Here is a 56,213-nt window from a genome sequence, read left to right on the forward strand (position 1 = left end):
AGCCCATATCTTTAAAATATGCAACTAAATATCACCACATACTACCAAATATTTCATGGTATTTGTACCAACATCAAACCCGAATACAGTATGCTTGTCGCAAAGATTCAGGCCCTCATATATTTAGCCACCAATGGAAAAATGCAGCTTTCATAGAGCGATATTTTCGCACTCCAGCCCACGCCTAATTAGTGGCACATACTATACACAGAGACCATACTTCTACAAAATTATTAGAAATTATTGCACAAAGTGTTAGGATTATCCAATACATACAGTTTTAAACAGCAAATAAAGGCTTAATCTGAAGTTTTCAATAATCGGATATTTTTTTGGTAATTCGTTTGATTTTAATAAAATAGGTTGGGAAGATAAAAAGTTGATGATTTAATTTCGGTCATATTACTCAAGATACAAAGAGCTAATGTAAATGTGTAAAAATTTTAAGAAAAAACAGTAAAAAGTAATAGATAGTTTCAACTAATTATAGGGATTCTAAAAAAATAGAATTTACAAGCCAAGGATTCCTTGAAAACTCAGGGATTCCTTGAATTATTTTGAATTAAAGTATTCTTAAATTGATATTTAGATTCAAATATTAGATTAAAGTATTCTAAATTGATATTCCGATTGAAAATATTAGATTAAAGTATTCTAAATTGATATTTAAATTGAAATATTTAGATTGAAGTATTTTAAATGGAATTACTTATTTAATTGAATTCTTCTAAATAATTCTCTCCACAATCCTTCCAATGACCAGGGCAGCTATTTCTTCCTTGGTGCTCAGGGGAATTTCCCATATTTCATCATCCACCAGAACCACTTTGTTCTGGTCTGACCCGAATCCTGCACCTGCTTCTGCCACGTCATTGGCAACCATCAGATCTGCACCGGATTCTCTCATTCTCCTCTTGGCTGATTCTACCAGTTCATCTCTGGAGACATTGTACTCTGCTTTGAATCCCACCAGGTAAATTGCAGGGTTGTGTTCCTTGACCTGGTTTATGATCTTAGGGGCAGGTTTGAGTTTCAGGGTTGCTTCACTGGCGGAGGATATTTTGAATCCTCTCTCTGTTATGGATCCTTTTTCGGTTACAGATCCTACTTCTGCCACTGTGAAGTCACTGACTGCTGCTGCAGCAATGAACACATCACAGTCAATGAGGTTTTCTTCCAGTGCTTTTGCCATTTCCCGACTGGATTCAACTTTTATCCGGTTAAATACTTTGGGAATTTCCACTTCCACCCTTCCAGTGATAATGGTGACTTCAGCACCGCGACGGAAGGCCTCCTTGGCCAGTTCAACACCCATCTTACCAGAACTACGATTGGTAATGCCCCGGATAGGGTCAATATCTTCATAAGTACCCCCTGCACTCACCAGAACATGGCGATCCTCTAAACCACCAGCAGAGGTAGCTTTCTGGGCTTGGAGCACAATATCATCAACTGATGGGAATTTAGCTTTATTTTCCTCTTGTTTAGGCTCCATGAACACCACGCCCTCTTTTTTGAGTTTCTGGATGTTCTCTTCCACTGCCCGGTACATGGACTGGTGCATGGATGGTACAAAAATAATGGGAGTGTCGTATCCACTGGCAGTTAATAATAGCGTGTTTATGGGGTTGTCCGCTATTTTATAAGCGAATTTGCTGATTACATTGGCGGTGGCTGGTGCCACCAGGATCAGATCCTCATCCGCATACTTAACATGCTCAATATTCCCGGTGAGTTTGGTGATCACCTTTTCTCCAGTGGCAAATTCAAGTGCATAAGGATTGATAATGTCACAAGCACCATCAGTCATGAAGCATTTAACCTGGAATCCCTTCCTTTTCAGTTCCCTGGCCAGTTTTACTGTTTCTACAGCGGCCACACTACCTGTAACACAGAGCATGATTGTCATGTAATTTCCCCATCAACCTCGGATTTTCATAAATTATCTTTAACCCAATTCAAGTCCATATTTTAGTTATTACGGTCAATAACTACCAGGGTTTTCTCCCCGGTTAATTCCTGGATAATACTGTTTAAAAGGTCCAGTTTAGCAGGTAATCTGCGGGCATCTTCTTTTCTTACCCGTATCTTGTATCTTTCTTCTCCGTCTTTCCCGTAGACTATGTTGATGCCTGAAATACGGGCAGGGGCTAGTATGTCGGTGGCCACGGATTTTAGGTCCGAGTTTTCTCCAACCACCCTTATTTTTCTTTCCACAGTTTTGGATATTTCCCTTACTATTTTACCGCCCTTACCAATGAGTTTACCCACCTGGTCTTTTTCGGTTATAATAATAACCACATCTCCGATTTCAATGGTTTTCTTAAAACCGATTTTACCATCACCTACACGATAAATGAGCTTTGAAATGTCCAAGTCAAGCTGACTTATTTCTCCATTTTTCAGCTTATTCTCACAACCTTGACATAACATTTCACTCTTTAAACAGACATCGCATACTGGTAAAACCATCCTAAATTCCTCCTTAGTTTTAGTGGATAATCCTAAAGGCACCCACCAACTGAGTGGGAACCCTGATGAATTATATTGAAATAAAAATTTTAGTTATCCCCCGTGTTATGAGTTCAACCCAACTAACTCGCGGTTGCATCCCTCCATTACTAACCCACCCCTAATTTAATGCTTGGACGACCTATTCTAGTTTAGTTTTGAAATAATAGAAGCCAACCTTTAAATTTCGAACTATTACCCACAAATATGAGTAAATTATGAATCACAGGATTCTATGAATCACAGGATTTGAATAAAATAAAAGCAGATTTTGACTTACAGTCCTCCACTCTGTCCTGTGAAGATCAGTACTATAACATTTGCTATTTTCTACAGTGTAGCATATAAAATTTTGGTATTATCAAAGATAACCCCTAGATAGGCGAACCTCCTCATTATAAAAAAACGGGTTTACTCATTGATTGGCATAATTTAGGTATCTAATTCACAGTATTTTATTTGGAAAATGCTGATTAGTTTTATTAAAAAGATTACTTTTATTAAAAAAATCTAATTAAGTTTAATGATTATAGTAATTGTACTTTTTACAGTGTTTAATGATAATATTACAAGTAATAGTACTTTTTACAGTAATTGTATCTTTATATAATTAATCCTGGGATAGATACTCTTCAACCATGTTATCTGGTGTGTATCTGGAACTGGGCAGTTCATCGCGGAATTTTTCATAAAAGTAGTTCAGTATAACTGGGTCAATTTTTCTTTTCTCAAAAAGTTCATCCTGAATTTTTAGACTTAACCTGAACAATTTCTCATCACTGACTCCTGAGAGTAGTATCTCATCCCATATATTCTCAATTTTATTTTTCAGGACCATGGAACGATTGATTGAATTGGAATTATCCTGGATGAGTTTGGTTATAAAGACTGCTGCTGGTAAAAAGGGTAATAACAGGTTGCTCAGGAACTGGAAAATAGTAAAACTGTTTAAGGTGGCAAAAATTACTGATAAAATAAATAGCACCATTACCAGCAATTTAACGGATCGTATAAATTTCTTCCTTACCCTACTATCCCCTCCCAGAAACTTCCTCTGACAGATTATCCTCCCCACAGAAAGGGGAACTCTGGTTACAGATAGAGGATAACAAGCATCGATTTTGCCCAAATCAGGGTCTTTCTCAAGGTATTTAAGAGTGTAACTATTTATATCCTCAGATTTGGGTTTTTCCAGTTTAATTCGATTCCATGGTAATTCTAAAACGTCACAATCAAAATCTTGTTGTATTAAGAAAGCTTTAATCCTGATTTGAGATATTTTAGGATATATTAAAATGAAATTGGATAAAGTGACAATGAAACCGAGTAAAGGGGGTACTATGGCTATTTCTGGACTGATAGTTTTGGTTATGACTGTAATGGTTGCCACCATAACTGGAAGGCTCACCAGGAATATTTGCAGTTTAACCAGATTCCTAGCCCGGTTATTGAGATTTTTAATGGCAACAATTTTAAGCAGGTTTTCTTTTCTGTTTTGCCTTTCTGCAATACCATTACTCAAAACCCAAAGCCCCCTTCAAATTAAAACAAGCTAAAAGTTTGATTCATACATTCATTTCTGTGATTCCTGAAATATATAGGATTAGCACATTGAAATAGGATTAGCACATGAAATAGGATTAGCACATTGAAATTGGAATAATACATTGAATTGAAGTTGGTGTTCTTATAACCAAAATAGGACTAAAGAAGAATCTAATTAAAAAAGGATTGAAAAAGGATTGAAAATAAAAGATAAAAAAGTAGTAAATTAGATAAATGCACTTTTAAGATGCTGGAATGAGTGCATTCTTAAGATGCCTGGAATGAGTTCACTACCAGGTCGAAGTTGGATTGCTGGGCATCGTAGTCTTCCACCCTGGCACTGCACAGTATCACGTAGATCGTGCTGCCTTTTTGTGTCCACACCGCCCGATACTTCTTGGCTATTCCTTCTTCAGAGGAGCTGTACACCATTTCATAAACTGTAGCACCGCTCAGAACGATTTGACCCTCTAAAACCTTAGTTTTACCCGTGTTGTTGAAGAATTTAGCATAACTCTGGTCATAGGCTGTTTTCAGATCATATGTGGTTGAGTTTGGTGTCTGTATCACCACGGAAGTGGTGGGGTTTCCATTAACCACTGTATTGGGATCTCCCACTGAAGCCACCGCATTGGGTGAGCTTACTGCAGCCACTCCCCATGAATGGGGGTACTGGAATGAAACACCGTTTGCAGAGTAATTGTTGCTTTCGTTGTTTTTATCCTCATTGGTAACACATCCTGAAACCATAACTGCCATGAGGATAACTGCCATTAATGGGAGAATTTTATTCATAAAATAAACACCTAGTATTTAGTTAGTCATTTTTTTACTTTATTTAAATTCAATATTTAATTCTTAATTCTATATTACATATTGAATTCCTATTAATCATCTCGGGATTAACCAATAAAAGAATAAATCTTATTTTGAATTAATCTCATTTTAAAATCATAACCTGGGAAGCATTAGCTCCCCTCCGGTTTTTTTATAAAATAATGGGAATTTCCATCAACCCGTAGTATTAACGGGAGTTGTTGGTTCGGTTGGAGTCTGAGTATTGGAACTCGTATCTGTGGTGGTGGTTGTTTCTGTTGGGGTGGTCTGTGTATTGGTATCAGTAGTTGTAGTGGTCTTAGTAAAGTTAGAAGTAGTAGTGGTGGTATTGTTGACTGGTGTTGGTAAGAATGCGCTGGCATTAACTGTCATGGCCACTTGAGGTGTTTCACTGGGTTTGTTTATTAACATTGTTCCCATGGAAGTTCCTACTACAAATGCCAGGACAATGAAGGCCACTAAACCTATTTTTGCCCTTTTACCAAACCATTCCTTACTGGGCATATCTTTGCTTTTAATGGATTCTGGTTTGGTAATATATTTTTTAAGCATTTCCTGCTTTTCAGCATCATCAGCCAGTTTTTTCTTCTCTGCTTCCTCATCGGACCAGTAGTCAAGGGATTTTTCAGATCCCAATCTACCCTGCATTCTACGCACGTGATCTGCGGCATGAAGGGTTTCCAGTTCCTGCCCGATATCCCTTTTCTGGGCGAAATATTCCTTCTTTGATATGTTTCCTTTATTATAATCTAATTCCAGCTCTTCCAATCTTTGGTCGAGCTTTTTTTTACTTGAAACTATTCTAATCATCTCCTTCCTGAGGATATGATCCTAAAATCTTTATGTATCCTACCTTTGATTGTATCCTATTTATAACATTCATGATTTTTATATCCCTATGGTGACCCTCCATATCCACAAAAAAGATATAACTTCCCAGCTTCTCCTTGGAAGGTCGGGACTCTATCTTGGTCAAGTTTATATTTTCACTAGCAAATTCCCCCAGTATATCATACAAACCCCCTGGACGGTCCTTGGAAAGGCACAAAACCACTGATGTCTTGTCTTTCCCAGTGGGACTGTGGTCTTCCTGGTCAATAACCACAAACCGGGTCATGTTATTTTTATGGTCCTGAATATCTTCTTCTGCAATCTTAAGACCGTATAACTGGGCTGCCCTTTTGGTTCCAATAGCCGCTGCTTTCATATCACCCAGTATCATCTCGGCAGCTGCAGCAGTGCTGCGGGCAGCCTGGGTTCGTACTCCCCTTTTCTCCAGGAACATTCTACACTGTGAAAGAGGTTGGTAATGAGAATAGACTATTTCAACATCCCCTAACTCAGCCTCTGGATTTATTAAGAGGTTGTGGTTTATGGGGAGTATGATTTCTCCCCTAATTTTCAGGAGGTACTGGTGGGCCAGGAGATCCAGGGTTACTCCCACTGAACCTTCAATGGAGTTTTCTATGGGCACCACTCCCAGATCAACTTCACCAGTGTGTACTGCTTCAAATACTTCGGGTATGGTATCATAGGGGACCATTTCTCCCCTGAGAGTAGATGCTGCTTCTTCAGTGAAGGTCCCTGCGGGTCCAAAATATCCTATTTTCATAATTTTTACCTGATCATTGGGTGGTTAACAAGAGCGTCAATGTATTTTAATTAAGAAATTTTTATTTTTATTCAAGAGTATAATAGATTTCAAATTTCTATCTGAATTTAAAAATTATATTTAGGTCAGGGAATTTATCTTTGGTGAATTATTGATGAATTGAATGAATTATTATGGAATGAAATCTATGAAATGAATTTACCTAGGAATGAATTTATCGCATGAATAATTTTTCAATTCAGTAATAAAAATTATTCTGTTTAAGTTATTAAAATTAGCTTCAATTTTATTGGTTTTTTAATTTTATTTATAAATCCAGATTTAACCCCTAACTTTAGTACAATCCACCATCAAGATAGTTGTTTATCCGATCGTTGGTGGACTGGTGTACTCTTCTTATAACTGCTTTACCCTCTTTTATCTCAGCCAAAGTGGCCATGACCTTTAAATCACGGAGGTAGCGTATGAATTCATCTGCTTGTTCCTTGTTTTCCACTTCGATGAGCAGATCCTCTGCTGCCAGTTCACCATTTTCCACCTTACTTATGGTTTCCAGCATGGGGTAAAGTATGGATTCTCCCATTCGCAGGGCTCTTTCCCGACGAGCATCCTTTGATTCAGCTGTTTCATGGGACTGGAATCCTTCCCTGATTATCCTGCTAAATAAAAATGCACGGGCCAGGTCAAAGGGAAAACTCAGTGCATATTCAAGTTCGGCTGCCTGGGCCTGGGATGAGGTGTACTTCAATGGATCCAGTTGCATCTGGGGGTCTTTCATCACCACTCCCTCCCGGTCATGCTCTCCCAGTTCCTTCACGATCTCCAGGATCCTCTGGGGTGCCTTTTTAACTGGAAACACTCCCAAAAGCTTTACTGGTTCCAGGTTGTAATCTGCCAGTATCTCCCTTTTGGCCATTATGGGTAAGGCCACGTTGGTGAGTTTTTCCCTGAGATCGAATATTCGGAACCCTAACTTCCCCACCTCAGGGTAGTAATGGGAGACGTAAGGGTTCAGGGTGCCCACCATTTCTCCACAGATAACCATCTGAGGATAATCCTGGAAGAAATCATCCAGATCCAGTATTTCCCGGGCCTTACGGCTGGTGTATGGACATACATAACCTCCCCGGGTAAAGGCCACTATTTCAGAATCAACCAGAGCTATGCGAACGTTGTAGCCGTTCATCTTCTCTTCTACTGCCACTTTGTCCGGGAAATGTTTTTCCAGTGCCGGGTGTAACATAAGGATTCTTCTTATCTTGGGGAATCCCCTTATAACTTCTATTTCTTCCCCTTTTATTACCATGGTCCCTGCTTCAACTGGTCCCAGCCCTTTCCGGAACTGGATGGCATTCATACCTTTCTTCTGGTATTTTTTTATGATACCCTTGTGGTAGGCATCCTCCAATCTAGGAGATGGTATATCCAGTAGATGGGAAACTTCTTCATCATTTACCAGAGGTGGAATCTTTTTTTCTCTCATATGACCCGGTTTAAAATGGGATTTTTTTATTTCAGATAGTAAAGTTATGATAATGTTTATAAAAAAAGTTAAAAATGGGGATTATAGAAATCCCCCTTTATATGGGTTTTAGTTTTAGATCATTTTTCCAGTTCTTATTCATAGATCATTTTTCCAGTTCCACCACCAGTTTCAGGAAGTCGGTTTTGGTGATGATTCCACTCATTCCCTCTTCATTCATCACTGGTAATCCACTGAAGTTTTCATCCAGCAGGATCTGTGCTGCTTCGGCCATGGTTGTTTCTTCGGTGATGGTTTTCACGTTCTGGATCATCACGTCTTCCACCAGCAGGTTACGTATTCTGGCGGGTTTGTACTTGTCAGGAACGACTTTTCGGAAGGACATCATGGCCATGGCGATGTCTTTAGCAGTTATCATTCCCTGAAGCTGTCCATCTTCCATTACTGGGAGTCGACCAATACCTTCATCAATGATGATCCTCCTGGCGTGTACCAGCCGGTCCTGTGGTCCGATAGTGGTGACATCAGATTGCATTCGCTCTTTAACTGTGATGTCGGTGAATGGTCTGCCCTGGCAGGTGTGCAGGAAGTCTGTTTTGGTGATCATCCCTATAATCTCCATACCATCGGTTACAGTCAGGCCCCCAATTCCATTTTCAAGCATAAGTTGGGCTGCATCCCCCAATGTTTGGTTTCCATCAGCAATTAATGGTTGGGCTGTCATCACTGTGGAAACATGGAAGTGGGATGGTGCCAGGTTGCCGTATTTGGATGAACCCAGGCGAATGGATATGTCTTTCTCGGTTATGATACCTACCAATTCTTTTTGATGGTCCTGGTTGGTGTTTATAACCGGTAACCTGGATACTTTATTTTTTTTCATTAATTTCAGTGCATCATGGATGTTCTGGTCTTTGTCCACTACAACTGCACCTTTGGCCATTATATCTTTCACATGCATCTTGGATTCCCCCGGTATTACTGTATTCCCCGGATTATATCCGTTTTGGTGATTATTCCCACCAGTTCATTGCCGTCTACAACTGGCATTCCACTAACCTCATTTTTAGCCATTATTGCAGCTGCACTGGCGGCGTCTTCGTCCTGTTCGATTTTTATAAGGTGATTGGTCATGATATCCCCTGCTGTGACCATGGACACCTCCCGAACATTTCTCTTCTCCTGACCGTCAATGTTACGCAGGAATGCTATTTTCTCCACGCTTACTCCGGTTTCAGGATCTTCTACATTGGCAAAGGATATGTTAGCAGAGGTTATGATACCCACTGGCTCATTATCCCTCATCACGATGACTTTACCTATTTTATCATCTTCCATTACACTTATGACATGACCTATGCTGTGGTTTTCATTGACAGTTATCACTTCGCTGGTCATGAGGTCGGATACTTTCCATTTGCCCGTGTATTTCTGGAGGTAGAAGTTCATAAGGTCGCTTTTGGTTACAATCCCCACTACTTCATCCCCATCCACAACCGGTACTGAGCTGATGTCGTTTTTGATCATGAGCTCTACTGCCTCCTGAACTTCACGGAAGGGGTTGATGGTTAGTGGATTGGGTGTCATGACCCGGCGGATGCTGATTTTGTCGATGGTCCTCCTTTTCCATTTTGGTCCGTTGGATCTCATTTTTCGGGTTAAGTCTTTTTCAGTCAGGATGCCCACTGGTTTACCTTCCTGGTCAACTACTAAAATGCGGCTGTAACCGTATTTAATCATTAGGTTTCGGGCATGGCTTACTTGTTCGTTTTCCTCGGCTAAGATTACTTCCTCGTTCATTACATCCTCGATTTTCATCATGCAACTCACCCCTAAACATTTGAAGCCGGTTTAGGAACTCACGGCTCTTAATATGTCACTTTCTGTTATTATTCCCCGTAGTTCCCCATTTTCAACTACGGGAAGTCCACCTATGCCTTTTTCTTCCATCAAGTCACATATGTCTCCTAGATGGGCGGTGACTGTGGCTGAGATTACTTCAGATTCCATGATCTCGGTGATGGTGGTGTTGAGGATTTCCTCGGCACTGTTGGTTATCATGTGTTCAAAGGCACTGTTTTTACCTAAAAATTCCAGGATATCGGTGGCGGTGACAATTCCCACTATTTTATCCTCTTCAGGGTGAGGTGTCTTACGCTCTTCACCCACTACCGGGATTCTGCGGAGTTTGTTACGGACCATTATCTTGGATGCCCCTTCAATACGGGTCCCGGGGGTGGTGGTGATTACACTGTTGTGCATGTAGTCTTCAACCTTTTCATCGGTGAGTACTCCGGCCATCAACAGTACAAAATCTCTTTCAGAAACTATTCCTTCTATTTTATGATTTGAATCCACTATAGGCAGGGCCCCCACTCCTTTAGCAGTCATTTTGGTTACTGCATTGGTTATGGAGTCCCTGGTATTGATGGTTTCCACGTTACGAGTCATGATCATTTTCACTGGTTCGTTGATGGCTGCAGGGAAGTTGTCCTGATGTTTTTCTTCCAGGATCTTGTACTTGTCCCCACCTCCTAAAAAGTCCAGAATGTCCATGGATGTGACGATTCCCAGAAGCTTCTCACTCCCTGGATCAGTTATGGGAAGTCGTCTGAACTTGTTTTTTACCATTATTTCAGCCGCTTCTTTTATGGTGGCGGTTTGAGGTGCGGTTACCACCTTTTTCGTTGCTATGCTCATCACGTCTCCATCATGCTGGGATTCGTGGGTTTCAAATTCCAATGGACCGCGGTCCATTGATTTCACCAGGTTTATGGTTTGTCTTTTTCTCATCTATACACCTCTAAATATTAGAGATAACATTGAATCCATCTTTAAGCCTTTAATGTGGGCTTAAAGATAACCTTGAATTCAGATATAACCTTGAATAAATTCTTAAAGGTAACCTTTAATTCATCCTTAGATTTAACCGTGAATAAAGCCTTGAATTCGTATTTATAGATAGAATTGTTGTAGATAGAAATAATCCTGAATTTATCTAAAATAACATGATTTCTTAAAAATAGTTTAGCACCCAATTTAGGGGATGTTACAGTTACTGGCCGGGACATCATCTGATATAGGACCATAAAATATCTTCCCTTGAAACTATACCAACAAGATCGGCTTCTTTAGCTCTTCGGGGTTCTCTTTTAACATATACTGGATTTTCAACCACGGGTATTCTCCCAATATCGTACTCCAGTATTATTTCCCCAGCCTCGCGGGTAGGGGTAAGGGGGGTTGCCACCACAGGGGGTGTTTTCATGACCTTCTCCACCATAACCGAACCACCTCTTTCATGGGAATCTGACTCAAACCCCATTCTGGCATTGCCGGATTTGATGATGTCCATCCTGGTGATGATCCCTATGATTTTATTCTTCTTCATCACTGGCAGTCCGGAAAATCCGTATTCATCCATTCGTTTCCATACATGAGATATTAGGTCATTGTAATTGCAGGTAACCACGTTGGGACTGATTAATCCCTTCAGGGTTTGGGTGTCGGTTTCAAGTCCGTTGTAGAGGAATTTCCTTAAAATATCAGCTACAGTTATTATTCCCACCAGTTGCATGCTGTCTGCTGACTCCACTACCGGAGCGTACACAGTGTCTGCTTTCATTATCTCCCTGGCAAGCTGGAGTAAATCCATATCTGGAGTGGCTATCACCCGGGGTTTTTGCATGATACCCCTGGCATCAATGTTGGATTTGGTGGATGATATGTTCATCATATCTCCACGGGTTATAGCACCTTCTAAGCGGTTATCGGACACTACGAGGATAGTACGGAATCCTTCTTCACGGAAGATTGATCTTACCCTGGTAGCATGTGTATCCACAGATACGGTGACAGGATCCGGGGTCATTACTTCTTCCACCGGGCTCAAACTATTCACCTTCTAAATCTTCTTTACACTCCTCACAAACGTACTTTCCATCTACTTCATCCAGATAATCCAAGTAATTTCCACATACTTCACAGGTTCCAGGTACTGATTTTTCATTGTCAGAGTAATCTATCTGGTGGCTCATCTTGGCGTTTTCCACCAGTATTTCAGTGAGCTCTGGTGAAACTGTCATTACATCAGTGGAGGTTAATATACCAACAAGAACTCCATTATTTACCACTGGCAGTCTTCTTATCTTATTTTTAGCCATGGTCCTTGCTGCTTCGTTGAGTTCACTTCCGGGGGTGATTTTGATGAGGTCCCGGGTCATGACCTCGGCCACCGTTATCTGGCTGGCCTGGATATCCATGGATACAACCTTGGTTATAATGTCACTTTCGGTAATCAGTCCTTCCGGTTCTGAATTACTCCGGATAATGAGGCTTCCAATGCCCTTCTGACTCATTATAGCCGCAGCTTGGGCAATGCTGGTTTCGGGGTCTACAGTTATCACACTTGATGTCATGGCGTCGTGCACAGTCACTTGGGTATCCATTTCCATCTAAATACCTCCTATCTTAGGTTAAGAAGTTTATGAACCTGGGGTATGGTTAACACGTCAAGATATTCTCCTGCTTTCTCGGAAATTTCCAGTAGTTTGTGAGTTTTCCCAGCCCAAAGTTCCAGGGGACTGACCGGTTGAACAACCAGGGATATTTTACTGGTATCCTGGATTTCATCCCTTATTCTGGCTGCTATACAGGCCACTGTGTCCGTTGTTGTGGAGGGCTGTACTACTAACTTACAGTAACTATTTATCCCCTTTTTTATTAATAGCTTTATGGATTTTATCTCCTGATTCATGAGATCATCCCAGTCAGAAACCGCCTCATGCTCCGGGAGTTTCACATCCATGGACACATACTGCACTAATTCTGTTAATTTAGCCATTTCATCAGGTAATGAACCATTTGTTTCCAATAGAGCAGGTAAAGGATATTTTTCCAGGAATTCTTTAATAAAATCAGCGTGTAATAATGGTTCTCCCCCGGTGAATGAAATTGAGTGAAAATCTGGGGTTATGAGTTCATTGATTTTCTCGTATAGGGCGTCTATGTCAAACTCTTCACCATAACCTGGATCACGGCTTAAGGAGGTGTCACAGTAGTTGCAGTTTAGGTTGCATCCGGTGAACCTTACAAAGACCTGTCTACGGCCCAGGAGTTTTCCCTCCCCCTGTATGCTTGAAAAAATTTCCGAAATTCTAGTTTTTATTTCAAATCCCCCATTACTCGGCTTTTTTAGTGGAATAAGCACCCTGACCTATTCCCTCGTTCACGCATATCTCCACACTTTTAATGTCTCCCTCATCCTGAAGTGCCTGGAAAAGCTTACCAGCCAGGTACTCTGCCAGGTCCTCAGCAGAGGTGGAGGGTAGTGGTAGGAGACAGCAGTCTTCCCGGGGGATTTTATATTCTTTATTCCCGATGGAAAACTCTACTGGGTCTTTGGATTTGAATTCAAGTTCTTTACTGTTTTCAGGTATGAGGAGTTTGTGATCGAGTTCTTTGCACATTTTCCTTACCTGTGACTTGACTGTTTTAAAGTCAGCCACGAATCCAAACTGGCCACCACGTTCTCCTTCCACAACTACGTCCACGTGGTAGGAGTGTCCGTGTATCCCTCCACAGAATTCATGGCAGGGTATCATGTGGGCTGATGCGAATCTCAAGTTAGCGTGTATTCCATTAATAACTATTTTCATTTAAAAAACCTTCTAAAACATTTTTAATGATTTAATAACCTTTTAATAACTGTAAATCTATCCAATTGTAAATTTATTCCATCAAAATTTTTTAATTCTCTATTATAATTATTTTAATTTGAATCCATATCATGATATCTGATGGATTATGAGATCTGACCAATATGATACCTGACAGAACTCATGAAACCTGACCAATGATACCCAACAGAGCTATGAGATCTGACCAATTATAATACCAGACAGAACTCATGAAACTGACTAATAATACTTAACAGAGCTATGAGATTGACTGATTATGCTTCTTGATGAGTTATGAATCCAACGAATCTCTAAAACACTCTGGTCTTGCTAATATCCTGTTCTATGTCAGAAATTTCCATCACATACCTTTCAGAAATATTTTTTGCGAGTTTGGTAACATCTTCATGGGTTAAATGTGCCTTGCACTCAGTCAAACCAGTGGTTTTAACATCATCCGGTGTTCCCTGGCTGGTCAGGTTCATGGCAAAGTGGATTTTCATGCTACTGATGGAACAGGTGGCAATGGATACACTGAGCTTACCTCCATCCAAGTAGATATCATCACCCTTGCGGAGTGTTTTTATACCCAGTTCTTCCAGTAAATCCTTTACAATCATTACCAGAATCCTTTGCCGGTGGTAGCAGAGCCGCATGTCTGCGGGTTGTATGTCAAAGTGTTCGATTATGAAGTGCACCATTTCATCGGATTTTATCTCCAGCCCCACATCCTCGTAATCAATTAACTCGTCTGAGTGAATGTTCATGGGACCGATCCAGGTTACAATACTGGATCCCTTTATTCCCAGAGCCTGGAATGCCCACATTGGATTAATCTGACTTCCATCGTACAGCATACCAGATTCGAGTGTTTTTTGTTTCATGATAATCAGACCCTTTTTTAGTATGGCTATTTGAGCAGGGTTATAATTTTTTCAAATGGGAATATTTTCAATTCAGTATATTTTCAATACAGTATATTTTCAATACAGGATTATGATTAATGATTTAATGATGTTATTAAGATTGGATTTGATCATTAATGAGTCTGTCTTAATTCAGGCCTACTTGGGGAAAACTTCAAGTTCACGATAACCAGTTTCAGAGTCAGATACTCGCTTGAAAACCATGTCTGGACACAGAATGCAAACTTCAACCGTGGTGTGCACTGGACAGCCAGTCATCAGGTGTCCTCCTGTGACATTGCCCTGGCTATCAGCCACTGCCAGGTGCAGGTGAATCCCATTGGTGGCTATGGTCCCGGTGGCAGAAACTATCTCCAGTGGCCCTTTAATCATCTTTTTATTACCATCTGCCATTCTTAATACTGCTTCATCCAGGCTACCAACTAAACACAGGATTACACCAGATTTTAACCCATGTTTATCCCTTATATTTTCAAGGGACTGCTTGAGGTCCTGGCCTGGCACCAATCTTTTTACTATCATATTTAATAATATGCCCATGCATTAAATTAATTCATGCAAGCCAGAGTCCGAGACTTTATCTACACCAAGGATGATCTTTTCTTGGCCACAACCACCTACCTGCACCCAGATGATCGAATACAATCATTTTTACGCTACATTCCAGATCCAGAGGGGGAAAGATCCCTGAATGGCTCCAGGTACAGTAAGGTGGATTCACAGCAGGCTTATGATTTTTTAAATGAGTATTATCCTGATTATCTTTTTGATTGTGAAATTACACGGGTTAAAATGATGGGTGCACCACTCAAAAGAGTGGAAAAGATACTGAGCCCAGTTGATCGCCTCAACCAAATAATGGAACTTTCCTCACCCAACGATCTTCTCCGGAAGGTGATTAAAGTGGCAGATACCTTCCACGAAGAGGCAGGTATCAACCCAAAACACCTGGGCATATCCGGATCAATACTGCCCAATTTATACGACCCCATGGTTTCCGATATTGACTTCGTTGTTTATGGCCTTAAAAATCACAGGCAGGCTATGGAAACATTTGAATCCATGAAACATGATACTAACAGCCCTTTAAAAGCTATTGAGGATGGTTACTGGGCTAAACTATACGCAAAGAGGATCAAGGATTCTACCTTAAGTTATGATGAATTCCGGTGGTACGAGGACCGTAAAAATAACCGGGGAGTGGTGGACGGCACTCTGTTTGATATTCTGGCCACCAGGGAATGGGATGAAATCACCGGCAAATATGGTGATGAGACCTATTCACCCTGCGGAACCATTGAAATTGAGGCAACTGTTTCTGATGCTCTGGCAGCCTTTGACAACCCTGCAGTTTACCAGGTGGAAGATGTGAAGATACTGGATGGTCCTGATGTTTACCTGAAGGAGGTGGCATCCTACACCCATACTTACTCTGGTCAGGCCAGAGAAGGGGAAAGGATAGTTGCCCGTGGAAAGTTGGAAAAAGTTATAGGTAAAAAAACCCATTACCGCTTGATTGTAGGAACCACCAGAGAATCCTTAGGAGAGTATATTAAATTAAAGGATTTGAAAATAAATTAAATGATTCAACAGTATATTAAATACCCAATATCACTTTTTAAAAACAGGTTTACTAATAAATTGGTTACTAAAAATTTTGGTTTACTGAGAAAATAAACCCCTTTAACTAACCACATCATCATTACTTAAACTCACTAAACAATTGTTATATTAAGCCACTCATAGAAATTATAAAAAAGTAAAAATATCAAAAAAGGATTTCGGAATGATTTAAATGGAAGAAACAGTTAATATTGGACTTATTGGTTTTGGAACCATCGGAAGCGGTGTTGTAGCCACTTTAAATCAAAACATCCAATTGTTAGAGAGTAAAGTTAATAAAAAGGTTAATCTCAAACGTATAGTGGATCTGGACATCACCACTGATCGTGGTGTGGAAGTTAAACCCGGAGTACTATCCACCAATGTGGATGATATCCTGGAGGATGATGAGATTGATATTGTCATTGAACTGGTTGGTGGCTATCAGCCAGCTCTGAATTTCATTTTAAAGGCTATGGAAAATGGCAAACATGTTGTAACTGCCAATAAAGCACTTTTAGCCAAGCACTGGCAGGAGATCACTGACAGTGCCCAGAAAAATGGTGTAAGAATCGCTTTTGAGGCCAGTGTTGGTGGAGGTATTCCATTACTGGCACCACTAAATGATGGGCTGACTGCAAACAACATAGAAACCATTTACGGGATCATCAATGGAACCGCCAATTACATACTCACTAAAATGGCTGCAGAAGGTCTTGATTTTGACACAGTCCTAAAAGAAGCCCAGGAGATGGGTTACGCTGAAGCAGACCCTACCTTTGATATTGAAGGCCATGACACTGCTCAGAAACTCATAATACTCAGCATACTTGGTTTTGGAGTTTACGTTAAACAGGAACGGTTCCACGTTGAAGGTATAACCAGGATCACACCGGACGACATCCGTTTTGCCCGGGAAGAACTGGAAAGTGTGATTAAACTACTGGCCATTGCCCAGATAACCGATGGCGAGCTGGAAATAAGGGTACATCCCACCCTGGTACCTGAAACACACCTATTAGCAGCGGTTAACGATGTTTTTAATGCAGTGTACCTGGTGGGAGATGTGGTGGGTCCAGTGCTCATGTACGGAGCAGGTGCTGGTATGATGCCTACTGCCAGTGCAGTGGTGGCAGATTGTATTGACATAATTCAGGATATGGAAAGACCAGTGGCTTACGGGCCAAAAGAAACCAGGGTAGAAAAGATTAAGGATATTTCAGAAGTGGAGTCCAAGTATTATCTGAGGATAACTGCACTGGATGAACCAGGAGTCCTGCACTCCATATCCGGTGTTCTGAGTGATCTGGACATTAGTATTGAATCAGTGAGCCAGAAAAAAGCAGATAAAGGTGAAGCAGTACCTATCTTCATAGTAACCCATCATGCCCTGGAGAAAAACGTTCAGGAAGCACTGACTCTCATTGACCAGATGGACTTTGTGAAGGAAGAAACTGTTCTTATTCGGTTACTTTAGATGGATAAAAATAATCTTTAAACGAATTGAATAATAAAAATGGCATTAAATAATTTAATTCCTTATACCAGAGTATAAAATCTCTTATACCCTGAGTATAAGTGAATTTTAATTTTGGTTCTTTAGTTCATTTGAAATTTTAATTTTTTAACTTCAGGACTGGATCATGGTTAATTCATGACCGGAACAGCTATTTATGACCTGATCATGGTTAAGATCATTTTGTATCGTTCCAGGGCATGGAGAGCGTGTGGTTCATCCGCAGGCATGATGATCATATCTCCCCTATGGAGTGTGTTCTTTTTGCCGGAGATTGTTATTTCTGCCTTTCCATCGATTATCTGGACCATTGCATCGAATGGTGCGGTGTGTTCGCTTAGCCCTTCCCCTTTATCAAAGGCAAATATAGTTACAGTTCCAGTTTCCTTGCGGATTATTTCACGGCTTACAACTGCTCCTTCCTGATAATCAAGCAGGTCTTCCACATTTATAACCACGGATTTCAGTTCATCACTCATTATATACACCTTACCTTTTTATTTTCAGTAAATAACATTTAATACTACACTAAATTAGGTAAATAGAGTTAAATGGGACAAATATCGAATCAACTACGGCAAATAGAGTTGCCTTTAACAGTAGTTACCCCATGAATGCATAAACTTGTTGGAATATTTAAATTTCTTCCATTTATACTTATCTTCAATAAATTCAACCTTCTTCCATAAATTCAATTAACTGTTGCATGTAACCGAAGAAGTTTAAAAGGGAATCTACGTAGTCCCGGGCATCGTCCACATCAGTCACATCATAATCTTTTTTGGAGATAACATCATCAAATCGTGACAGAACATCTTCTTTAATGGAGTTTAGGATGAAATTCATGAGATCATTCATGTTTTCAGTTCTAACCGCCTGCTCCGCCATTTTAATAACTGGTTTTTTATTGATCTGAGAGGGTCTGAGCCCATTGTAAGCCATTCCCCTACCTTTCAGGTGCAATCGGACTGCGGTTTCAAAGAACCAGTAGTCGGCCAGTTCAGCTGCATCTCCAGAAAGTTCTCGCACCAGGAGTGTTCGCTCAAAGGCATCTTTAAGCTCATCCTCATATCTTTCCCGGATAAATGGGAACACATAATCAATGTTTTCCATTTCTAGAGCTTCTTCAGCGGCTTTAACCACCAATCCATCCATACCATCACATTGAAGTGTCATTTTAAGCTCACCCCTCGGATATTCCTCCATCCTGGAATTTTAGTTCAGATTAATGTTCAACAAGGATGTTTATGCAAGTTATTTTGTGGGTTAATATTTGTCCACAAATAGTATTAAAATGATTCCAAATCCATCATCAAAACCAAACCCTGAAAAATTAACCCCCAAATTAATATAAATATAAATCCTTTTACCAACAGAGTATAAGTGGTGATACCATGGATAAAAAAACTGAGGAACTCCTTAAAAAATGTGAAAATGTGGAAGATACCAGTATTATGGGCACCTGCAAAGGCCTGCTGAAAATGATGGCCGAAAAAGACGTGGTTGTTGAGGACAAAGAGGGGCAAACCTATCTGGACATGGCTGAAAACCTCAAACCAAATGATGTGTCACAGGTTCTGCAGTTAGCTCTTAAAGTCCGGGAAAGTGGGGATATTACTGACGTTGAACTAAAAAACGAGGCAAGTAGACTCATCAGAGCCATAGAAATGAGTTAAAAACTATCATTTAACTTTCAAGTCAACAATAAGAACCAGAAAATAAGTTTAAATTTAAACAGAAATAGTTTAAATTCGAAAAAGTAATTTTTAAAATTATTAAAAGATCTCTTTTGGGAGATCTTCTAAATCCTTTTTTTATGAAGTATAAATTAGAATTTTGATTTAAAATAAAATAAATTAGAATTTTGATTCAAAATCTCTTTTGACCGAGTCGTTTGATGTCGAATATAGCAGTGTCTGCTACTGACATTACTGCCATCACTCCAGCCTGTATGGGGTCAGTTACCACCAAATCTGCCTTTTCAGTTACACTGCCGGGCATGTTGAGGCTGATTACTATGACTTCATGGTCTTTTTTTATTTTATCTATGGCCTCGGTGATCTTCCCTCCCATGAGAGAACCGGCAAGAACCAGGGCTCCTACTCTTGGCAGTCGTCCCACTGCAGATACTGCTTCGGATAGGTCTTCTTCACCTACCAGGGGTATGGTATCCACACTGATGTGTTCTCCCCTGATGTTATGACGGTCAGCCTCGGTGATGGCACCCTGGGCCACCATGGCTACCTGTGCACCGCCACCAATGATGATAATTCTTTTACCATAAACATCCTGAAGTGTGGGGCATTCTTCAACACTTCTAACTGCTTCTACCTTTCTAATATTCTCTATTAACCTACTCACGTTCTTAACTGCCTCTAACTCCAGATAAAGTGATGCATGGTCTTTGTCCTCGACAAATAGGTGGGTGTAGGTTATATTAATCCCACATATGGCAGTTAATTCTGTAATGTCTCGCAAGACTCCTGGCTGGTTAACAGCCCTGATATTTATGGCAATTTCATCCATTACTGATTATCTCCTGAAAATGACTCCAAAAATCTTATTGCTTAAAAAATTCCTATTTCTTAATCTAACCTACTTTCTAAATTAAACTATCGATTATGGTATTAAGTGACAATTTACAACTCCTGGCAGTGGGGACAGATGTATGAAGATGTGCTTCCGGTTTTAATCTTTTCAATGGTGCCACCACACTTAGGGCAGGGCTCACCCTCTTTATAAGCTACCAGGAAGTAATCCCGATCAAATCCATTGTTCTGACCATAGAAATCTTTTTCATAGGCCAGTCCACCTATTTCAATGGCATTTTTAAGGTTTTCCTGGATCATGTCATGTAACTTGTCAACTTTACAGGTTTCCAGAGTGTTTGCTACCTTTTTAGGATGTATTTTTGCCCGGAAGAGAATATCATGGATGTATACATTCCCTATGCCCCCGATTTTCTTCTGGTTCAGGATGAGGTTTTTAATCTGGGAGCGTGCCCCGCATAGTTCCCTGAAGTGTTCGGTGGTGAATTCCGCATCCAAGGGTGAAATTGCAATATCTTTGGTGGCTTTATGCTGGGGTAATTCCTCATCCTGCAGGAGTTCTGCCCGTCCTATCCACCAGAATTTACATGAAAAGGAGGATCCATCGGTAAACTGAAAAAGACACTGGTATTCCTCTGGTAAATCCGCACCAGGTTCATGGTAGAGAATGTCGGCACCCATACCCAAATTCAGCAGTAGATGATAATCATCAGATAACTGGATGAAAATCCATTTACCTTTGTTGTAAACCTTAATTACCTTTTTACCCTTGATTTTCTGAATAAATTCGTCTGCGGTCAGGTTTAAAGATTTTTCTTGGCGAAGTTCGCCCTGCTGAAACTCTTTTGATGATAGTTCCTTATCCATCTGTCCAGCCAGTATAATGAGTTCTGGTAGCTCTGCCATTATTCACATCCCCCAATCCATATCAATACCATAGATCCATTTTCAATAATGTTCAATAATAATATGTCATGTTTTTATTAATAAAGTAGAAAAAGTAAAGTAGGAAAAAATTTAAGGATTAGAATGTGCTGAAGACTTCTTTAGCAGTATTTATACCATTTATAGCTGCAGGGAACCCAGCATAAACCACCATGAGAATGATGGTTTCAATTATCTCTTTTCTGGTTAAACCTACGTTTAAACCTGCCCTGATGTGGAAGGCCAGTTGTGGTTGTGCTGTGCCCATGCAGGTGAGGGCAGCGATTGTGGCAATTTGTCTGAGTTTAGGGTCCAGATTCTTTCTACTGTAGATATCTCCGTATCCAAATGCAACCACAAATTCGGTTAGGTCCGGAGCTATATCCTGGAAGTTCTCCTTTAAAACATTCACCTGATTATCATCCAGCTTTCCTAGCCATTTTGCACCCTGGCTAAAACGATCCCCCTCCTGTTTTTCAGTTACTGGCTGGAAATCAATATTTTTCTCCTGTAGAACTTCCTTAAGGGCGTTGATCCCATTTATAGCACTGGGAAATCCACTGTAGGATGACATTTGCAGGATAACTTCCACCAGTTCTTCTGTAGAAACACCCACATTCAGTGCCCCATTGATGTGGACCTTTAATTGTGGAGTAGCGTTACCCATGGCAGTTAATCCTGCCACCACTGCAATTTCCTTTTCTTTCAGGGTGGTTCCCGTTCTACAGTAGATGTCTCCAAATGAAAATTCAATCACGTACTTGGACAGATCCGGTGCAATATCTTCTAAACTTTCAACCACTGCTTCTCCAGCTTCCCCATCAATTTCCTTAAGTTTTTCCCAGCCTCGGTTATACCGTTCCATGTTAAACCACTCCTTATCTTTATTAGTCACTTTAACTTTAAAATTTAAAATTAATCCAAATAAATAAATCCAAAACTAATCATCAGTCACTGATTTGACATGTTTCATGATTAATACCCTGATTTTTTGCCAGTTATTTCTTCTACTTCCACTCTTATCACCAGTACCTTGTTCAGGGATTGTTCAGAGTATTCAAATAATTGTTCATCAGATTCAATTGATTCTTGAGAATATTTAGCCATTATTATATCCATGGCTTCCTTTTTTCCCTGAAGGTCATCTATTAAATGGGCCTTACCCGAACCAATTACACTCAGATATTTCATTCCCCAGTTACACGGATTTTCGGATCTCACCATCTGGGTTTTGATGTCCATCTGGAAGCAAATGTTGTTATTCTCCTTCAAAATATCGATCTTACGCCCTCTCGTTGCAGAGTGAAGATATAACCGATTTTCACTGTAAGCGAAGTTCATGGGTACCAAGTAAGGCTCTTCACCATCACATAAAGCTATCCTGCATACCTCAGATTGGTTTAATATTTTATGGAGGATTTGCGGATCTTTAATCTCCTTATCACTTCTTCTCATGTTTTTTTCCTCTTTATATGCACATATTTGGATAATAATGTGTTTAAAGATTATTATTTTGATTTTTTAGTTTTTGAACCCTTGATATTGAGATAAAGTTTCCAAATTGTTCATATAACAACAAAGATTATATGCTAGTCTGATCTACCACTAACGGTTATATTAAATTGAGGGTAAGGGGTTACATGCAACAAATTCACCGCTTGAGTAGAAGAGAAGTTAAGACTATACTGCACCATACCGGGAATGTGTGCATACTGCTGGCAGCCGCAATGTTAATTCCCATATTAATCACTTTTATTTATAATGAACCGAAATATATAACTCCTTTTCTTTATTCTGCCATTATAAGCATGATTATTGGTTTTCTTCTGGTGAAACTGTTTAAAGTTGAAATTAAAATGACACTGAAAAGTGCCATGATCTTCTCCACCATCATATGGCTTATTGCCTGTGCACTGGGAGCTTTACCCTACTATCTTTCCGGGGATTTATCTTATCTTAACTCTTATTTTGAGGCCATGTCTGGATTTACAACCACCGGTTTCAGCATGTACTCCAACCTGGATGCAGTTTCATATACCATGAATTTTTGGAGGGCTTTTACCCAGTGGATTGGTGGTCTTGGAATCATATTCCTTCTTCTTGCACTTTTAAGATCCACCGGTGCTGATGTGATGCGCCTTTACCTGGCAGAAGGCCGAGAAGAAAGAGTTGTACCCAGTATTAAGCATTCCACCAGAATTATTGTTTACATATACCTTTTGTTCACTGGAATCGGAATTCTCCTATTTTTAGCCGCAGGAATGCCACTGTTTGACTCTGTATTCCACACCTTCGTTTCTTTATCCACCGGAGGGTTTGGAATGCATAACTCCAGTATCCTGTTCTACAACAGCTTCTGGATAGAACTGGTAGCCATGATCGTGATGATGATCGGTGCCACCAACTTTGCCCTGCACTACACTGTCCTTAAAGGGAACTGGAGGGAATACTTTAAAGATATAGAAACAAAGGTGGCTTTTGGTCTTATAATAATTTCCACGGCCCTGGTGACCTTCATGCTCTATAACAATCAGGTTTACGGGAATGATTTCCTACTTAACTTGAGGTTCAGCCTTTTCCAGGTGGTTTCAGCCGTGACCACCACCGGACTGCAAACCGCTTTCTATCCGGACATATTGAGTAAGTGGATTGGTCTGGGTACCTTCCTCATGACCATACTAATGATCATTGGTGCCGGATCCCTATCTACCGGTGGGGGTATTAAGTGGCTCAGAGTGGGAATACTTCTTAAAGGAATATCTTGGCAGGTGAAATCATTCATATTACCAGGTAAAGCAGTTATGGCCAAAAAATTACACCACGTGACTGAACTGCAGATAACTGATGATGTTTTAAGATTAACCGGGGCATTTCTATCCACCTACCTGGTGGTATACATTGTAAGTGTAATCATCGTCCTGATTTACTATCCCGATATTTCCAGGGTGATATTCGAAGTAGCCTCTGCCCTGAGTAACGTGGGACTTTCCAGCGGAATCATGACTCCAGATTCACCCGTACTGGTTAAAATAGTATTCATTATTGATTTCTGGATGGGTAGGCTGGAAATCTGGCCAGTTTTACTCCTAATAGCTATTACCATTAATAATGTGGTTAGAAGAAGGTAAATACTTCTTTTTTAAATATATGACCAAGGAAAATTCCATCAATAATGAAGAATTTTTAATAATTAGGAGGAATTACATGGGACATAAACAGGTAGAACTTAAACTTGATGATGATTTTTATATTTTAGTGGATGAGGGAATGGAGGATATTATAAAAAACTTCTTTCACTGGGAACTGGAAACCTGCAATTCATGTATTGATTACAAGGGGTCCGTGTGGATTGAATTTTGCGAATATGAAGAGTGGGAGAGATTTTTACAGCTAACCCTCCGTAATAACATCGCAGAAAAAGGAAAATCCCCTGAAAAAGAGACTCTGTGGGATTTCCTTCAGGAGAAGTCCCGGGTAAATCTGGTTTTTGATGAAGAATTAATGGAAGATCCCAATGATGAGGAGGGAACCCTTCGAACCGGGGTTCTTATAATCTGTGTTGGTTTAAAATTCCCTAAAGAATTCATTGGTGAATTTAGGGAATTGTTCTTTGAAGTTTTCCCACCTGAATAATTCTTATTTCTTTTTTTAAATTTTTAGTAAGGTTGCAATTTTTTATTTTTAAAGATTCTTTCAAGATCTCCTAAATTCTTTCAAGATCACTTACGAACGAACGTTAGTTTTATATATTATGATACCAATTTTTATTTAACGAACGAACGTTAGTTAAATTAGAAGTGTTACCATGAAAAATCAAAAAGCAGGAGCAGAACCCAAACCTACCAAAGAAAGAATATTCGATGTGGCCCTGGAATTATTCTCACAGAAGGGTTTTGATGCGGTTAGTGTGCGGGAAATAGCTCGCGAGGTCGGAATAAGGGAAAGTTCAATTTACAATCACTACAAAAATAAAGAGGCTATTCTGGACACCATAATTGACTATTTCATGAATGAACTTCACCAGAGCGTCTTTTCTGAGGAAGAAGAATCTGCTCTCCTGGAAGAAAGCCCAGAAGCATATCTACAGCAAGGAGCCCGGATGTACATGGAAAGTATCAACACTCCTCAGATGGAGAAGATATGGCGCCTGGTATCCATTGAAACTTATCACAACGATAAAATAAGGGAATTCTTCAAAAAAGAACTTTTAGACGCCCCAATCGATATCTGGGAGAATACGTTCAGGATGATGATCGAAAAGAAGATGATCAAACCATTGAATCCACGGACACTAGCCCATGAATACTTCTCCTTTCCAATCTACCTGTTCTTCGAGTACTACGTCCTGAGGTACGACGAAGATTTCAATTCTTTTATTGAAATGGCCATGGAAAAAATGGTCAACCATAATGAATTCTTCTTAAATGCCATTAAAATCTAAAAAAGATGTTATAAATCAGTAAATGTGTGAAAATATGAAAATTTTAACCATCATTGGAAGTCCACGAAAAAAGGGAAACAGTTACCAGGCCGCCTGTAAACTGGAACAAGAAATGAAAACCAGAGGAGATTATGAATTTGAATATCTCTTCCTTAAAGATACCGATCTCCAGGAATGCAGGGGATGTTTCAACTGTATATCCCGGGGAATCGAATTCTGCCCCCTAAAAGATGACCGGCAAATGATCCAGGAGAAAATGCACCAAGCAGATGGCCTGGTCATGGTCTCACCAGTCTACGTCATGACTGTTACCGCCCTAATGAAAAACTTCATTGACCGGGTAGCCTACCTCTGCCACCGACCAGAATACCACGGTAAGAAGGCAATGGTCCTGTGTACCACCGGAGGAATAGGAGCTAAAGAAACTCTTGAGTACATGGAACTGATAACCGAAGCCTGGGGATACAAGGTTGCAGGTAAATGTAGTCTTACCACCGCACCATGGCCTGCAACAGAGGGTTTAGAAAAGAAAAACAGTAAATCACTGCAAAAATCCGTGCAGAAATTTGACCAATCCCTGAAATACATGGAACAGGAAGGATCGCCAAACGTGAGTATTAAGGAATATATGGGTTTCCGGATCTTCCAGACTATTTCCAGGGACGTTAAAGAGTACATGCCAGCAGACTACCAGTTCTACCAGGGTAAGAAATACTATCAACCCGCCAAAGTAGGTTTTTTAACTAAAGCTGTGACTGGAATCATGTTAAGGGTGATTTTTTTCATGATGAGGGATATGGGACCTGGAGAGAAAAAAGATCAGTAAATCCCCACTAACATTGAAAATATTAATTTAAATATTGATATTTTTGAACTTTTAATTAAGATTATCAATAATTTTATATAGTATTAATTAGAATTATTGAATAACCAAGTAGGGAACCTTCAGGAACTCTACTATTTTAGGTGGGATAATGAAGGCTAAAAAGTTAAAAATACATGTAAAAACTTCTAAATTCTCGATTCCCATTCCAGCGTTACGTTTTTCAACGTTGAGATGGATTTCAAAAATGGCATTTAAATACGGCCCTTCTAAAATCAGGAATGGTAAAATGAAGTCTGGTAAACCCGGTATGGATGCCATACTGGAGAACCTCACTCCCCAGGATATTGAAATGATCCTGGAACATCTGGAACAGGAAGAACCATTTGAACTGGTGAACATCGATACCTGGGATGAAAACAAGGAAAAAGTAAGGGTGAAGATCTACACTGTTTGATTAAAACGCAGCGTTAAGTCAAGGAGTAAGCAGGGTTAAGTCAAGGAGTTGAATGAATTTGAAACGTGAAGTACCAGGAAGCTGCCCCATCTGTGAAAGTGAAACCAAAATCACCGAGATATACTGTAAAAACTGTGAAACAACTATTCGGGGTGAATTCGAGTTATGCAAGTTCTGCAGGTTGAGCGAAAAACAAAAATACTTTGTTGAGGTTTTCATCAAAAACAGAGGCAATATCAAGGAAATAGAAAAAGAACTGGGCATATCCTATCCCACGGTAAGGAATAAGCTGGATGAAGTGATTTCCACCCTGGGCTATAAGCTGGAAAAACCAGCCGTTAACCAGAAGGAAATCCTGGAAAAGCTCAGTAAGGGAGAAATCAGCAAAGACGAAGCTTTAAAGTTGTTGAGTAAATAATGGTTGGGCGTAAGATGAGTGATGGTAAGTTAGGAGGATTTTTAATGTCTAAAAATGTATCAGAAGAGAAAATTCAGATATTGGAAATGGTGGAAGATGGAAAGATCACTGCAGCAGAAGGAACAGAGCTTTTAGCTGCCCTAGAGAGTAATGAAGAGGAAATTGTCCCTCGAAAGGATGTTAAATGGTTAAAGGTTCGGGTGTACACCATGGATGATCAGCCAAAAGTGAACGTGAATATACCCATTTCCCTGGTGGATGTGGGGTTGAAGCTGGCCAAAAAATACGATCCCAAATTTAATGACTCTGGGCGGGACAACATCGACCTTGATGAGATTTTAGATGCCATTAAAAATGGGGCAGAGGGTAAAATTGTCGATGTCATCGATGACGAAGAACAAACCAAAATCAAAGTGTACGTGGAATAAACACTACCCTGAAAAATTTAATGTCCAATTAATGGCCTAAATCATTATTTAATTTATTAGGATATGATTTAATCTATTAGAATATATTCAGGGAATTTTTGGTTATTAAAAGGACATTTTTGATTATTAGAAGTTTTGATTATTAGAAGACGTTCAAGAATATTTCAGGGAATTAATATGGAAAATAACACTGCCAACCATGACTTAAAATCCGGGGGAAAATCAACTGGGCCCCGGGTTCTCCTGGTTGGATATAACGGTGCCAACAACACCGGCTCCGAAGCCAGACTACTGGCAATAATCGAAGATATAAGGAGTTTACTGGGACCCACTGTGGAGATCACCGTTCCCACATTAAATGAAGAGAACTTGCGCCGTTACCTTGCAGAAGATGAACACTTGCACATTGCTCCCATTCCTTCAATCTTTTTCTTTGCCATTGACAAGCTGGTGAAACAACACGACCTGGTACTCCTGGTTGAAGGAAGCTGTTACATGGACACCTGGACTTCCGCACTCCTCTGGGCATTCCTGTGGGCCACTAACCGTGCTCATCACCATAATAAACCATGCCTGGCTTATGCAGTGGATGCTGGTGAGCTATCCTCCCTGAACAGGTGGCTGGTTAAAAGGGAGGCCAGTAAAACTGATCTCATCATCACACGGACCAGGCACGCCATGGAAAAACTTCAAAAGACCGGGGTAACTGCACCCATAACCTCCACTGCAGATTGTGCGTACACCTTCAAGGAAGAAGAAGACCATGATTTCTTAAATAGAATATGGCCCGAATCTTCAAATGGTGTAGTTGGTCTGGCTGTGGTGGATTTTTCCCTATGGCCAGTGGTTATCCGACCGTGGGGACGCAAAAAAGATCTTTACAAGTGGCCTTATTATTTTTCCCGTTCCACAGAACGGAAGAACACACGTGAAAAACTGATTGAAGGATGGGCCCGAACTGCAGATGAGATAATCAAAAAACATGGCAAGAGTGTTGCCCTCATCTGTATGGAAGAACTGGACCACCCTCTGGCTGAGGATATTCTGGGAAAAATGAAAAACAAAGACCAATGCAGGATAATCTCCTCTGGCCAGTACAATGCATCCCAGATGACGGGTATGCTTTCTGATCTGGATTTGTTGGTCACTTCACGTTATCATGCTGCAGTTTTATCTCTCCGTGCTGGTGTTCCCCAGATAGCAGTGGCCCATGATCCCAGGCTAACTTCACTCTACCAGGATCTCAAGCTTTACCAAGACTACTTTATATGCCACGATGCCCCCAATTTATGGGAAGATCTCAGAAGAACCATAGATTTACTTTTAGCAAATGGTGATTTAGAGAAAGATATGCTGAAAGAAGGATTGCAGGAACAGGTAACTCTATCCCAAAAGAACCGAATCTTACTGGGAGAGTTCCTTAAAGAAAAAAATATTTCATCTCTTAAATGAAGATAGGTTAATAATCCAAAATAAAATCCAAAATAAAATGAAGGCACTTGAATAGGTTAGAATACTTGAGACCGGTTAGAATACGGAGATAGATTTAGAATACTAAGATAGGTTAGAATAATATGGCAGAAACAATGAAAACCCGTGTGCTACTGACTGGAGCAAATGGATTCCTGGGAACCCAGATCGCCCGCCAGCTAATTTACCTCCCTGAAATAGAAATTATAGCCATGGTAAGAGCTAAAGATAAAGAAACTGCCAGGTTACGTCTTGAAAGGTCATGGTATGATTGGGGAGAACTTCAAGAAGCACTGAATGATCGGGTTACAGTCATACCCGGTGACGTTACCCTAGAAGATCTGGGGATGGCTGATGAAGATTACCAGAATCTTGTTTTGACCTTAACCCATATCATTCATACCGTTGCTGATCTCCGTCTCCACGCACCCCTGGAAGATCTCAGGAAGACCAATGTGGAAGGTACCCGGAACCTCCTAAAACTAGCAGTCCAGGCCCAGGAAAATGGTATTTTTAAACGTTTTTCACACTTATCCACCGCATACGTGGCAGGTAAACGAGAGGGCCTCATCTTAGAAGACCCTGAATTTATACCTAAAGTTAATTTTAATGAAGCTAATGAAGCTAATGTTAATCAAATTAATGAAGTTACAACAGACTTCTGGAGTAACTACGAGGAAAGTAAATATGAGGCAGAACAAGCTGTCCTAAAATCAGGTGTACCCTACTCCATCTTCCGACCAGGGATGGTGGTTGGAGATTCGGAAACTGGGGATATAAAAACATTCAACACTGTTTACGCTCTTTTTAAACTCTATTTAAATGGTAAACTGAGATTCATTCCCACCAGTTCCAACCTCACCCTGAATATGGTCCCAGTTGATTACGTTGCCCATGCCGTGGGTAATTTAACCTTCAACCGGGAAGCGGAAGGGAAAACATTCCACTTAACTGCACCCCAGGAGACTTTACCAACCATTAGCCAACTCCTGGAACAGGTACGGATATGGGCGCAGGATAAACTGGATCTTAAGCTTCCCCAACCAATTTTCATACCAGTAGCACCCCTAATCCAGAGGATATCCGCCCGATCTTCCAGACCCCAATCTGGGATTTTAAATACCCTGTTCACACTGGCACCCTATCTGAATGAAAAACACACCTTCAGCCGGGATAATATCAATAATTTTTTAGGAGATTACAACCTGAAATGGGAGGAATATTTACCTCACATCCTGGAGTATGCTGTTTACCATGGATTTTTCCATCGTTCAGAGCGTACCGTTCATGAACAGGTTTTATATCGCTTGGGAAGTCGCAGCTACCCTGTGAAATATTATGATATCACCCCTGATGGTGTCCAGGAGAAATCCGCAGCAAAGATGCGTGAAGATATCATCTCATCTTACAATTCTCTTAAAGAGTCTGGTGTTGGTCGGGGGGATCGGGTGGCCCTGGTGGGCTTAAACAGCACTCGTTACCTTACATTGGAGGTGGCTATCGGCCTTTTAGGAGCAGTCAGTGTTCCATTATATTACACCAGCCCCCCAAAAGAGATAGAAAATATTCTAAAAACCAGCAAAGCGAAAATTCTGTTTGTTGGGACTCCTCACCTTATGAAACGCCTATCGGAACTGGATATCAGCCTGGAGATGATTTCCTTCTGCAGGGAGTCACAATCAATACCCAGCGGTATTGTATCCTGGTCCGAATTCCTCAAAAAGGGTAAAGATCACCAAAAGATTAAAAATAATTCACTTATTCAAGCCCCAGTTGACTTCGGTGACCTGGCAACCATCCGTTACACTTCAGGCACCACTGGAACACCCAAGGGAGTTACCTTCAACCAGGAACATTTGAGGTGGATGGCAGAAAGTATGGCCTCACTACCCCCATGGAAAGACCGAAATCGTGAAGTACGTTATCTATCCTTTTTACCCATGAATCATGTTGTTGAGGGTATACTTGGGACATTTTCTCCGTATTATGCCCCGGCTCCCCTGAAGATATATTTCCTGGAGGACTTCGGTGATCTGGCCTCGGCCCTTCCCCAGGCAAAACCAACCATATTCTTCTCAGTACCCCGTTTCTATGAGAAGTTATGGTCCCAGTTGAAGAATTCATTTATGGGCAGCCATTACATCCATTTAAAACCAGGAATACGGAAGAAAATTTTAAAACCAGTGATGAAAAGGTTATTTTTAGGCAAAGCTGGTCTGGATCATTGCTCTCAACTTATAGTTGGTTCTGCTACTTCCAGCCAGCACCTAATCCTTGATTATCATTCACTGGGTGTGGAGATCCACAATGCCTACGGTTTAACCGAGGCACCCCTGGTGACATTGAACCGGAGGGGGGCCAACAGGATAGGTACCGTTGGAGAACCACTGCCTGAAACCAATATAATAATAGCCAGGGATGGAGAAGTGCTGGTTAAGGGGCCCCAGGTTACACCGGGTTACTTTGAATCGGATGTAACCCCTCCCAAGAAGGGAGGATGGCTTCAAAGTGGAGATATTGGTTTTATAACACCCGAGGGCAGTCTGGTTATAACCGGGCGGAAGAAAGAACTCATAATCAACTCTTACGGTAAGAGCATTGACCCCCTACGTATCGAAGCATTACTACGCAATGCTCCAGGGACCAGTGAGGTGATGCTGGTGGGTGAAGGTAAACCATACCTCATTGCACTTATCTGGGTGGAAGATGATTACGATCCCCTGGAAATAGAAAGAACCATCCATAAAATTAATCAGGATCTTTCACACCCAGAACAGGTTAAAAGATGGGGTATACTCCCCAATGATCTTTCCATTGATGGTGGAGACCTCACCGCCAATATGAAGCTGAAAAGAGAGATTATCACCCAGCGTTACCAGGATGTGATTGATGCGCTTTACCAGGGCGCCCCCAACCCTCTTATTCTACACCTTGGCCAGCTGGAGGCAGCTAATGGGAATTAAACTGAGAATAATATCCCTCTGGACTCCAGAATGGTTCCAAAAAAGGGGCCTGGATGAACTGGCCCATCAAACTACCAGTGGCCTGGAAAAACTGCTGGATGACCAGGCTGATGAGGATTTAAAATCTAATATAAAACATCACGATATGGTTTTAAAGGGAAATTTGGATGAAAGAAGAAAAATAATGGCCACCACTCATAATAAACTGGTTGAAAGAATGGTAAGTACAATGGGGCGTGAAGAGGCCATTAAAAAAGGGCGAAAAGCCATGTTCAATGAAGGTTTATCCCTGGGAGTTAAGTTCAAGAGAATTTTAGGGGTTGGAGAGAGTATTGATGATCTTTTCACTGCTGCCAGGATTTTATATGATGTACTGGGAATCAAATTCAGCATTAAAGAAGTTGAAGAAGAAGGTGAAAATGGAAAAATAACCATGTTTGTCAGTCACTGTAACCTGGCAGAATATTATACTCCCGACACCTGCCACGTACTAAGTGCGGCGGATGAAGGCGTGGTGCAGGGTTTAAATCCCCATGTAAAGATCAAATTTACCAAAAGGATAACTGAAGGGTGTTTTGAGTGTTTAGCACCTGTTAAAATAGAAACCATTAGTAAATCAAATGGAATTAAATTATGAGATTAATTTGGGATTACTTTAGGAAATTACTTTGAAAATTACTTTAGGAGATTAAATTAGGAGATTAAATTATGAGAGCTATAGTAGTGGGTAGTGGGGCAGGAGGGGCTACTGTAGCCCGTGAATTACAATCAAAAGGTTTTGAAGTGTTAATACTGGAGGCAGGTCCTCCTTTCAAGCCTTTCAGTAGACATATATCCTGGGCTGAACCCCTGCGACGTTTCGGATTACTGGGAGGGGAAGGTACTTTTAAACATTTCTTCCCACCCATGAACATACAGCGTTCATCCCCTGAACTGGTTCTGGTAAGGGGCCTTGCAACAGGCGGTTCAACCGTCCTGGCCTGCGGAAATCTGGTAAGAGCTGATCGGGGATTAAAAGAGATTGGCCTGGATTTAACTCCAGAATATGATGAAATTGAGGGTGAATTAACTCCCACAACAATTCCCACTGAAACCTGGAGACCAGTCACTCGTAAAATGTTCCAATCAGCTGAAGATTTGGGTTTGAACCCACAACCAACCCCTAAAGTTGTTGATATGGCCCGCTGTAATTACTGTGGTCTTTGTGAATTGGGATGCACCCGTGGGGCACGATGGGATTCCAGAAAATTCCTGGCTGAAGCAGTGAACAAAGGTGCACGTCTCCAGAGTAAATCTCCAGTGGAAAAGGTAACCACTGAAAATGGTAGAGCAACTGGAGTTATAACCAGTGACAATAAACAATACCCGGCAGATGTGGTTGTTCTATCTGCTGGAGGTATTGGAACTGCCCAGATACTTAAAAACTCTGGTTTAAAGGCAGAAGATCACTTGTGGGTGGACATAGTGTTAACCCTGGGAGGAACCTTGCCCGGAGCCAGACAGCTGGAAGAGCCACCCATGGCATGGTACACCAAACATGAAGATTACATTTTATCCCCATATCCTGATATTCTCTCCCACTACTTCCACAAACCATGGAGAAAGGTTCCAATCCAGGATAGGGTTGGATTAATGGTTAAACTGGCAGATATTGAACAGGGCACGGTTTATGCTGATGGAACCGTTGATAAACCACTGACTGGTCATGACCAGGAGAGATTGGATATTGCCATCAGCCAGGCCCAGGAAGTAATGGAAGGTGCTGGGATTTCTGGTCCATTTGTCAGAGGCGTTCATAACGGAGGACATCTGGGGGGAACTGTACCGCTTAAAAAAGAGGACGTACCAAGTATGAAACCATCCTGGCTTCCAGAAGGGTTGTGGGTGGCTGATCTTTCCCTGGCCCCCCGTTCTCAGGGACTTCCCACCATATTACTCACTGCGGCCATGGCTTTGAGGGTGGCACGGAAGATTCTGGAAACTACAGAAAACTAGGAAAAAGAAACTACAACAAATGAGATTGTAGAAACTGCAAAAAAAGGCCCCAATTATATTATTTTTAATTTTTTTTGAAAATAAATTTTAAGTGATATAAAAAATAGAATAAAGTTATGAAAGAAATTTATACCGAAATCGAGATAAATGCCTCAGCCAGCACAGTGTGGGACATATTGACTGATTTTGATAAGTTTCAAAATTGGAATCCATTTATGAAAAAGATTTCAGGAAATCTCCAGGAAGGAAGTATCCTTGAAGCTTTTATACAACCACCTAATTCCAATGGAATGACAATTAAGCCAAAAATTTTAGAGTATCAGCCAGGAAAAAAATTGAGATGGTTGGGAGTATTATGGATTCGGAAACTGTTTGATGGGGAACATATCTGGACCACTGAGGAAATAAATGAGCATAAAACTTTGTTTATTCAAAAAGAAAGATTTTCTGGATTGTTTGTTCCCTTTGGATCCACTCTGCTAAAAAATACCAAGACTGGTTTTGAACTAATGAACCTTGCTTTAAAAGAAGAATCTGAGAACATATCTAATTCTAATTGAAGATTTAAGATCCAGTAAGGGAAGTTAAGGAAAATGTCCCTTAGGACACTCCTCCTGCACCACCCATATTCTCACCTGTAAGGGCGTTTATGGTTATTTCTCCCACATTAGTTCCGTTGATTACCACTGGAACTATGTAAACCATTTCATGACCGGATTCATCCCATTTAGGTATTCCTGCCGTTGCCCCTGGTTCTTTTATGAATTTTTCTGCTATCTCCTGAGCTTCTGCCGGAGATATTAAATTTTTAATATTTTTATTGGATGAATTAGTGGTATTGTTATTTGTAGTGTTATTATCCATCGCAGTTACCTCCTCTTTTGCCAAGTTAGAATTATTTTCTGAAATTCCAGATGCATAAAGTGCCAATGCCACCACAATCGTTACCGTTAACATTACACCCATTAACAGCAGCACCCTGCTTAATTTTTCATTCATGATCCTACCTCACTGAAGGGTGCCATCTCATCACCAGATACTACAGAACTGCTGATGTGAGAAAGTAGTGCCAAACTAATGAAAGTTAACACTGAAAATATAATTATTTCATAGATTATACCGCCTCCGTGTCCGCTAACATCTTATTTTAGATATTGGACGCTATTTGGACAACAATTGATCAGTTCCCATACTATATAAATATTTTGATGGAATTTCACCAAAAAAATCTATTCTAAGGCTTTTTTTTCAATTTAACGGATTAATTAACGGTTTTGAAAAGTCGTATTTGAATAAGCTTTATTGGTTTATTTTTTAAGCAAACCAAACGTTATTAGGACTTATTTATAAAAAATATAACTATTTAGGATGATGATGCTATTGATCCATGGCTTTAAATCACCATGTGCAAGAGCTGGGCTTTTGAATATCCTGAAAAAAACCTTATTTCTTTAAAAAAAAGATATCATCAACAGTTATTCCACCATAACATCATTAATGAACCAATTACTTCTAGAATTGATTTTTTAAAAGTGAGAGTAATAAATAACATACATGATGTCTTTATAGAGAAAAAAAGTTCCATATTAATTTTTTCGATATCGAAGGTACTCCCAAAGTCAAAAATAATAATTTCCAGTTAGGTTAACCAGTAGATTAATTATTAATTTTGGGCGTATTTTCCTAAAATGTTAATTATCTAAGGCGAATTCCTAAGTATTTAAGGTGAAGTAATCCTAAGGTGAATAAATCTAAAAATAATCATCTTGGAAAATTGGACATCTCTTCCATATCATAAAAAATCTTGCAGAAGAATTCACAGCCGGATTTAAGTTCTTCCTGACCCTCATCGGTTAATGAATAAATTTTATCATCATCCATCTTTATTAAACCTTTATTTTTTAATTCTTTCAAGGCAGGATATATTGTACCTGGGCTTGGTTTGTTTCCTCTCCTTTTTTCCAATTCTCTGCTGATTTGGGCCCCATTTAAGTTATTTTTGTTCAAAATCCAGAGTATTAGATAGGTTAAAAAACCCTTCATCTCACAGCATTTCATGCTCATGGTATGAACACTACCATTAAAAAATATTTGTTATCCAATATTGGGTAGCCAATATCTGTAATCCAATATCGGATTACCGACAAATATAAATAATGTTATCGGATAACCAATAGTGTTAAAATATTTGGAGGTAAAAAATGGAAAACAAAGAATGCAAAATAGTCTGCGGAGATAAAACTGTGGCAACCATCATCCGCACTGAAAATGGGATGGAAATAAAATGTACCAAAGAAGGAAAAGAAATGTGTAAAGACGTTAAAGGATGCTGTGATTAAGCATCTTTATTTTTTTTATTTAAGTTAACTAAACTAATTTCTTAACTTAACAACCTAATGATAAGTTTTATCTCTTTAACAAGTGGAATATTACTTTAAAAAACTAAAAAAGGATTAAACTTTGACAATTACAGATAATATACACTCTCGAAGTAAAATAATGGATTTCAACAAGAAGTTATCAAAATTAAATGAGGGAAATGATTGATATGGAATTTTTTGATTTAATTAAAAATAGAAGATCTATCAGGAGATATAAAAGTCAATCAGTGCATAAAGAGGATATTTTAAAGATATTAGATGCTGCTAACTGGGCGCCATCTGCAATGAATAGACAACCATGGGAGTTCCTGGTTATCTCAGGTGAATTACTTAAACCGCTGGGTAATAGTTACAAAGGAGTTATAGAAGAATTTATAAGTAAAATGGAAAATGATAGTGAAATAATTTCCAGTGAAAAGTTTGTAAAGTTTGCAGCTCATTTTGGTGGTGCCCCAGTAGTTATAGTGGTGCTAGCTGAAACAAATGAGGATCCGCGGGAGCAAAAAGCCTTTCTGGAAAGTGCAAGTGCTGCCATGGAAAATCTGGTACTTGCTGCAGGAGATATGGGACTGGGTACCTGCTGGATGACAGGACCATTGAGGGATGAGAGTAATTTACGCCGTATTTTAGATATTTCCCCGGACAAAGAGATAGTAGCAGTAACACCTTTAGGATATCCAGATGAAACACCCCATCCAACACCACGTACAGAAGTAAAGAATAAAATTAAGTGGATTGGTTGGTAAGAGTGATTGTATAGAGATAAGAATGTTGGTTTTAAATTTTAAAATGGAGGCACACTATGAAGGTTATGGCATTTAATGGAAGTCCAAGAAAGAAATGGAATACCGCAACCCTCCTTGAAAATGCACTTGAAGGGGCCAGGTCAGAGGGAGCTGAAACTGAACTGATTAATCTTTATGATCTGGATTATAAAGGATGTAACAGTTGTTTCACCTGTAAAACAAAGGGGAGTAAAAGTTACGGGCGGTGCGCAGTGAAGGATGATTTAACCCCTATCCTAAGAAAGATTGAAGAATCTGATGCAATCATACTGGGATCTCCCATTTACCTGGGAACAGTTACCGGGGAAATGAGATCCTTCCTGGAACGTTTACTGTTTCCATACTTGACTTACACCGATCCCATCCAGTCACTCTTCCCCAATAAAATCAAAACCGGGTTCATTTACACCATGAACATCAGGGAAGAGCAGTTGGATGGATATGGTTACACCACCATGTTCAAAACTAATGAAAATTATCTTAAAATGTTATTTGGTTCTGCAGAATCGCTGATGAGCTTTGATACCTATCAGTTCAATGATTATTCCAAGGTGGTTGCTGATCGTTTTGATTCCAATAAAAAAGCCAAAAGACGTGCCGAAATATTTCCAGAAGATTGCAGGCTAGCGTATGAAATGGGAATAAGGCTTACCCATAACTTTTAATAAAAATTAAATCATTGCATAACACGAATCTGGGTAGATAGAAACAAATCACAAGTAAACACAACCACACCTGAACATCATAATCTCCAATAAATCCAATAAATCACTCCATAAATTCACTTAACTCCAATAAATTCACCTCCCGTTAATTTAAAAAGGATCAACATCCAATTTCATCTATGAAAATTACAGAACACGTTCACGCCATTAAAATTCCATTCCAGGTTAAAACAGACTCTGGAACTCTGGAACGCTTTGTTTACTCTTATCTGATATTTGGAGATGAAATCTGCCTGATAGATAGTGGAGTTAGCTCTTCAGAAAAATTCATCTTTGATTATCTGGAAAAAACAGGACACACGCCGGATGAAATCTCTTTATTGATCTTAACCCATTCCCATCCAGATCATGTTGGCTCTGCCCAATCTATCCAGAAAGTATCTGGTTGTGAAATAGCAGCCCATGAAGGTGAGAAATCCTGGATTGAAGATGTGGATCTCCAGTTTATGGAAAGACCAGTTCCCAATTTCCATTCCCTGGTAGAAGGATCTGTTAAGGTGGACCATGTTTTGGAGGATATGGATGTTGTTGAGTTAGGCAGCAACATTAATTTGAAAGTTATACACACCCCGGGTCATTCTAAAGGTTCCATTTCCATACAGATCCCATCTGAAAGGGTTTTAATTACCGGGGATGCAGTGCCTATACAGGGAGATTTACCGATCTATGATGACTTTACTGGATCCATCCAATCCATTAAGATGTTGATGGGTGTTGAGGATGTGGAATTACTGTTAGCCTCATGGGATGAACCTCAAAAAGGGGAAAATGTACACCAGCGGATGGTTGAAGCATTGGATTATCTTCAGAATATCAAGAAAATTGTTGAAAAACTTGCCTCAGAAAATTCATCTTCTGAACCAATGGAATTCTGCAAGACAGTTTTAAAAGAACTAGGATTACCAAAACCTGCGGCCAATCCAATAGTGGCTCGATCTTTCCAGGCCAATCTAAAAGAATTAGAATAAAATGATTGAAGAAGAGGAATCTGATGAATTCCGGTGAATACAAAAACAATTGATAGCTTAACCGACTATATTTTGCGTATTAAAATAAAAATAAATAAAAATAAAAGGTTAAAATAAGGCAGCATTGCTTTTTAAATTATTATTCTGCCTTTATTCCTTTTTCTGCCTTTAATTTTTCCAGTTTGGCCTTGGCTTTACGGAAGTTACTCAGGTAGTTATCTTCTTCCGTGAGGGGGGTGAGTTCAAGCCCAAGCTGGCGTTGTTCTTCGATCCATTCCTCAGAAAATACTGGAACCTCCAGTTTTATAGGCTCTGCTGTGGGGTTTACCACAATCACATTCCGGTAGGGGAAATCTGTTTCCACAATGTAACCCCCTAAACTTATGATATGATGAGGTCTTATCACAATTTTCATTTCATTTCACCATGATTTTTATTTATAAATTCATTTCCAGAATATTATAAGGTTTAAATCCCATAAAGGGTTAAAAACCTTTAGGGATTAACTATTTTTGAATTGAAGCTTTTTAAAGTAAAGCTGCGACTATGGCCAGTACTCCTATGATGGAAACCCCAGCAACAGTTGGATAGAACTGTTTGTATGTGAATATTGGCGAGAATGCACTGAGGACTGCCATGAGCATTGGGAATAGTAATGCCACAATCAGGGTGATGATGAATGAGGGGTTCAGGATGTTGGGTGCTATTCCCAGGAACAGGGTGGCAAACAGGGTTGCCAGGGTGAACATCAAAAATCCACGGGTGATATAAACATATGCCCTGTATTTTGCTGCGTATTCCAGGTAGGGTCCTTCAACTACATCTGGTTTTCCCTTTAATATGGCAAATGGGTATTCATTCAGGAGGATCATGTATCCAATGAAGAATACAATTGCTCCCATTACTCCAGCCACAGTGAAGAGTATGGGTCCGTGTACCTGCTGGTAGTTTATGATATCCTGTAGGTAGATGCTTCCAGTCATGGCCACTGCCACGAACATGGCAATGTACAAGGGGAATGACCCAAATGCTATTAGTCGGAAGGCTCGGAGACTGCTCAGGTCCTCGAAAAATGATTGTGGTGTTTCAGGATGTGCTGCTCCTTTGGCTTTATCTGGGAATGGCATGCGTACTGAAAGTACGGATCTGGAGAGGCTTCCCATGAACATGTACATTATTTCTTCCACCTTAAGGAATCCTACCAGGGCAATTATACTGGCCAGTGCTCCTACAAAGTACATCTGCGGGATGAGGAATAACAACAGGATTACGACAATTATCAGACTTATGAGTGGTAATGCATTGTACAATCGGGGCATTGGGGATTCTGGAGTTATGGTCTGTTTGAAGAAGAATTTTAAAGGAGCCATGATCCCGGGGCTGGTAATGGGTGGTCCTACCCTCTGCTGTATCCTGGCATGGATGAATTTCCGTTCAATGCCTGGTAAGAAGAGACTCACTATGAAGGCCACCACCAGGGTGCCTATTACTGCTATTAGGGAATATGTAAGGTCCATGGTTTATTCTCCTCATATCTTAATGATCTCAATTGCCCGGTCAGTGCAGGTGAAACAGGGGTCACATTGCACCACTGAAAGCTGGGCATCTGTAATGTGATGGCCTATACAGGCATGTTGCATGGCTCCAATGTTAGCCATTGATGGGGTTCGTATGACACAGTTTCTAACCCTGCCATCTTCCAGGGAATAAGAATGGTAAAGTGTTCCCCTGGGAACTTCAATATAACTCTTGGTAAGGGGTGTGTCCTGCATCTCCCAGCTCCTGTTGGTTATAGGGCCATCGGGGAGGTCGCGGACTGCTTGACGTATGATCTTGATGGCTTCAAAATTCTCAAACACCCTCATCAGTAGTTGGGATTTGACATCCCCATCGTCCTGGGTGATTACATCAAACTCGAATGGATCGTACTCTTCCATTTCCCTCCTTAAGTCCCTGGCAACACCAGTAGCACGCAGTGTGGGCCCAGTACAGGCCAGTCTGAGGGCATCTTTCTGGCTGATAACTCCTACTCCTGTGATTCTGCTCATTACCATTGGGTCAGAGACAAATCTGTCAGCGAATGCGGTTATTTTCTCCTCAAGTAAGTCCATTCCTTCTGTAATTTTCTGTAAGCGCATTTCATCCAGTTCACATCGGGGGCGAACTCCACCCAGTACAGCTGAACCGTATTGCACACGGTTCCCTCCAATCATGCCCAGGAGGTCCATTACTGTTTCTCGGATGTAGAACAGGCGCATGGAAAATGTTTCATGACCCAGTACTTCGCTTCCGTGGGCCAGGTAGAGTAAGTGGCTGTGGAGTCTTTCCAGCTCTTCCATTATGATTCTAATGTAGGTTGCCCTTTCTGGTACTTCTATTCCCAGGGCTATCTCTCCTGTTCGGCAGGAGTTCCAGATGTGGCTGTTGGAGCAGATTCCACAGATCTTCTCGGTTAGGCTGTTAGCCTTCTCCACAGGCAGGCCTTCCATGATCCGCTCCACTCCCCGGTGATTAACTCCTACAGTTATCTCCGCATCGCGGACGATTTCATCTTCCACAAAGAGTCTGAGCCGGTATGGTTCAAGTGCAGCAGGGTGAACAGTCCCCATTGGAATTTCTGCCTCGATAACCGTCCGGTTTTGTTTGTTATCGTCCATATGTTACACCTTCATGAGTTTTAAATAATATCTCGGTTTTTTAGTTGATGATTTAAGGATTTTTATTAATTTTGGGTTAACCAATTAGATTTTGATGAGCTAAGTTTTGATGATTTAAAGATTTTTATTTAGGTTTTTTATGAACTTCTGATCGGATGAGCTAAGTTGGGATTTTGGTCCATTTTACTTACAAACACTCTCTTAATTCCAAATTTTAGTCCGCATTCAGTAGTAATGGTAATGCTGATACCAATCCGGCTACTATATCCTGGGGGCGCACAGCGCAACCTGGTACTTTGGCATCAACTGGTATGATATTGTCAACTGGTCCTGCGATTTCTTCGGATGGTATATCCCCATGGCAATTCTTGTACACTCCTCCCATGAGGGCACAGGCTCCTGCAGCTACCACTGCTTTTGGTTCGGGTATTGCTTTGTATATTTCTCGGAGGGGCTGTTCATTGTGTTTGGTTACGGGTCCAGTGACCACCAGTACATCTGCTTCCCTGGGGTTCCAGGTTAAAAATACTTTGTACTGTTCTGCATCGAATTTGGGAGATAATATGCAGTTAACTATCTCTATGTCACAGCCGTTGCATCCTCCGGTATACACCAGCATCACGTGTACGGCTCGACCCCTTGAATATGATTTCAGGCTCATATGATTCCTCTTAAAGATTTTATGGATTTATGGTAAATTTAAATCTTTCATTATGGTAATCTTTTATTTTATGGTATTATCCCTTAATTTATAGCATTTACATGCTTTTATTTTCTTTATTCCCTTCTTTTTCTTATAATGGTGTTATCGGCCAGGTACTGTGATATAAACGCTATTTTATCATCAGATATTTTCACTGGCTTTTCAAGGAGCCCAGATATGTCTGATGAGACTTCTCCCACATCATTGGGATGTATGGTTCCTGCTTCTCCAAATAAAGCATATAATGGACAGAAGTCGTGACAGTAATAACAGTGCACGCATTTTTCACTATGAAGGACTGGTAACTGTGTTTTGGTCAATCCTTCCATTAGTTCCACTGGTTCATCCAGGTCCACCATTTCTATGGCTTTTGTGGGACAGGCGTTACTGCAGCCACCGCATCCAATACAGGATACTTCAGCCACCTTGTCGGTGGGTGTTACCCTCCCTTCCAGGATCATGTTTCGTACGTCCATATCCGTGACCCGGTCACTGGCAAATAGGATCCTTTTAAGGTTGGTGTAAGCTCCTTCCAGGAATATAAGGACCAGATTAGTCATTGTTCCACCTCGAATTCCCTTTCAAATAGTATGGCCCTGGCTGGGCAGGCATTGCTGCAACCACCACAGTAGATGCACTTATCATCGTCCACCACAATCTTACCATTTTCATCCTCAGCTATGGCTTCTTCTGGACATATCTTGGTACATAACTTACAGTTCATGCACATTTTATCCATCACAAAGGCAAACCCTTCCTTGATAGTTTTTTTACGCATGGTGGTGGTGGGTATTGCATTTACAGGACAGTGAATGGCACATTTTTCACACAACACACATTTTTCAGTGTCCACCTCAATGCTTCCTCTTTTGAGGGTGATGGCATCCTTGGGACATATTTCTGCACATATTCCACAGGATATGCAGTCTTCGGTGACTGAACCATCCCAGGTAACGTGCTGGAAGCTGCGTGCTTCGTTAATGTCACAGGCCTTAACACACCTACCACATGAAACACAGAACCCTTTAATCTTCCTTTCAGTGTCTTCTGAGAGTCTGAGTGTTCCTACTGGACAGGCATCAATGCAGGCAGTGGTTTCACAATCCTGACATAGTGTGGGATCATAGCGCAGGTGCCCGTTTATCATTTTAAGTGCTCCACCTTCACATGCATCGGCACATAAGCCACAGTTAAGGCAGGATATGATTTTTCCTTCCAGTTTTTCATCTTCTTCCAGTTTTCGGATCTTCACCTGGAAGTCATCCACGTATATGGCCTGGTTGGGGCATTCTTTCAGGCACTTGAGACAAACTGTGCATTTTTCAGGGTCTATGGTACAGTTTTCAATGGCTCCTACCGGGCAAACATCTTCACAGACCCGGCACTCGGTGCATTTACCCTGAGGTTCTACATCCACCATTATGGCCTCAGTGGGACAGTAATATTCACAGCGCCGGCAGAGTGTGCATTTTTCATTGTCGGTAACCAGGCTGGTTCTTTGGGCAACCTCTTCCGCTTTTTTGGAGCGGGTGGGAGGTTGTACTGTGAGATTTAAGGATTCCAGGAATTTAAGCTGTCTGTCTTCAATAACATCATATGCATCTATTCGGGCCGCCTCTGGACATGCTGGGACGCATATACCACATCGAGAACAGATCCCCCTGACCACTCCATCTTCTATATGGATGCTGTTAACTGGACATGTGAGTTCACATACACCACAGGCATTACATTTAGCCCGGTCTACCACGTATCCTCCGTACTTGTTGCGGAAGATTGCACTGTTGGGGCAGGCTTCCATGCAGGCACCGCAGGTTATGCAGCTGAAGGCTTTGCCATCGATCAGGCGTATTGCCCCTGTAGGGCATTCCTGGATGCATTCTCCAATGCCTTTGCATTTATTGGTTGTTAGAAACATGATTTACCTTCCAAGTTGATTTTTTTTGTTTCTCTGGTGATTATTAAGATATTTTTTAATGATTAGATTTAGATTGTAGGGATTTAGATAGGTAGGCCAATCATCAATTAACCGGTTAATCCTCCAATTTTTCAGGTTTTCTATCTCTTCCCAGTATCAATTTACCCATTATAATTCCCACTGCTGCTGCTACAAAACCGCTGGCCAGTGGAGCATCCTGATAATAGGGGAATGGGCCCAGGAAGTAGGCAACCAGGATTGCGATGATCAGGAAGATCAGGTAAACTGTGGAGTCAAATTTGAGTTTACTTTCAGGGTTCTCTTTAATTCGGCTGCCCAGTATGAATCCCAGGAGGAATCCCAGTACCATTGGTCCAATGTAGAATGTCATTTATTCAATCTCCCATCCAGCTTCGTCAGTTTCTTCTTCTGAATCATCTTTGTATTCGTTGAATCCCATGAATGCTATAACCACTGCGGCTAATCCCACCATAACCTTCAATCCCACCACGAAGTTGAGGTAGGGTATTATCCCGGCATGTGTGGGGTCAGGGTAGTCAAACAGGTTTTTTATGAAGACCGGGACGATACCGTAAATATCTACTCCCAGGTTGTATAGGTAAAAGCCTGAAAATGCCAGTCCAGCAATACCTAGAAATACGTATGCCAGTGCCCCTATACTTTCTATTCCAGATAGGAAATCATGAGAAAGGTGGAATGGACTTTCTTTAAGCCCGTATACTACTAAACAGAATATAAATCCTGCTGCGATCATAGCACCTCCCTGAAATCCTCCTCCAGGAGTGATGTGACCGCCCAGAATGGTGAGTACACCCCAGCACATGATAATCAGGGATGCAGGTAATACGAATATTTTGAGTATAGTGCTCATCTTATTTACCTCCCAGTCGGGCTCTACCCCTTCCAAAGACAAGTAAAACCGCAATTACTGCAGTTACCAGAATAAGAGCTTCACCCAAGGTGTCGTAACCTCTCCAGTCAAATACTACTACTGTAACCATGTTGGGAGCTATGTTTGTCCCCACATAATTGTATAGGTAGCTAATACCAGGATATATCATTCCTTTGAACAAATATGTTGATTGGAATAGGGCTACGGCGAATATTGTCAGGGAAAATCCCATTATAATATTTCTTATTCCATTAGACATTTAAATTCCCCCAGTAGAATAGGGTAATTATTATTGTCAGCGCAATCACAACGTAAAACGTCATAGTGTATAACGAATCGTTCTGTTCGCTTCTTAAGCGATTCATAAGAGGCATTGAGGTTAAAAAGATTCCCAGAACCACCAGTACCGCCACGATCATTAAAACCTTGCTTACCAGTCGGAGCATGATGAGTGCCACCAACACCGAGGAAATTAAGGTTATCTCAGCAGTGAGCATGGATGATGTGGATATATTGGTTACTGGATCATCACCGGTTCCCTTGATGTCTTTTATCTTTTTAACTATCATATCGTAGAGATTCATACTACACCTCCTGCCAGACTGGTTGCCAGTGGCTGCAGGTAGCTGGTCACATATTGTGGGAAGAGACCGAATATGATACATACCACCAGTAACACTACCATGGAGATTATGGTGGCTTTGGGTATCTTTTCATTCTTAATTTCCAGATCTGCAGGTTTAGGACGCAAGTAAACTGCGTGGAATGCTTTCATGAAGGTCATGAAGGTCACGATACTCAGGAGTATCATTATAACCCCCAGTTCAGGAAGACCTGCATTGAGGGATGCCTGGATTAACATGAGTTTGCTCTGGAATGCATTGAGTGGAGGCACACCAGCCATGGCCAGACCACCCAGTAACACCAGGAAAGCTACCAGAGGGTTTCTTACCATCATACCACCGAGTTTACGGGTGTTGGAAGTTTCAGTCTGGTATATTGCCACACCAAAGCCTATGAACAGCAGGGCAGTTATTAATACTTCATTTACTGCCTGGAAAAGTCCTGCGGTTATTCCGTAGGCTGTGCCCAGTCCCAGTCCAATTCCTATATATCCCAATTCTCCCACTGCCAGGAATCCGATGATACGTTTGAGATCGGTCTGGACAATGGCCATGGTAATACCCAGGATCATGGCCAGTAGCGATACTCCCAGAATAACCCACTGTGAGAAGGGTAGGTAGGAGAATATTCTGAGGATGATGATCCCCAGTGCAATGAATGTGAACACTGAAAAGGCCTGGATCATTGCTGATCCACTGGGTAATGCTTTGCTGTAAATTGCGGATTTGATGGTGTGGAATGGAGGTAATCCAGATCCATAAAGCCATCCGAACACAATCAAACCACATGCTATTAAAAGTACAGGATTATGAGGGTCAACCATCCCTGTTTTAATTGAATAGACTATGTCTGTGATGTTAACGTTACCAGTAACTCCTAGAATGAAGGCTATACCCAATAACAATAGGGGAGCTGCCACACCACCCAGTATCATGTACTTAAGGGCAGTTTCATAGTTACCTTTTATATTGGACACCATGACTATGCCCACAGTTACCAGGGCCATTATTTCAAAGAAAACGTAAAAGTTGAATATATCATCAGTTAAAAGTATGGCAGTCACGGCTGCTATTCCCATGAAGAGCATGTAAGCATAAACACCAGATGGTCTGCGGGTTTCATAAACTGAGGTTAAAAGGACCAGAAATCCTACCAGACCCAGGACAAATAAGAATAACTGCTGTGCGCTCTGGAAAGAGTAAGTAATAGCAGGGTGGAACGTGGAAAGTGCAGTTCCAGTTATTAGTGATGGTAAATTGGTGGCCAGAGTTGGATTCTGCACCAGGGGCTCATAACCTCCAAAAAAATGCATCCCATAATTGGCCAGTAAAGGTAATGCCGGTAAAGCTAAAGCTAAAATGATGGTTACTGCCTTAACCGTCCTATCTTTTTTATGGAGCAGGTTTAAAAACAGTGCACACAGTATGGGAACTATAACCATCAGTGGGATTAAGAGGTTCAAAGTATCCCCCCTGTACCATTGTAATCTATATTATCTGTTTTGTTGGAATCATAAAGTGACATTTGATTACTCTCCCAGAATCTTGGATGCGCTTAAAGATCCATGTTTTTTGTAGAGAACTATTATAATTCCCAGCATCACTGCCATGGTACTGGCACCGATAACAATACTGGTTAATACCAGGGCAAATGGAAGAGGATAAGCCGCATTTTGTGCGAACCAGTCTGCTGCCATGCCCGGCAGATATATGTAAACTATTCCTCCTGGTTTGTAACCCAGAGCGATTAGGAATAAGTTGGTTCCATCCCCTATGAATGCCAGTCCTATGATTTTTTTGATGAGGTTGTCCAGGAATGCTACAGCAACGATTCCAATTACAATCAGGGCTACTGCGGTAAATAGTGAAGCTAGTTGTACGTCCATGAACATATCTATTCCTCCATCCTGCGGGTTTTGTAGACTGCCAGTGCAAAAAAGACTGGAATGATAGCCGATCCTACAATGGCTTGAGTAAGGGCCACATCTGGAGCCAAGAGGTACTGGTAAAGGAAAGCCAGGCCAGCGCCTGGAATTCCGGTTAAAATGGCTGCTTTTAGGAGATCCCTTTGCATAAGAACCAGGATAGATCCTAAAATAACTATAATCATCAGTACGTATTCAATCATTGTTTATCCTCCCCATAGTAGAATCCATTGGCTATGGCGTGAGATGCGAAGGGAGCTAATATAAAGTAAGCAACAGCCAGTATTGGTTCTCCCAGAACCAGGAGCGCCAGTATACAGGCCATGTCAGCCACTCCCAAGATATGGATTCGGGCGTACAATACCCTTTCAAGGTCATCTTTATATCTTAAAATTCCAAAAGCTGCTAAAAGAACTAAAACTGCTGATGCCAAGATTAGAACTGCTTTGATAATGGTAAATATATCATCCATTACTATACCCCCTTAAAACCCGGGCAAAGGCAATGGTTCCCACTGGTCCCAGAAGCACCAGTGCAGTGGCTATATCTGCAGAAAAAGCTATTCCGTAAAGGTTTTTTACCAGGATGAGAATAACTGCCACGGCAATACTTAATCCAGATATCCCAACCAGACCCATCCCTATAGTTTTCCGGGTGGCAATACGTACAGATGCCAGGGCGTAAATGGCCAGAGCAGCCAGTAAAACATATTCAGATATGGTTAAAATACTCATACTCATTCTAACATCCTCATTCTAACATACCTTTAATATAAGGTTCAAAAGGAATAACTTCCTCATTTTTCCGGGGGACAATTGTAGCCACCTTTATCACCTGATTCTCCGAGTCAAGATCAATGGATAAAGTGCCCGGAGTTAGTGTAATGCTGTTGGCAAGGATGGTCTGGGAAACTGGTCTTTTAAGAACTGTGGGGATTTCCACTATAACCGGGTCCACCTTACCATCTAAAGTTCTTATTGCAACATCAATGGTGGCTTTGATTATCTCCCATATCAATACAATGAAATAGGCGATTCCGTAGAATATTCTTGTTATAAACATGGTAAATTAGCCCCTTAATCTTTAATAATTAATGAAATATAAACAGTTAACACCGTTAAAGGATAAACGCCATGTTAGCTGTTATCATATGTATTATTGATTCATCTTGACCATTAATATATGACCATGACAAATTACAATTCATCATTATAAAACATGATATATAAAGATAACTAAATTAATTTTCCAACTTAAAATCAGACCCACTATTCAATTAAATATATTATATATTTCAATATTTTTTCCAATATTTTTTTGAAAAGATCAAGTACTCGATTTGTTGAAAATACCAATATTAATACTAGAAATCAGGTACTCATGTATTGAAATAACAATATTAGATTATACTGCCTCATTATCCTTAGATACGATTTTTATTACTCTAAATGAGTTCTTTAACCTTTATTAAATCAATTCATAATTTTCATTGGATTAAATGTGGTTAATTGGGGGAATGTAGTTAAAATATAGTTTAAAGACAGGTAGTTTTCTCCAGGGTAAATATAAAGAACTGCCACACTGGCCAGCCAAATGGCAATGATCAACAATCCAGTCATCTTACCATACCTGTGTTTTGATATAGGATCAAAAAGTTTCACACCTCTGCCTGTGAATAGATCCAGGACCAGGTGGCTCAAAGAACCTACAAATAAGGCAGTTGCTACGTAAAAGAAATTAAAACTGGTTAAGTGTGTTAAAAATATTCCAACAGTCACCAGCAATGTGTATAAAATAAGCAATCCTCTGTTTAAAACTATTATTCCCAGAATTAAAGATGTTAAAAGGAAAGATACCCTTAGATCGGGTGTTAAATTCATCAAAATATTCTGAAAACTGATTACAAACAGGGCCAGGCACCCTGCCGCTAAAACCGTTCCAGGAACAGAATGTACAAACCCCCTGTGTTGAGCAACAAAGAAGAATAATGCTATGCTCATTAATAATATTCCTGTAAATGGAGTGATTTGGAATAATGGGAGGATTAATGTTAGTATTCCCCCTGCAAGAGCCATTATGATCAGATTTCTATAACGGAAACTGGTGTCCAGATCCACCACTGAAGCCCCTATAACCGCCAGGGATAGGTAGTAAACATCAGGAAAGAATGGAAATATCATTATAATTGAGAATAATATGTGATTTTTGTAAGAAGGCATGATATCAGTTTCAAAGGAATGATTATCAAGTAAAGCTGCAATTAAATATATAGGTAACGTGGGAACCGTGGCAAAGTATGAATTGGGCCTCTCATACTTTTCTAATAATAAATTATCATTGGACTAATAACACTTTCAAAGTAAAAATACTTGATCCGAGAGCACCAGAGAAGAAATAATTATATACAATGTTTATTTTGCATATGAAAACTTTATTATCATCAAAAAAATCATAATTAACATTATATTGAAAAATTGAATTGTTGCCAAAATATACTGTTGAAAAATATACTGTTGAAAAATATACTGTTGAAAAATATACTGTTGAAAAATATACTGTTGAAAAATATACTGTTGAAAAATATACTGTTGAAAAATATACTGTTAAATATTATATTACGTTGAAATAGTTCAGGAAAGATTTCATCTGCATTAAAGATCTTTCAACACTTCCAGAATCCACTTTTCCATTTCTAGAGACCACTTCACAGGTAACAGCCGGTATTCCACTGAGATTCAACTCATCTTCCAGTGCACCACCGTATAGTGTCCCAGCTTTTTCCTGGGAAATAACCTTGGAGGATGTCTGGCTGGTTATATGATCTGCTATTTTAAAACTCTTATAACAAGGCTTTTTAGAGCAAAAAACACTCTCTATTCCAGGATTACTCTGGGGTTGGGTGGAGTGAAAATCAGCTGCGGCCTGAATTTCCAGTTTCTGGGCTGTTTTTAAAATGTTATTGGAAACATATCCTTCAGTAAAGGTCTTCCGATTCATGTCCCAACCCTGGAATCTTCGTGAATTTTTCATGGTGGCATAGGGTATGGCAATGGGGATGGTGTAAACTGTTCCGTTGATTTTTTTATCTTCCAGATAATTTAAGAGTTTAAAAAAAGCCACTTGAGGGGGGAGTTCGTTTCCATGAATTCCAGCACATAGAAGAATGCGAGGAGATCCAGATCCAAACTTTAAAAGCGGAGTTCCCTTTAACGCAGCATCAATTAAATGTTTTCCAATATTCCCTGGAATCAATTCTTTCATTAAATCAGGATTAAGGGAAATGTCACCCCCAGTATCATGGGCAATAGTTATAATTTCACAGTCCATACTAACTCACCAAGCACTAAATCACACCATTCACCAAACTATTCCTTTAAACTATTCCTTTAAACTATGATTTACAAGTGAAATAAAATATTACAGCGAGTATTTGATACATTCTTCATTAATTCGAGTCCGGGATTTCCATCAAATATCAGGCAGATAAAAGAGTTTGCAATTTACTACCCTGCACTCATTTATTGCACTATAACACCCTATAACTTTGATTGATTTGCCTAAGATACCTAAGATACCTAAGATACCTAAGATACCTAAGATACCTAAGATACCTAAGATACCTAAGATACCTAAGATACCTAAGATACCTAAGATACCTAAGATACCTAAGATACCTAAGATACCTAAGATACCTAAGATACCTAAGATACCTAAGATACCTAAGATACCTAAGATACCTAAGATGCCGAGTAACCTACTGGATAAATGTATATGGGGGTTTCATTGGAAGGCAGCTTTAAAAGGTTTATCATCTGATCATCGTAGAAAGAACCAATGGCCACTGCCCCCAGACCACGGGCAACTGCTTCTAAATATATGTTCTCCCCGATATGACCAGCTTCAATATCCACGAAACGAGTGCTTAAATTTTCATCAGGATACTTGTCCTTCATTTTCTGATAGTTTCCGGTGATCACTATACTTATGGGTGCCTGATCAACCCATTCTTGCCCATGTGCTGCCTGTGACAGGGCGTGAGTTTGATCACCATCTACAATCTTTTCTAAAGTGTTATTATAAGGATTGTACTGATATATGCCTGCTTCAAGGCCCTGAACACCATTATTCCCTGCAACTAGATATACTTCCATGGGGAAAACATGCCCCGCAGAAGGGGCAGATCGGTAATTCCTTTCAGAGTCAGTGATTCCTTGAGCAGCCCATAAAAGCTGTGAAACATCCTGTAAGGTAAGGGAAGTTGTGGTGAAATTTCTAACCGAACGTCTGTTTTTTATGGCCTGATCCACAGACATTCCACTGGTAATTTCAGCTTGAGGAAGATTATACGTTCCTAACACCACTCTAGACTGATTTTCGGTTTTAGCCGGTTGCATGAAAACTGTGTAAACTAGGTATGATAACAGAAAAACCGAAAGGAGGATAATTGCCACCAGAATATATTTACTCTTTTTTTGCATTAATTATCACCCGTAAACACTGATTTAATTCTGTGAGTTACTTATCCTACTTAACCAGACACTTTAAGCTTGTCTTAAAAATCTTTAATATTCAAAGATATATTAAATTATCCTAAATTTAAATCATCCTGATTAAAATTATTCCAAATAGGTAGATTTTTTAGATTTTAAATTCTAAAAAAATATAATTTAAAAAAAACATTCCAATGAGCAATATAGTTGTAAAATAAAGTTTTGAAAATATAATAAGTACGGTTTTGAATATTATAGTGTAGTTTTGGATATTATTCCGTGTAGTTTTGGAACACTAATAAATGGATAGAACAATAAAATTCTTAAGTAGTGAAATTCTTAGAAAATAAAAATTTAGGGTTGAATACATGATGAAAAAGCAGATTTGAATTCATAATTATCTTTAATTTACGATTATCATGACCTACGATTTAATACCCATATCCATCATCCTCCTAGTTGCCTACGTGGGGAGTTACCTCCTTTACCATAATAATCATCTAAAAAAATCCACCCACATCCGTTTATGGAATATTCTCATTCTCATAACCTTCATTGTGTCTGCAGGGGTGGGTTTAATACTTTTAATCCTTGCAGAATATGGGATTGCACTCCCCATGAGCCAGGGACTACTTTACTGGCATGTTCAATTCGCCATAGCCATGTTCTGGATTGCACTATTCCACATACATTCCTACTGGATGCCTTCGGCTGGTGGAAAATCCGATGAAGAACTCAAAGAAGAATCAACCCAATTTTCCCCGGAATCAAGCCAGATTGATGAAAAATCTGGGAGGGGATTGAAGTGAAAAAATTATATGTGGTTCTTTTAATCGTTCTCCTCACACCAATAGCAGTTTACGCATGGAACGACTGCCCTTACGGATTATTAAACGATCCATACCCTGGACAGTGCCCCCGTTACCTGGACACCAACCAGAATAATATATGTGACCATTCCGAGTCTCCCAGTTCCGGATCCTTAAACAACAGTTCAATAACAACTCAAGCCAACGAAAATAGTGCTAATGATAAAAACAGTACAAATAACAGCTTTTCTGATATTCAACAGGCCAGATCAGTTCCTTCTCAAAGTTATAACTTGATACCCATAGCCACAACCACTCTTATCCTTTATCTAATTACATATTTATTGTACTTGGAAGACCGACTGAAGAGGAATATCTACTATGTCATCTGGAAATACGTGCTTATGGCAAGCTTTATTGTAACCGGCGTTACCGGACTCATCCTGACAATATTCATTAATTATGGAATTCAATCCTCCTGGAATTTAACCATAGATTTCTGGCATGCAGAATTTGCAATTATAATGGCAGTTAGCACGTTATTACACATACACCTATACTGGAAACAGGTTAAACGAGTCTTCAAGGCAGTTTAATCATGGATTTTTTTATTTTGATTTTCTTTATTACCACCACATGAATCTTATTACTCCACCTAAATCCTATTACATCCAATTAAATGTTAACATAATTTGCATCCATTTAATCGTTTATCAAAATGATATTTTGATCAAAAATGATTTAAAAAACCCACTTTTAAAATAAGGAAACCCATACTATGCAATGAAAATCGTACCGGTGGAGGTTGTATAAAAAATTGTATTCTTAAAAAAATAAAAAAATCCTTTGTTATATAATAATACAATAAAGTTTTTTATAGGCCTGTTATCATAACTTTATCAATATTTATTCTGCTACAAAATACCAATAATATATCGATACAATAAATTAGAGTATCAAGGAGATTTAAAAATGGAAAAAGTGGTTCTGGCGTTCAGCGGTGGGCTGGACACCTCAGTATGCATAAAATTACTGGAAGAAGAATACGACCAGAAAGTTATAACGGCCTGTGTGGATGTTGGACAACCTGAAGAAGAAATCACACGACCTGCTAAACTGGCAGGTGAAATGGGCTTGGAACATTATACTATAGATGCCAAAGATGAATTTGCACGCGAATTCATATTCAAAGCCATCAAAGCTAACGCAGTTTACGAAGGTTACCCCCTGAGCACTGCTCTGGCACGTCCCCTGATTGCCATGAAAATTGTGGAACTGGCTGAGAAGGTTGGTGCTAAGGCTATTGCCCATGGTTGTACTGGTAAGGGGAATGATCAGTTCCGTTTCGAGTCTATAATCCGATCTCACTCAGATTGCAATGTCATTGCTCCTATCCGGGATCTGAACCTCACCCGGACTGAAGAAGTGAAGTATGCTCAGTCCCATGGAATACCCCTCCCCTCAGATAAACTTTACAGTATAGACGAGAATTTATGGGGACGTTCCATAGAAGGTGACATACTGGAGGATCCTATGGTGGAGACCCCTGAAGATGCTTTCAACTGGACCAGATCCACCGAGGATGCCCCTGATGAAGCAGAGGTAATTGAGATATCCTTTGAGGAAGGTGTTCCCACTGAAATCAACGGAGAACTTATGGGACCCCTGGATATCATCAGGAAAGCCAATGAAATTGCAGGTATCCATGGAATTGGAAGAGTGGATATCATGGAAGACAGGATCATTGGCCTAAAATCAAGGGAAAACTACGAAACACCCGGTGCTGTCCTGTTAATTGCAGCTCACCATGCCCTGGACCAGTTGGTTTTAACCAGAGAGGAATTGAAATTCTCTGAAATTGCGTCACAAACCTATTCTGAACTGGTCTACAATGGATTATGGCACGAACCCCTCCGGGAGGATCTTGATCAACTCATTGACAACATGCAGGGTCGGGCCTCCGGTACTGTCCGGTTGAAACTGCACAAAGGCAGTATACGTATCCTGGGAAGAGAATCCCCATTCAGTCTGTACCAGGAGGAAGCTGTTTCCTTTGAGGATAAGGATATGGATCAGCGGGAAATGGCAGGTATGGTTAAAAATTATGGGATTCAAGCTGCCTGTTATCAGGATATCTGCCGTAGAAAATGATCACCAACCACAGACCCGGTAAATAAAGTGATCGGAAATAAAAGTTGGGGACAAAAAGTTAGGATGAAAATAAAGAATGAAAGCAATCCAGATGATTTAAAGAGGAAACATTAATGGAAATATTGACCATTGTAATCATTGGAGTAGTCCTATTAGTTTTGGGCATATTCTTTGCCGGCATCCTGTTAAAGCTGGGAAAGATCGCCCTGAGCATCCTGTTGCACATGATACTGGGATGGATACTCCTTTTCATCTGGAACATCCTCCCCTTTTTCAAAATCCCCATCAATATACTCACCATGCTGGTGGCAGGTTTTGGTGGAATAATCGGGGTGGCTGTGCTTATTTTAGCTAAAGCATTGGGTTTATATTAAATTTAAATTAATTTACACCTGAATCTATTCTATTTTATTATAAATCCAACAAACCCCTTAATAGTTATTTATTAATAATTTTTAATTTAATACTCCCTACTTTATTCATCTTAATAACATTTAAATAACCTGATTTTTTAGATTAAGTTGATGAAAACTCCCCTCTTTAATAAATAGTTTTATAATCAGATTAAAAGCAAAGTATTATCAATTGATAAACCATAGTTTTATAGTAACTGAAGTTTATTTCGTAACCACCATTTAGAGGTTGAAAGCATGGCCATTCAAGACCGGAGGGAAAGGGAGAAAGAACAGAGGAGAAAAGATATTTTTAAAGCTGCTGAAAAATTATTTTTATCCAGGGGCTATGATGATGTTTCCATGAATGATATTGCCAGTGCAGTTGAGTTGAGCAAAGCCACTCTCTACCTCTACTTTGATAACAAGGAAGAACTTTTTTTTGCCATAGTCCGGAGGGGCAATCTGATCCTAAATTCAATGATCAAAAAAGCAGTTGAAAATGCACAGACTGGAATTGATAAAGTTTCAGCATTCAGAATGGCCCATCATGAATTTAACCGGGATTACCCTGATTATATCCGCATTTATAACT

70 protein-coding genes (1 of these 70 running past the window's edge) are annotated in these 56,213 nt (G+C 40.1%); 26 read left to right on the forward strand and 44 right to left on the reverse strand.

Annotation, left to right across the window (positions count from 1 at the left end):
• A partial coding sequence (locus tag A994_RS13485; RefSeq protein ID WP_237739667.1) for a hypothetical protein occupies positions 1–188 on the forward strand: 188 nt, incomplete at its 5' end.
• Positions 189–727: 539 nt separating this feature from the next.
• On the opposite strand, the gene coaBC is transcribed toward A994_RS13485, so the two are convergent.
• From coaBC to A994_RS00085, 17 genes are all read right to left on the reverse strand, one after another.
• Positions 728–1,909: a bifunctional phosphopantothenoylcysteine decarboxylase/phosphopantothenate--cysteine ligase CoaBC gene (gene coaBC, locus A994_RS00005; protein ID WP_004029172.1), complete on the reverse strand. Its 1,182-nt coding sequence runs from the start codon at positions 1,907–1,909 to the stop codon at positions 728–730.
• Between the two features lie 62 nt (positions 1,910–1,971).
• Positions 1,972–2,472 carry a KH domain-containing protein gene (locus tag A994_RS00010; protein ID WP_004029173.1) on the reverse strand — a complete coding sequence of 167 codons (501 nt, stop codon included), beginning with the start codon at positions 2,470–2,472 and terminating at the stop codon, positions 1,972–1,974.
• Between the two features lie 649 nt (positions 2,473–3,121).
• Positions 3,122–4,033, reverse strand: coding sequence for an S-4TM family putative pore-forming effector (locus A994_RS00015; protein ID WP_004029174.1), 912 nt, complete (start codon positions 4,031–4,033; stop codon positions 3,122–3,124).
• A gap of 290 nt (positions 4,034–4,323) precedes the next feature.
• Positions 4,324–4,851 (reverse strand): PsbP-related protein, encoded by a 528-nt coding sequence (locus A994_RS00020; RefSeq protein WP_004029175.1) that lies wholly within the window; start codon positions 4,849–4,851, stop codon positions 4,324–4,326.
• Positions 4,852–5,067: 216 nt separating this feature from the next.
• The gene (locus A994_RS00025; protein ID WP_004029176.1) at positions 5,068–5,703 is read right to left on the reverse strand and encodes a hypothetical protein; all 636 of its coding nucleotides are present in this window, start codon (positions 5,701–5,703) and stop codon (positions 5,068–5,070) included.
• Entirely contained in the window at positions 5,696–6,505 is an 810-nt protein-coding gene (gene pheA, locus A994_RS00030) for a prephenate dehydratase (protein WP_004029177.1), read from the reverse strand. Before pheA ends, A994_RS00025 begins: the two co-directional genes overlap by 8 nt.
• A 334-nt stretch (positions 6,506–6,839) precedes the next feature.
• Positions 6,840–7,988, reverse strand: coding sequence for an RNA ligase (locus A994_RS00035; RefSeq protein WP_004029178.1), 1,149 nt, complete (start codon positions 7,986–7,988; stop codon positions 6,840–6,842).
• A 145-nt stretch (positions 7,989–8,133) separates the two neighbouring features.
• Complete coding sequence (locus A994_RS00040; RefSeq protein ID WP_004029179.1) at positions 8,134–8,949, reverse strand: CBS domain-containing protein; 816 nt, start codon at positions 8,947–8,949, stop codon at positions 8,134–8,136.
• 17 nt (positions 8,950–8,966) lie between these two features.
• The gene (locus tag A994_RS00045) at positions 8,967–9,806 is read right to left on the reverse strand and encodes a CBS domain-containing protein (RefSeq protein WP_004029180.1); all 840 of its coding nucleotides are present in this window, start codon (positions 9,804–9,806) and stop codon (positions 8,967–8,969) included.
• Positions 9,807–9,839: 33 nt separating this feature from the next.
• Complete coding sequence (locus tag A994_RS00050) at positions 9,840–10,781, reverse strand: CBS domain-containing protein (RefSeq protein ID WP_004029181.1); 942 nt, start codon at positions 10,779–10,781, stop codon at positions 9,840–9,842.
• Positions 10,782–10,822: 41 nt separating this feature from the next.
• A complete protein-coding gene (locus A994_RS00055; RefSeq protein ID WP_004029182.1) occupies positions 10,823–11,077 on the reverse strand; it encodes a hypothetical protein in 255 nt (84 codons plus the stop codon).
• The gene (locus tag A994_RS00060; protein WP_394295001.1) at positions 11,059–11,871 is read right to left on the reverse strand and encodes a CBS domain-containing protein; all 813 of its coding nucleotides are present in this window, start codon (positions 11,869–11,871) and stop codon (positions 11,059–11,061) included. The genes A994_RS00055 and A994_RS00060 overlap by 19 nt, the downstream gene beginning before the upstream one ends.
• Before the next feature lie 10 nt (positions 11,872–11,881).
• The gene (locus A994_RS00065) at positions 11,882–12,442 is read right to left on the reverse strand and encodes a CBS domain-containing protein (RefSeq protein WP_004029184.1); all 561 of its coding nucleotides are present in this window, start codon (positions 12,440–12,442) and stop codon (positions 11,882–11,884) included.
• Positions 12,443–12,453: 11 nt separating this feature from the next.
• Entirely contained in the window at positions 12,454–13,197 is a 744-nt protein-coding gene (locus A994_RS00070; RefSeq protein WP_004029185.1) for a 7-carboxy-7-deazaguanine synthase QueE, read from the reverse strand.
• Positions 13,169–13,645: a 6-carboxytetrahydropterin synthase QueD gene (locus tag A994_RS00075; protein WP_004029186.1), complete on the reverse strand. Its 477-nt coding sequence runs from the start codon at positions 13,643–13,645 to the stop codon at positions 13,169–13,171. The genes A994_RS00070 and A994_RS00075 overlap by 29 nt, the downstream gene beginning before the upstream one ends.
• A gap of 332 nt (positions 13,646–13,977) precedes the next feature.
• Positions 13,978–14,550, reverse strand: coding sequence for a DUF366 family protein (locus A994_RS00080; RefSeq protein ID WP_004029187.1), 573 nt, complete (start codon positions 14,548–14,550; stop codon positions 13,978–13,980).
• 180 nt (positions 14,551–14,730) lie between these two features.
• On the reverse strand, positions 14,731–15,114 hold the full coding sequence (locus A994_RS00085) for a PPC domain-containing DNA-binding protein (RefSeq protein ID WP_004029188.1): 384 nt from the start codon (positions 15,112–15,114) through the stop codon (positions 14,731–14,733).
• A gap of 33 nt (positions 15,115–15,147) precedes the next feature.
• Here A994_RS00085 and A994_RS00090 point away from each other — a divergent pair, with 33 nt between their 5' ends.
• Both A994_RS00090 and A994_RS00095 read left to right on the forward strand, forming a co-directional pair.
• Positions 15,148–16,173, forward strand: coding sequence for a DNA polymerase subunit beta (locus A994_RS00090; RefSeq protein ID WP_048203974.1), 1,026 nt, complete (start codon positions 15,148–15,150; stop codon positions 16,171–16,173).
• A 214-nt stretch (positions 16,174–16,387) separates the two neighbouring features.
• Entirely contained in the window at positions 16,388–17,671 is a 1,284-nt protein-coding gene (locus A994_RS00095) for a homoserine dehydrogenase (protein WP_004029190.1), read from the forward strand.
• 194 nt (positions 17,672–17,865) lie between these two features.
• Here the strand turns inward: A994_RS00095 and A994_RS00100 are convergent, their stop codons facing one another.
• Complete coding sequence (locus tag A994_RS00100) at positions 17,866–18,189, reverse strand: cupin domain-containing protein (RefSeq protein ID WP_004029191.1); 324 nt, start codon at positions 18,187–18,189, stop codon at positions 17,866–17,868.
• Between the two features lie 193 nt (positions 18,190–18,382).
• Positions 18,383–18,886 carry a DUF6448 family protein gene (locus tag A994_RS00105; protein ID WP_004029192.1) on the reverse strand — a complete coding sequence of 168 codons (504 nt, stop codon included), beginning with the start codon at positions 18,884–18,886 and terminating at the stop codon, positions 18,383–18,385.
• Between the two features lie 218 nt (positions 18,887–19,104).
• Here A994_RS00105 and A994_RS00110 point away from each other — a divergent pair, with 218 nt between their 5' ends.
• On the forward strand, positions 19,105–19,386 hold the full coding sequence (locus tag A994_RS00110; protein ID WP_004029193.1) for a hypothetical protein: 282 nt from the start codon (positions 19,105–19,107) through the stop codon (positions 19,384–19,386).
• 193 nt (positions 19,387–19,579) lie between these two features.
• Here the strand turns inward: A994_RS00110 and A994_RS00115 are convergent, their stop codons facing one another.
• From A994_RS00115 to A994_RS00130, 4 genes are all read right to left on the reverse strand, one after another.
• Positions 19,580–20,236 (reverse strand): DUF5612 domain-containing protein, encoded by a 657-nt coding sequence (locus tag A994_RS00115; protein WP_004029194.1) that lies wholly within the window; start codon positions 20,234–20,236, stop codon positions 19,580–19,582.
• 113 nt (positions 20,237–20,349) lie between these two features.
• Positions 20,350–21,165 (reverse strand): DNA-formamidopyrimidine glycosylase family protein, encoded by an 816-nt coding sequence (locus A994_RS00120; protein ID WP_004029195.1) that lies wholly within the window; start codon positions 21,163–21,165, stop codon positions 20,350–20,352.
• A gap of 118 nt (positions 21,166–21,283) precedes the next feature.
• Positions 21,284–22,048, reverse strand: coding sequence for a carboxymuconolactone decarboxylase family protein (locus A994_RS00125; protein WP_004029196.1), 765 nt, complete (start codon positions 22,046–22,048; stop codon positions 21,284–21,286).
• Between the two features lie 110 nt (positions 22,049–22,158).
• Positions 22,159–22,638 (reverse strand): pyridoxamine 5'-phosphate oxidase family protein, encoded by a 480-nt coding sequence (locus A994_RS00130; protein WP_004029197.1) that lies wholly within the window; start codon positions 22,636–22,638, stop codon positions 22,159–22,161.
• A 185-nt stretch (positions 22,639–22,823) separates the two neighbouring features.
• Between A994_RS00130 and A994_RS00135 the strand changes: the two genes are divergently transcribed.
• The 12 genes from A994_RS00135 to A994_RS00190 all read left to right on the forward strand — a co-directional run bounded on the left by A994_RS00135 (position 22,824) and on the right by A994_RS00190 (position 34,738).
• Positions 22,824–24,311 carry a TrkH family potassium uptake protein gene (locus A994_RS00135; protein WP_004029198.1) on the forward strand — a complete coding sequence of 496 codons (1,488 nt, stop codon included), beginning with the start codon at positions 22,824–22,826 and terminating at the stop codon, positions 24,309–24,311.
• A 76-nt stretch (positions 24,312–24,387) separates the two neighbouring features.
• Positions 24,388–24,816 (forward strand): hypothetical protein, encoded by a 429-nt coding sequence (locus A994_RS00140; RefSeq protein WP_048204006.1) that lies wholly within the window; start codon positions 24,388–24,390, stop codon positions 24,814–24,816.
• 172 nt (positions 24,817–24,988) lie between these two features.
• Entirely contained in the window at positions 24,989–25,624 is a 636-nt protein-coding gene (locus tag A994_RS00145; RefSeq protein WP_004029200.1) for a TetR/AcrR family transcriptional regulator, read from the forward strand.
• A 34-nt stretch (positions 25,625–25,658) separates the two neighbouring features.
• Positions 25,659–26,450, forward strand: coding sequence for a flavodoxin family protein (locus tag A994_RS00150; RefSeq protein WP_048203975.1), 792 nt, complete (start codon positions 25,659–25,661; stop codon positions 26,448–26,450).
• A 148-nt stretch (positions 26,451–26,598) separates the two neighbouring features.
• Complete coding sequence (locus A994_RS00155) at positions 26,599–26,904, forward strand: hypothetical protein (RefSeq protein WP_048203976.1); 306 nt, start codon at positions 26,599–26,601, stop codon at positions 26,902–26,904.
• Between the two features lie 52 nt (positions 26,905–26,956).
• On the forward strand, positions 26,957–27,322 hold the full coding sequence (locus tag A994_RS00160; RefSeq protein WP_237739669.1) for a DUF2089 domain-containing protein: 366 nt from the start codon (positions 26,957–26,959) through the stop codon (positions 27,320–27,322).
• A gap of 44 nt (positions 27,323–27,366) precedes the next feature.
• Entirely contained in the window at positions 27,367–27,750 is a 384-nt protein-coding gene (locus A994_RS00165; protein WP_048204007.1) for an SHOCT-like domain-containing protein, read from the forward strand.
• A gap of 177 nt (positions 27,751–27,927) precedes the next feature.
• Complete coding sequence (locus A994_RS00170) at positions 27,928–29,202, forward strand: polysaccharide pyruvyl transferase family protein (RefSeq protein ID WP_004029208.1); 1,275 nt, start codon at positions 27,928–27,930, stop codon at positions 29,200–29,202.
• A 122-nt stretch (positions 29,203–29,324) separates the two neighbouring features.
• Positions 29,325–32,183 (forward strand): AMP-binding protein, encoded by a 2,859-nt coding sequence (locus A994_RS00175; RefSeq protein WP_004029210.1) that lies wholly within the window; start codon positions 29,325–29,327, stop codon positions 32,181–32,183.
• The gene (locus tag A994_RS00180) at positions 32,173–32,820 is read left to right on the forward strand and encodes an L-2-amino-thiazoline-4-carboxylic acid hydrolase (RefSeq protein ID WP_004029211.1); all 648 of its coding nucleotides are present in this window, start codon (positions 32,173–32,175) and stop codon (positions 32,818–32,820) included. Before A994_RS00175 ends, A994_RS00180 begins: the two co-directional genes overlap by 11 nt.
• A 71-nt stretch (positions 32,821–32,891) precedes the next feature.
• The gene (locus A994_RS00185; protein WP_004029212.1) at positions 32,892–34,178 is read left to right on the forward strand and encodes a GMC family oxidoreductase N-terminal domain-containing protein; all 1,287 of its coding nucleotides are present in this window, start codon (positions 32,892–32,894) and stop codon (positions 34,176–34,178) included.
• Positions 34,179–34,294: 116 nt separating this feature from the next.
• The gene (locus A994_RS00190; protein ID WP_004029213.1) at positions 34,295–34,738 is read left to right on the forward strand and encodes an SRPBCC domain-containing protein; all 444 of its coding nucleotides are present in this window, start codon (positions 34,295–34,297) and stop codon (positions 34,736–34,738) included.
• Positions 34,739–34,778: 40 nt separating this feature from the next.
• On the opposite strand, the gene A994_RS00195 is transcribed toward A994_RS00190, so the two are convergent.
• Positions 34,779–35,177 carry a PepSY domain-containing protein gene (locus tag A994_RS00195; protein ID WP_004029214.1) on the reverse strand — a complete coding sequence of 133 codons (399 nt, stop codon included), beginning with the start codon at positions 35,175–35,177 and terminating at the stop codon, positions 34,779–34,781.
• 762 nt (positions 35,178–35,939) lie between these two features.
• Positions 35,940–36,221: a PadR family transcriptional regulator gene (locus A994_RS00200; RefSeq protein ID WP_100222223.1), complete on the reverse strand. Its 282-nt coding sequence runs from the start codon at positions 36,219–36,221 to the stop codon at positions 35,940–35,942.
• A 158-nt stretch (positions 36,222–36,379) separates the two neighbouring features.
• Between A994_RS00200 and A994_RS13200 the strand changes: the two genes are divergently transcribed.
• The 4 genes from A994_RS13200 (at position 36,380) to A994_RS00215 (ending at position 39,037) form a co-directional block, all read left to right on the forward strand.
• A complete protein-coding gene (locus A994_RS13200) occupies positions 36,380–36,517 on the forward strand; it encodes a hypothetical protein (protein ID WP_157787239.1) in 138 nt (45 codons plus the stop codon).
• Positions 36,518–36,708: 191 nt separating this feature from the next.
• A complete protein-coding gene (locus tag A994_RS00205) occupies positions 36,709–37,305 on the forward strand; it encodes a nitroreductase family protein (protein WP_004029216.1) in 597 nt (198 codons plus the stop codon).
• A gap of 56 nt (positions 37,306–37,361) precedes the next feature.
• Entirely contained in the window at positions 37,362–38,009 is a 648-nt protein-coding gene (locus A994_RS00210; protein WP_004029217.1) for a flavodoxin family protein, read from the forward strand.
• Positions 38,010–38,188: 179 nt separating this feature from the next.
• Complete coding sequence (locus A994_RS00215; protein ID WP_004029218.1) at positions 38,189–39,037, forward strand: MBL fold metallo-hydrolase; 849 nt, start codon at positions 38,189–38,191, stop codon at positions 39,035–39,037.
• A gap of 139 nt (positions 39,038–39,176) precedes the next feature.
• Here the strand turns inward: A994_RS00215 and ehbP are convergent, their stop codons facing one another.
• The 17 genes from ehbP to A994_RS00300 form a co-directional block, all read right to left on the reverse strand.
• Positions 39,177–39,452, reverse strand: a complete 276-nt coding sequence (gene ehbP / locus A994_RS00220) for an energy-converting hydrogenase B subunit EhbP (RefSeq protein WP_004029219.1) — start codon at positions 39,450–39,452, stop codon at positions 39,177–39,179.
• Between the two features lie 112 nt (positions 39,453–39,564).
• Positions 39,565–40,554: a respiratory chain complex I subunit 1 family protein gene (locus tag A994_RS00225; RefSeq protein WP_004029220.1), complete on the reverse strand. Its 990-nt coding sequence runs from the start codon at positions 40,552–40,554 to the stop codon at positions 39,565–39,567.
• Positions 40,555–40,566: 12 nt separating this feature from the next.
• A complete protein-coding gene (locus A994_RS00230; RefSeq protein ID WP_004029221.1) occupies positions 40,567–41,694 on the reverse strand; it encodes a hydrogenase large subunit in 1,128 nt (375 codons plus the stop codon).
• 214 nt (positions 41,695–41,908) lie between these two features.
• The gene (locus tag A994_RS00235; RefSeq protein ID WP_004029224.1) at positions 41,909–42,355 is read right to left on the reverse strand and encodes an NADH-quinone oxidoreductase subunit B family protein; all 447 of its coding nucleotides are present in this window, start codon (positions 42,353–42,355) and stop codon (positions 41,909–41,911) included.
• Between the two features lie 116 nt (positions 42,356–42,471).
• Entirely contained in the window at positions 42,472–42,957 is a 486-nt protein-coding gene (locus A994_RS00240) for a 4Fe-4S binding protein (protein WP_004029225.1), read from the reverse strand.
• Positions 42,954–44,315 (reverse strand): 4Fe-4S binding protein, encoded by a 1,362-nt coding sequence (locus A994_RS00245; RefSeq protein ID WP_004029226.1) that lies wholly within the window; start codon positions 44,313–44,315, stop codon positions 42,954–42,956. Before A994_RS00245 ends, A994_RS00240 begins: the two co-directional genes overlap by 4 nt.
• Positions 44,316–44,430: 115 nt before the next feature.
• Positions 44,431–44,706 (reverse strand): hypothetical protein, encoded by a 276-nt coding sequence (locus A994_RS00250; protein ID WP_004029227.1) that lies wholly within the window; start codon positions 44,704–44,706, stop codon positions 44,431–44,433.
• On the reverse strand, positions 44,707–45,207 hold the full coding sequence (locus A994_RS00255) for an MnhB domain-containing protein (protein WP_004029228.1): 501 nt from the start codon (positions 45,205–45,207) through the stop codon (positions 44,707–44,709).
• Between the two features lies 1 nt (position 45,208).
• A complete protein-coding gene (locus tag A994_RS00260) occupies positions 45,209–45,487 on the reverse strand; it encodes a hypothetical protein (RefSeq protein ID WP_004029229.1) in 279 nt (92 codons plus the stop codon).
• The gene (locus tag A994_RS00265) at positions 45,480–45,812 is read right to left on the reverse strand and encodes a hypothetical protein (RefSeq protein ID WP_004029230.1); all 333 of its coding nucleotides are present in this window, start codon (positions 45,810–45,812) and stop codon (positions 45,480–45,482) included. The genes A994_RS00260 and A994_RS00265 overlap by 8 nt, the downstream gene beginning before the upstream one ends.
• Positions 45,809–47,314: an energy conserving hydrogenase EhbF gene (gene ehbF / locus A994_RS00270; protein ID WP_004029231.1), complete on the reverse strand. Its 1,506-nt coding sequence runs from the start codon at positions 47,312–47,314 to the stop codon at positions 45,809–45,811. Before ehbF ends, A994_RS00265 begins: the two co-directional genes overlap by 4 nt.
• Before the next feature lie 66 nt (positions 47,315–47,380).
• Positions 47,381–47,743: a cation:proton antiporter subunit C gene (locus A994_RS00275; protein WP_004029232.1), complete on the reverse strand. Its 363-nt coding sequence runs from the start codon at positions 47,741–47,743 to the stop codon at positions 47,381–47,383.
• 2 nt (positions 47,744–47,745) lie between these two features.
• Positions 47,746–47,979, reverse strand: a complete 234-nt coding sequence (locus A994_RS00280) for a DUF4040 domain-containing protein (RefSeq protein ID WP_004029233.1) — start codon at positions 47,977–47,979, stop codon at positions 47,746–47,748.
• Positions 47,976–48,248, reverse strand: a complete 273-nt coding sequence (locus tag A994_RS00285; protein WP_004029234.1) for an EhaC family protein — start codon at positions 48,246–48,248, stop codon at positions 47,976–47,978. The genes A994_RS00280 and A994_RS00285 overlap by 4 nt, the downstream gene beginning before the upstream one ends.
• The gene (locus tag A994_RS00290; protein WP_004029235.1) at positions 48,241–48,516 is read right to left on the reverse strand and encodes a monovalent cation/H+ antiporter complex subunit F; all 276 of its coding nucleotides are present in this window, start codon (positions 48,514–48,516) and stop codon (positions 48,241–48,243) included. Before A994_RS00290 ends, A994_RS00285 begins: the two co-directional genes overlap by 8 nt.
• A gap of 10 nt (positions 48,517–48,526) precedes the next feature.
• Positions 48,527–48,838, reverse strand: coding sequence for a monovalent cation/H+ antiporter subunit E (locus tag A994_RS00295; RefSeq protein WP_004029236.1), 312 nt, complete (start codon positions 48,836–48,838; stop codon positions 48,527–48,529).
• Between the two features lie 410 nt (positions 48,839–49,248).
• On the reverse strand, positions 49,249–49,995 hold the full coding sequence (locus A994_RS00300; protein WP_004029237.1) for a metal-dependent hydrolase: 747 nt from the start codon (positions 49,993–49,995) through the stop codon (positions 49,249–49,251).
• A 263-nt stretch (positions 49,996–50,258) separates the two neighbouring features.
• On the opposite strand from A994_RS00300, the gene A994_RS13205 reads away from it, so the two are divergent.
• A complete protein-coding gene (locus A994_RS13205) occupies positions 50,259–50,405 on the forward strand; it encodes a hypothetical protein (protein WP_157787240.1) in 147 nt (48 codons plus the stop codon).
• On the opposite strand, the gene A994_RS00305 is transcribed toward A994_RS13205, so the two are convergent.
• Both A994_RS00305 and A994_RS00310 read right to left on the reverse strand, forming a co-directional pair.
• On the reverse strand, positions 50,387–51,103 hold the full coding sequence (locus A994_RS00305) for a M14 family metallopeptidase (RefSeq protein ID WP_004029238.1): 717 nt from the start codon (positions 51,101–51,103) through the stop codon (positions 50,387–50,389). The two genes, A994_RS13205 and A994_RS00305, sit on opposite strands and share 19 nt — an antisense overlap.
• A gap of 410 nt (positions 51,104–51,513) precedes the next feature.
• Positions 51,514–52,254 carry a SagB/ThcOx family dehydrogenase gene (locus tag A994_RS00310; RefSeq protein WP_004029239.1) on the reverse strand — a complete coding sequence of 247 codons (741 nt, stop codon included), beginning with the start codon at positions 52,252–52,254 and terminating at the stop codon, positions 51,514–51,516.
• A 431-nt stretch (positions 52,255–52,685) separates the two neighbouring features.
• Between A994_RS00310 and A994_RS00315 the strand changes: the two genes are divergently transcribed.
• From A994_RS00315 to A994_RS00335, 5 genes are all read left to right on the forward strand, one after another.
• Positions 52,686–53,075 (forward strand): hypothetical protein, encoded by a 390-nt coding sequence (locus A994_RS00315; RefSeq protein WP_004029240.1) that lies wholly within the window; start codon positions 52,686–52,688, stop codon positions 53,073–53,075.
• On the forward strand, positions 53,072–53,671 hold the full coding sequence (locus tag A994_RS00320) for a DUF4405 domain-containing protein (RefSeq protein ID WP_004029241.1): 600 nt from the start codon (positions 53,072–53,074) through the stop codon (positions 53,669–53,671). Before A994_RS00315 ends, A994_RS00320 begins: the two co-directional genes overlap by 4 nt.
• 376 nt (positions 53,672–54,047) lie before the next feature.
• Positions 54,048–55,226, forward strand: coding sequence for an argininosuccinate synthase (locus A994_RS00325; protein WP_004029242.1), 1,179 nt, complete (start codon positions 54,048–54,050; stop codon positions 55,224–55,226).
• A gap of 113 nt (positions 55,227–55,339) precedes the next feature.
• Complete coding sequence (locus A994_RS00330; protein WP_004029243.1) at positions 55,340–55,600, forward strand: pro-sigmaK processing inhibitor BofA family protein; 261 nt, start codon at positions 55,340–55,342, stop codon at positions 55,598–55,600.
• A gap of 276 nt (positions 55,601–55,876) precedes the next feature.
• Positions 55,877–56,213: the 5' end (the start) of a TetR/AcrR family transcriptional regulator gene (locus A994_RS00335; protein WP_004029244.1), read on the forward strand. The gene runs 416 nt beyond the window's last position; only the first 337 of its 753 coding nucleotides appear in the window; its start codon is at positions 55,877–55,879; its stop codon lies off the right edge, out of view.

It is taken from the genome of Methanobacterium formicicum DSM 3637 (assembly GCF_000302455.1).
Taxonomy (GTDB): Archaea; Methanobacteriota; Methanobacteria; order Methanobacteriales; family Methanobacteriaceae; genus Methanobacterium; species Methanobacterium formicicum_A.

Excerpts from the sequence above, each read along its gene's own strand:
- coaBC (WP_004029172.1), bottom strand. The coding sequence starts at position 1,909 with ATGACAATCATGCTCTGTGTTACAGGTAGTGTGGCCGCTGTAGAAACA.
- A994_RS00010 (WP_004029173.1), bottom strand. The coding sequence starts at position 2,472 with ATGGTTTTACCAGTATGCGATGTCTGTTTAAAGAGTGAAATGTTATGT.
- A994_RS00020 (WP_004029175.1), bottom strand. The coding sequence starts at position 4,851 with ATGAATAAAATTCTCCCATTAATGGCAGTTATCCTCATGGCAGTTATG.
- A994_RS00025 (WP_004029176.1), bottom strand. The coding sequence starts at position 5,703 with ATGATTAGAATAGTTTCAAGTAAAAAAAAGCTCGACCAAAGATTGGAA.
- pheA (WP_004029177.1), bottom strand. The coding sequence starts at position 6,505 with ATGAAAATAGGATATTTTGGACCCGCAGGGACCTTCACTGAAGAAGCA.
- A994_RS00035 (WP_004029178.1), bottom strand. The coding sequence starts at position 7,988 with ATGAGAGAAAAAAAGATTCCACCTCTGGTAAATGATGAAGAAGTTTCC.
- A994_RS00040 (WP_004029179.1), bottom strand. The coding sequence starts at position 8,949 with ATGCATGTGAAAGATATAATGGCCAAAGGTGCAGTTGTAGTGGACAAA.
- A994_RS00045 (WP_004029180.1), bottom strand. The coding sequence starts at position 9,806 with ATGAAAATCGAGGATGTAATGAACGAGGAAGTAATCTTAGCCGAGGAA.
- A994_RS00050 (WP_004029181.1), bottom strand. The coding sequence starts at position 10,781 with ATGAGAAAAAGACAAACCATAAACCTGGTGAAATCAATGGACCGCGGT.
- A994_RS00055 (WP_004029182.1), bottom strand. The coding sequence starts at position 11,077 with ATGGTCCTATATCAGATGATGTCCCGGCCAGTAACTGTAACATCCCCT.
- A994_RS00065 (WP_004029184.1), bottom strand. The coding sequence starts at position 12,442 with ATGGAAATGGATACCCAAGTGACTGTGCACGACGCCATGACATCAAGT.
- A994_RS00075 (WP_004029186.1), bottom strand. The coding sequence starts at position 13,645 with ATGAAAATAGTTATTAATGGAATACACGCTAACTTGAGATTCGCATCA.
- A994_RS00080 (WP_004029187.1), bottom strand. The coding sequence starts at position 14,550 with ATGAAACAAAAAACACTCGAATCTGGTATGCTGTACGATGGAAGTCAG.
- A994_RS00085 (WP_004029188.1), bottom strand. The coding sequence starts at position 15,114 with ATGATAGTAAAAAGATTGGTGCCAGGCCAGGACCTCAAGCAGTCCCTT.
- A994_RS00090 (WP_048203974.1), top strand. The coding sequence starts at position 15,148 with ATGCAAGCCAGAGTCCGAGACTTTATCTACACCAAGGATGATCTTTTC.
- A994_RS00095 (WP_004029190.1), top strand. The coding sequence starts at position 16,388 with ATGGAAGAAACAGTTAATATTGGACTTATTGGTTTTGGAACCATCGGA.
- A994_RS00100 (WP_004029191.1), bottom strand. The coding sequence starts at position 18,189 with ATGAGTGATGAACTGAAATCCGTGGTTATAAATGTGGAAGACCTGCTT.
- A994_RS00105 (WP_004029192.1), bottom strand. The coding sequence starts at position 18,886 with ATGACACTTCAATGTGATGGTATGGATGGATTGGTGGTTAAAGCCGCT.
- A994_RS00110 (WP_004029193.1), top strand. The coding sequence starts at position 19,105 with ATGGATAAAAAAACTGAGGAACTCCTTAAAAAATGTGAAAATGTGGAA.
- A994_RS00115 (WP_004029194.1), bottom strand. The coding sequence starts at position 20,236 with ATGGATGAAATTGCCATAAATATCAGGGCTGTTAACCAGCCAGGAGTC.
- A994_RS00120 (WP_004029195.1), bottom strand. The coding sequence starts at position 21,165 with ATGGCAGAGCTACCAGAACTCATTATACTGGCTGGACAGATGGATAAG.
- A994_RS00125 (WP_004029196.1), bottom strand. The coding sequence starts at position 22,048 with ATGGAACGGTATAACCGAGGCTGGGAAAAACTTAAGGAAATTGATGGG.
- A994_RS00130 (WP_004029197.1), bottom strand. The coding sequence starts at position 22,638 with ATGAGAAGAAGTGATAAGGAGATTAAAGATCCGCAAATCCTCCATAAA.
- A994_RS00135 (WP_004029198.1), top strand. The coding sequence starts at position 22,824 with ATGCAACAAATTCACCGCTTGAGTAGAAGAGAAGTTAAGACTATACTG.
- A994_RS00140 (WP_048204006.1), top strand. The coding sequence starts at position 24,388 with ATGGGACATAAACAGGTAGAACTTAAACTTGATGATGATTTTTATATT.
- A994_RS00145 (WP_004029200.1), top strand. The coding sequence starts at position 24,989 with ATGAAAAATCAAAAAGCAGGAGCAGAACCCAAACCTACCAAAGAAAGA.
- A994_RS00150 (WP_048203975.1), top strand. The coding sequence starts at position 25,659 with ATGAAAATTTTAACCATCATTGGAAGTCCACGAAAAAAGGGAAACAGT.
- A994_RS00155 (WP_048203976.1), top strand. The coding sequence starts at position 26,599 with ATGAAGGCTAAAAAGTTAAAAATACATGTAAAAACTTCTAAATTCTCG.
- A994_RS00160 (WP_237739669.1), top strand. The coding sequence starts at position 26,957 with ATGAATTTGAAACGTGAAGTACCAGGAAGCTGCCCCATCTGTGAAAGT.
- A994_RS00165 (WP_048204007.1), top strand. The coding sequence starts at position 27,367 with ATGTCTAAAAATGTATCAGAAGAGAAAATTCAGATATTGGAAATGGTG.
- A994_RS00170 (WP_004029208.1), top strand. The coding sequence starts at position 27,928 with ATGGAAAATAACACTGCCAACCATGACTTAAAATCCGGGGGAAAATCA.
- A994_RS00175 (WP_004029210.1), top strand. The coding sequence starts at position 29,325 with ATGGCAGAAACAATGAAAACCCGTGTGCTACTGACTGGAGCAAATGGA.
- A994_RS00180 (WP_004029211.1), top strand. The coding sequence starts at position 32,173 with ATGGGAATTAAACTGAGAATAATATCCCTCTGGACTCCAGAATGGTTC.
- A994_RS00185 (WP_004029212.1), top strand. The coding sequence starts at position 32,892 with ATGAGAGCTATAGTAGTGGGTAGTGGGGCAGGAGGGGCTACTGTAGCC.
- A994_RS00190 (WP_004029213.1), top strand. The coding sequence starts at position 34,295 with ATGAAAGAAATTTATACCGAAATCGAGATAAATGCCTCAGCCAGCACA.
- A994_RS00195 (WP_004029214.1), bottom strand. The coding sequence starts at position 35,177 with ATGAATGAAAAATTAAGCAGGGTGCTGCTGTTAATGGGTGTAATGTTA.
- A994_RS00200 (WP_100222223.1), bottom strand. The coding sequence starts at position 36,221 with ATGAAGGGTTTTTTAACCTATCTAATACTCTGGATTTTGAACAAAAAT.
- A994_RS13200 (WP_157787239.1), top strand. The coding sequence starts at position 36,380 with ATGGAAAACAAAGAATGCAAAATAGTCTGCGGAGATAAAACTGTGGCA.
- A994_RS00205 (WP_004029216.1), top strand. The coding sequence starts at position 36,709 with ATGAGGGAAATGATTGATATGGAATTTTTTGATTTAATTAAAAATAGA.
- A994_RS00210 (WP_004029217.1), top strand. The coding sequence starts at position 37,362 with ATGAAGGTTATGGCATTTAATGGAAGTCCAAGAAAGAAATGGAATACC.
- A994_RS00215 (WP_004029218.1), top strand. The coding sequence starts at position 38,189 with ATGAAAATTACAGAACACGTTCACGCCATTAAAATTCCATTCCAGGTT.
- ehbP (WP_004029219.1), bottom strand. The coding sequence starts at position 39,452 with ATGAAAATTGTGATAAGACCTCATCATATCATAAGTTTAGGGGGTTAC.
- A994_RS00225 (WP_004029220.1), bottom strand. The coding sequence starts at position 40,554 with ATGGACCTTACATATTCCCTAATAGCAGTAATAGGCACCCTGGTGGTG.
- A994_RS00230 (WP_004029221.1), bottom strand. The coding sequence starts at position 41,694 with ATGGACGATAACAAACAAAACCGGACGGTTATCGAGGCAGAAATTCCA.
- A994_RS00235 (WP_004029224.1), bottom strand. The coding sequence starts at position 42,355 with ATGAGCCTGAAATCATATTCAAGGGGTCGAGCCGTACACGTGATGCTG.
- A994_RS00240 (WP_004029225.1), bottom strand. The coding sequence starts at position 42,957 with ATGACTAATCTGGTCCTTATATTCCTGGAAGGAGCTTACACCAACCTT.
- A994_RS00245 (WP_004029226.1), bottom strand. The coding sequence starts at position 44,315 with ATGTTTCTAACAACCAATAAATGCAAAGGCATTGGAGAATGCATCCAG.
- A994_RS00250 (WP_004029227.1), bottom strand. The coding sequence starts at position 44,706 with ATGACATTCTACATTGGACCAATGGTACTGGGATTCCTCCTGGGATTC.
- A994_RS00255 (WP_004029228.1), bottom strand. The coding sequence starts at position 45,207 with ATGAGCACTATACTCAAAATATTCGTATTACCTGCATCCCTGATTATC.
- A994_RS00260 (WP_004029229.1), bottom strand. The coding sequence starts at position 45,487 with ATGTCTAATGGAATAAGAAATATTATAATGGGATTTTCCCTGACAATA.
- A994_RS00265 (WP_004029230.1), bottom strand. The coding sequence starts at position 45,812 with ATGAATCTCTACGATATGATAGTTAAAAAGATAAAAGACATCAAGGGA.
- A994_RS00275 (WP_004029232.1), bottom strand. The coding sequence starts at position 47,743 with ATGTTCATGGACGTACAACTAGCTTCACTATTTACCGCAGTAGCCCTG.
- A994_RS00280 (WP_004029233.1), bottom strand. The coding sequence starts at position 47,979 with ATGATTGAATACGTACTGATGATTATAGTTATTTTAGGATCTATCCTG.
- A994_RS00285 (WP_004029234.1), bottom strand. The coding sequence starts at position 48,248 with ATGGATGATATATTTACCATTATCAAAGCAGTTCTAATCTTGGCATCA.
- A994_RS00290 (WP_004029235.1), bottom strand. The coding sequence starts at position 48,516 with ATGAGTATGAGTATTTTAACCATATCTGAATATGTTTTACTGGCTGCT.
- A994_RS00295 (WP_004029236.1), bottom strand. The coding sequence starts at position 48,838 with ATGTTTATAACAAGAATATTCTACGGAATCGCCTATTTCATTGTATTG.
- A994_RS00300 (WP_004029237.1), bottom strand. The coding sequence starts at position 49,995 with ATGCCTTCTTACAAAAATCACATATTATTCTCAATTATAATGATATTT.
- A994_RS00305 (WP_004029238.1), bottom strand. The coding sequence starts at position 51,103 with ATGGACTGTGAAATTATAACTATTGCCCATGATACTGGGGGTGACATT.
- A994_RS00310 (WP_004029239.1), bottom strand. The coding sequence starts at position 52,254 with ATGCAAAAAAAGAGTAAATATATTCTGGTGGCAATTATCCTCCTTTCG.
- A994_RS00315 (WP_004029240.1), top strand. The coding sequence starts at position 52,686 with ATGACCTACGATTTAATACCCATATCCATCATCCTCCTAGTTGCCTAC.
- A994_RS00325 (WP_004029242.1), top strand. The coding sequence starts at position 54,048 with ATGGAAAAAGTGGTTCTGGCGTTCAGCGGTGGGCTGGACACCTCAGTA.
- A994_RS00330 (WP_004029243.1), top strand. The coding sequence starts at position 55,340 with ATGGAAATATTGACCATTGTAATCATTGGAGTAGTCCTATTAGTTTTG.